Below are 55,951 nucleotides of genomic sequence, written 5' to 3' on the forward strand. Positions count from 1 at the left end.
CACCGCGTCCGTCGCGGTGGCGCCCCGGTCGGGACCGGCGGTCAGAGTAGCCAGCGGTGGCGGCTGACGAACGGCAGTCGCGCCCACGCCTTGCCCAGCCCCCAGGTGGCGCCGGCGCCCGCGGCCGCCAGCGCGATGAGGACGACGGCGTAGATGAGGTGGTAGTCGGCGAACGGATTGGTGGACATGCTCGCCGAGCCGTCGGAAAGGTGCTTGGCCGGAGGCCACTCCGCGATCCACATCAGCGCCATCATCGCGGTGCCGGCGACGGCGGCGAGCCGCAACCCGATGCCCGCGACCAGAGCGAGGCCGATACCGAGCAGGCCGAGCATGAACAGCCAGTCGGCCCAGGCCTCCCCGGCCCAGCCGTGGAAGGTCGACTCCATCGGTCCGACGGCGACACCGCTGAGGAAGCCCTTGGTCGGCGAGCCGCCGTCGATCCAGCCCCTGCCGGACGGGGTGGCGTAGCCGAAGCCGAAGGTCTTGTCCAGGAACGCCCACAGGAAGACGAATCCGGTCAGCAGACGCAGGCCGGCGAAGACATACGCGGTGGCCGCCGTAGTCGAGGCGGTCACGGCGTCGCCGGGTGCCTGAGCGGCACGGGCCCCGCGCAGCGACCGGAAGTGGAACCCTGCGTGCCGGTGGGGGTGCTCGTGAACCGCCATCTCACTCATCCCTTCCAGAGGGCTCTGTACGGAACCTCGGTGGCTCCGTCACGCCTTCACTGTCCCGCTCTTCCAGGGGAGCTCCGATGGGCCCCAGGACCCGGACCTGGGGCCGAACGTCCCTGGTTACCGACAGGTCCCGTCGGGCCAGACCCACACCAGCCTCGTACGAGAAGCCCTCGGCGGCCTCCCCCAGAGGAGTGCTCCGCCGGCCGCGATCCGGTCCCTGTTCTCCTCAGACACGCGAACCGTTGGCCTGTCCGGCCGGGACGATGAGGACAGGGCAGTGGGAGTGATGCAGCAGGGTGTGGGTGACCAGCCCCAGGTGCACCCCGTGCCGATCAGGGTTGCGGTGTGCGGCGATGACGACGACGTCGGCCTCGCGGGTGGCTTCCAGCAGTGCCTGCGCCGGCCCGGTACGAACCGTGCGGGTCGCAACGCCGACCTGCGGATACCGCTCCTCCAGCTCGGCCAGGGTGAAGCGGGGCACCGCCTCCTCGCTCAGGGTGCGTCGGGCGTCCTCCTGCCGGCCCGGGCTCGTCGCGGGCACCAGGGACGGCAGTTCGGGGGTGACATGCCTCTGTGCCCAAGCGTGCAGGACGTTCAGCCGCGCACCACGACGCTCCGCATCCGCGAAGGCGAACGCCGCCGCGTCGGCATCGGCGTCGCTCGCGATGCCGAGCAGCACCGTGCCGAACCCCCGGGACGGCTGGTCGCCCCGTACGACGAGCAAAGGACTGCGGGTTCGGGCGCAAAGGCGCAGACTCACCGAACCGAAAAGCCTGCCGGTCAGGCCTCCGAACCCGCGGGTTCCGACCACGGTGAGATCGGCGTCCTGCCCTTCGCGCAGCAGCGCGTGCGCTGCGCCTCCCTCGACGGCCGCAGCCACGACCGGCACACCGGGACGCCGAGCGCGCACCCGCGAGGCGGCCGAGGCCAGGACGGGCCCGGCCTCGTCCCGGTCGGGCACGGCGTACACGATCCGCAGCGCGGCGCCGCGGCGCTCCGCCTCTTCTGCGGCTCGGTCCAGCGCCCAGGTGGCGGCAAGGGATCCGTCGACTCCGACGGTCACATGACGAGTAGTCATCTCTTCTTCGCTCCTCTGCTCTGTTGTTCCTTGGCCGACCCGATGTCAAAGCGCCCGCAGGCCCTGCTCCCGGAACTGCTCGCGCACCCGCTCGGTGAGCTCCGGGTCCGGGGCGGGGGTGTCGCGCAGCGGGAAGGGAATCCCGAGGGCGTCGTACTTGTGGGCGCCGAGCTTGTGGAACGGCAGGACGTCCACGCGGTCGACGCTGCCGAGGCCGGCGGCGAAGCGGGCGAGGCCGTCGACGGCCTCCGGGTCGTCGGTCCAGCCCGGAACCAGGACATAGCGGATCCACATCGGGATGCCGAGCCGATCCAGGCGCGTGGCGAAGTTCAGCGTCGGCGTGAGTTCACCGCCAGTCAGCTTCCGGTACGTGTTGACCTCGAAGGACTTGATGTCCAGGAGCACCAGGTCTGTGTCGGCGAGGAGTTCGTCGGTGGCGCGGATGCCCAGGAAGCCGGAGGTGTCGAGCGCCGTGTGCAGTCCGGCCTCCTTGCAGCGGCGCAGGACCGCGGCCGTGAAAGTGGGCTGGAGCAGCGCCTCGCCGCCTGTGAGGGTCACCCCTCCCCCGGCCACGGTGACGAAGCCCCGATACTTCTCGATCTCCGCCATCACCTCATCGACGGTGACTTCCCGCCCGTCGCGCATGTGCCAGGTGTCCGGGTTGGCGCAGTACAGGCAGCGCAGCGGGCAACCGCTGACGAAAAGCACGAACCGGGTCCCGGGACCGTCCACACCGGTGGACAGGTCCCAGGAGTGGATCCGGCCGGCCGTCAGGGCCTTCAGCACGGCCTCCGTCATGACAGCCTCCGTCACAGCGATCCATGGAAGGTGCGGCTGATCACGTCGAGCTGCTGCTCACGGGTCAGGCGGACGAAGTTGACGGCGTACCCGGAGACCCGGATCGTCAACTCCGGGTACTTCTCCGGGTGTTCCATCGCGTCCTCCAGCACGGCCCGGTTCAGCACGTTGACGTTCATGTGGAAGCCACCGGAGGCCATGTACGCGTCGACGATGCCCACCAAGTGACCCGCACGCTCCTCGGGGAAGTGCCCCAGACCCTCCGGTGTGATCGTGGTCGTCAGCGAGATGCCGTCGCGGGCCTGCTCGTACGGCAGCTTGGCGACCGACAGCGCTGAGGCGGCCACTCCGTGCCGGTCGCGGCCGTTCATCGGGTTGGCACCGGGCGCGAAGGGCTGGCCGGCTCGGCGGCCGTCGGGGGTGTTGCCGGTGTGCTTGCCGTAGACCACGTTCGAGGTGATGGTCAGCACCGACTGAGTGTGCTCGGCGTCCCGGTAGGTGGGGTGCTTGCGTACCTTCGCCATGAACGATTCCACCAGGTCGACGGCGAGCATGTCGGCTCGATCGTCGTTGTTCCCGTACGCCGGGAACTCGCCCTCCGTCTTGAAGTCGACGGCCAGTCCGGTCGCGTCCCGGATGACCTTCACCCGCGCGTACTTCACGGCTGACAGACTGTCCGCGGCGACCGACAGCCCCGCGATGCCGCACGCCATGAAGCGGTGCACGGGGTGATCGTGCAGGGCCATCTCGATGCGCTCGTAGGCGTACTTGTCGTGCATGTAGTGGATGACGTTGAGCGTGTTGACGTACGTCTCGGCCAGCCAGTCCAGCGTGCGGTCGTACGCCGCGAGAAGCTCCTCGTAGTCCAGGTACTCGCCCACCAGAGGGGCCGTCTGCGGGGTGATCTGGTCGCCGGTCATCTCGTCGCGGCCGCCGTTGACCGCGTACAGCAGCGCCTTGGCGAGGTTGACCCGGGCGCCGAAGAACTGCATCTGCTTCCCCACCGCCATCGCGGAGACGCAGCAGGCGATCGCGGTGTCGTCGCCGGTGCGCGGCCGCATCAGGTCGTCGGACTCGTACTGCACGGCGCTCGTGTCGATGGAGACCTGCGCGCAGAACTCCTTGAAACCTGCCGGCAGTCGGGGCGACCACAGGACGGTCAGGTTCGGCTCGGGCGCCGGCCCCAGGTTGTACAGGGTCTGCAGGAAGCGGAAGGACGTGCGGGTGACCAGCGGTCGGCCGTCGGTGCCGATACCACCGATGGACTCGGTCACCCAGGTCGGGTCGCCGGAGAAGAGGGCGTCGTACTCGGGGGTGCGCAGGAACCGTACGATCCGCAGCTTGATCACGAAATCGTCGACGAGCTCCTGGGCGCGGGTCTCGTCGATGATGCCCTCGGCCAGATCGCGCTGCAGGTAGACGTCGAGGAAGGTGGAGGTGCGGCCCAGCGACATCGCGGCGCCGTTCTGTTCCTTCACGGCGGCGAGGTAGCCGAGGTACAGCCACTGCACGGCCTCGTGCGCGGTGGCGGCGGGCCGGGAGACGTCGCGGCCGTAGCTCGCCGCCATCCGCGTCAGCTCGCCCAACGCCCGTACCTGCTCGGCGAGTTCCTCACGCTCGCGGATGGCATCGGGGGTGGAGGGCCGCGCGTCCAGGAGGGCGCGTTCGGCGCGCTTGGCCGCGATGAGCCGGTCCGTGCCGTACAGCGCCACCCGACGGTAGTCGCCGATGATCCGGCCGCGGCCGTACGCGTCGGGCAGCCCGGTGATGATGCCTGCCTTGCGGGCGGCGCGCATCTCGGCGGTGTAGGCGTCGAAGACGCCGTCGTTGTGGGTCTTGCGGTAGGTGCCGAAGACCTTCGTCACGAACGGGTCGGGCTCGTAGCCGTACGCCCTGAGTCCGTTCTCCACCATCCGCAGGCCGCCGTTGGGCATGATGGCGCGCTTGAGCGGGGCGTCGGTCTGCAGGCCGACGATCAGTTCCCGTTCGGGGTCGATGTAGCCGGGCGCGTGCGAGGTGATCGTCGATGGGATCGCGGTGTCGACGTCGAGGACGCCCTTCGCTCGCTCCTCCGGGAACAGCGCGCTGACCTTCTCCCACACGGCGAGGGTGCGGTCCGTGGGACCGGTCAGGAATGTCGCGTCGCCTTCGTACGGCGTGTAGTTGGCCTGGATGAAGTCGCGTACGTCGATGCGGTCGCGCCAGAGTGTCCCGGCGAAGCCGCTCCATGCCTCGGCCCTTCGGTTGCCAGCTGTCACCGTTGCGGTCATCGCCGGTCTCTCCCTCTCTCAGCGCATGAACATCTGCGTTCTTGATGCTCGTCGTCTGCCATGGCCCACGAGGAGGGCCTGTCGGAGCACCCGGAGGCCGCCACCCGTCCCTCCCGCTCCGGGCCGTTCGGTCCCGTCGGGCCGGGTCGTGCCTACCTCCGGCGGGACTTGGGGAACGTCGTGGTGGACGATCTCGTACGCCCCGTCGAGGGCGCCGATCGCGGCCAGGCCGCCCGTGCGTTCCACGAACCGGGCGGCGGCCTCGGCCTTGGGCCCCATAGAGCCGTCCGGGAAGCCTCCGTGGCGCAGGTCGGCGGGGTGGCGTCCAGCCGCGCCAGTGGCCGGGCAGCGCGCTGCGCACAGTCCCGACGATCTCGTCGTCGGCTCAGTGACGGACCAGAGTCCGGTCGGGTCGGTGGGACACCTCGACGGTCCGCGGGCCCGCCGACCGATGACGCATGCCGCGCCGTCGCGCCCGCAGCACCAGCGCGTCGAGCGCGGCGCTGAGCACGAAGGTGACCGCGGTGGATATCCCCAGGAGGACGGCGAACAGCCTCCAGAACTCCGGGGTCAGTGACGTACCCACGATCGACACCCCTTCCGTCGGGTTGTTTCCCGTCCTCATCAAATCTCCGGGGCCCGTTCCGGCGCAGGGTGCCGAACGGCTCTTACGTGGTACCGGGAGGCCCGGTCTTCGGGCCGGGTGGCCCATGGTCCGCGCCAGGGCACAGGGCGACGCTGAACGTGACAGATTCGTACGCCCATACCGGAGGCATGTCATGAACGCTCCCTCCACGCCCAGCATGCTCCGGGCGCTGCCCGCCCAGCACCGGCAGCGGCTGATGCGCACCGCCCGAGAGGTGTCGTTCCCCCAGGGCACCCGCCTCTTCGAGGAAGGGTGCCGCGCCGACCGGTTCTGGATCATCCGTACCGGCACCGTCGCCCTCGACATGCGTGTGCCCGGTCAACGCGCAGCCGTCATCGAGACCCTCGGACACAACGAACTCATCGGCTGGTCCTGGCTGTTCGCCCCGCACAGCTGGCACCTGGGCGCGGAGGCAACCAGCCCGGTGCGCGCCTACGAGTTCGACGCCACCGCCGTCCGCTCGATGTGCCAGGACGACCCCGCGCTCGGCATGGCCGTCGCCCAGTGGGTCGGCGACATCCTCGCCCACCGCCTGCGCTCGGCCCGCACACGGCTCCTGGACCTGTACGCCCCTTACGGCAGCGGCAGCCTCCTGTGACCACCCCACGGACTGAAACGACAACAACCTGGGAGGCACCGATGCACGGCACCCCGCACATCGTCAGCGACGTGATGACCCACACCGTCGCCGCCATCGGGCGCGGCGCCACCTTCAAGGAGATCGTGCGGATGATGCACGACTGGAAGGTCAGCGCCCTGCCCGTCCTGGAGGGCGAGGGCCGCGTCGTCGGGGTCGTCTCCGAGGCCGACCTGCTGCCCAAGGAGGAGTTCCGCGACAGCGACCCCGACCGGCACACTCAGCTGCGGCGCCTGGCCGACCTCGCGAAGGCCGGCGCGGTGACCGCCGGGGAGCTGATGACCTCTCCGGCCCTCACCGTCCGCGCGGACGCGACGCTCTCCCATGCCGCGCGGACGCTGGCTCACGCCAAGGTCAAACGGCTTCCGGTAGTCGACGAACTGGGCATGCTGCAGGGGATCGTCAGCCGTGCCGACCTGCTCAAGGTATTCCTGCGTGACGACGAGGAGATCGCCGAGGAGGTTCGCCGGGAAGTGGTGTCGTATCTCTTCCCCGCGCCGACGTCGGCCGTACGCGTGGCGGTGCGAGACGGAGTCGTGAAGCTCGGCGGCCGCGTCCGGGACACATCCCTGGTCCCTGTGGCCGCACGTCTGGTACGAGCCGTCGAGGGCGTCGTGGACGTCGAGTTCGACCTCTCCGGAAACGGCCGCTCCCCCGAGTCGACCAGTGCCCCAACGGGTCACAACGAGAACGCCGCGTCGTCATGACCCACCACGGATGAACGAGCGTCAGCAGATCGCGTCGCGGACCGACTAGGCCCCACTCGTGGCCCAAGCTCGGCGGCTCGCCTCTCATTCCGCGGACGGATCGCGTTCCCAACGGCCCGGCACACCGGACTGCCGGATGCACCTGACCTGTCGCCACGCCCCCCCAACGCTCGCACCTCAGGCCGGCTCGGGTCGGACCAGGGTGTTGTCGCCGGTGCGGCCGGCGAAGTAGTCCTCGACATTGCGGACGGTGGTCTCGGCGATCTGCTCCACGGCGTCCCGGGTGAAGTACGCCTGGTGCGAGGTGACCAGCACGTTGTTGAACGTCATCAGCCGGGCAAGCCGTTCGTCGGTCATCACCTCCAGCGACTTGTCAAGGAAGAACAGCCCGGCCTCCTCCTCGTACACATCCAGACCGACACCGCTCAGCCGCCCCGCGCGCAGGGTTTCCAGCAAAGCGTCGGTGTCGACCAGACCGCCGCGGCTGGAGTTGACCAGGATCGCGTCGTCCTTCATCAGTGCCAGCGCTTCGGCGTCAACCAGGTGGTGGGTGTTCGGCAGCAGCGGCACATGCAGACTCACAAGGTCCGCCTCGCCGAACAGCCGCTCGGGTGCGACGTACTCCATGCCGAGGGCCAGGCAGTCGGGGTTCTCGGTGATGTCCCAGCCCAGCAGTCGCATGCCGAAGCCGTGGGCGATCCGGGCGAACGCGGTCCCGATCTTGCCGGTGCCCACCACCCCAGCCGTCCGGCCGTGCAGGTCGCGGCCCATCAACCCGTCGAGCCGGAAGTCGAACTCCCGCGTGCGGTGCGCGGCCCGGACGATCCGGCGGTCGACGGCGAGCGCGAGCGCCCAGGCGAACTCGGCGACCGAATACGGGGAGTAGTACGACACCCGGGCCACCGTCAGCCCCAGCTCCTGGGCCACCGTGAGGTCGATGTTGTTGAAGCCGGTGGCCCGTTGGGCGATCATCCGCGTGCCACCCTGGGCCAGCGAGCGCAGCACCTCGGCGTCCAGCGTGTCGTTGACACTGCAGAGCACGACCTCGTGGCTGTCGGCGGTCGGTGCGGTGTCCCGGTTCAGGAACAGCCCCAAGCAGCGCAGCTCATGACCGCTTCCGAACGCCCGATCGAACGCCTCTCGCAGCAGCGGTTCCTCGTCCGCCTGGACGCCGTACGCGACGATCTCCACGTGCTTTCCTCCCATGGGGACGGGTGCTCATCTCTCCACCGTAGGACCACGCCGATGAAGCGACAGGCACGACGAGACGGGTCCGGCCGCTAGCCCCTCTGGAGCACACCAGGCCTCGAAGGGAGCGCTCGCCCAAGGCAGTGCAAGCTTGCTTCGATCGTGAGAAGTGCCCCTGCGGGTGGATCAGCTCCTTCCTGGGGCCGCGGCCCCGAGCTCTGCCGAGATGCGGGCGGCCCATTCCTCGATGGCGGTGAAGTCGCGGAAGTCCCCGCCCTTTCCGTTGCGGAGGATCATCCGCGCGACCCATCCCTTCGCGCCCTCCTCCAGGCAGCCTCCGAAGGTGACGTGCTCCTTGGCGTCGAGCCTGTCCATGGCCTTCTTCACGCCGGGTACGGGCGGGATGTCCCGCTCAGAGGCCGACGGGTCGAGCGGGCCGCTGCTGAACAGCCACAGCGGGCGTTCGGCGAGTTCGTGGCGGTGGCGGCGGACGAAGCGGCGGGCGTCCTTGTGCCAGCGCCCGGCGTACAGTCCGCCTCCGACCACCACTGCGTCGTACGACGCCACGCTCTCCACGGCCTGCGCCGGGAGTGCCTCGGCCGTGAGTCCCTCCTTGCTCAGGACCTCCGCAATCGCTTCCGCTATCTGCGCGGTCGATCCGTTCGTCGTTCCGTAGGCGACCAGCACGCTGTCGGGCATGGTGGTCCACCTCCTCTCAGAAGCCGTTGTCAGATCCTTCGCAGCCAGTCACCGGCAACGCCGTGCAGCGCCGGTTCGTCAGCCGGGAGACGTGAGTCGTCCAGCCGGTAGGTGAGCCGGTCGACCACCGCGACGACGCCATCGATCTGGCGGGTCATGGAGACGGCGATCTCCGTCTCGCTCTTGCGCTCCATGTGGCCGGCAAGCGTGACCACGCCCTCCACCACGGAGACGTCGACGGTCCGCGGTGCCAGCCACAACGAGCCCACCAGCACCTCCTCGATCACCTCCTGACGGATCTCCTTGTCCGGACGCAGGAAGACCTGAAGCAGGTCCCGCCGGGTGACGATGCCGACCAGCCGGTCCTCCTCGTCCACCACAGGCAGTCGCTCCACGCACCGCTGGGCCATCGTGCGGGCGGCCTCGACGATGATGTCGTCGGCGTGCGCGGTGACGGGCGGCTGCGTCATCAGCCGGCCGGCGGTGCGGGCGTGCGCCTTCGCGGCCCGCCGTCTGCCGCTCCGCGTCAGCCCGACGAACCGGAAGCGACGCTTCGGTTCGAACGGGTCGGGGGTGTCCGCCTGCCGCAGCATCAGGTCCGTTTCGGAGATGACGCCGATGACCTTCCCGTCATCGTCGACCACCGGCAGTCCGCTGATCCGGTGGTCGGCCAGCAGCCGGACCACCTCCTTGAACGGGGTGCCGTACTCGGCGCGGACGACATCCACTGTCATCACGGAGCCCACGTTGTTGTGCTTCATGGCTGTTTTCCCTTCTCAGCGGAGTCGACGCAGATACGGGTCCTGGGACCTGCGCGGCAGCAGGCGCACGCGTGCGTCGAGCACGCTGATTCCGCCCGGTGTCGCGAGTACGGGGTTGAAGTCGGCCTCGGCGAGCTGCGGCAGGTCGGCCGCCATCCGGGACAGCCGCAGCAGCAGCTGCTCCAGGCCTTCCAGATCGACCGGCCCGCCGCCGCGCGCCCCGAACAGCAGCGGAGCGCAGCGCGGGGCGGTGATCAGGTCGTGCACGTCGTGGTCGGTGAGTGGGGCGAGCCGGGCGGCGTGGTCGCGCAGAACCTCGGTCGCGGTGCCGCCGAGCCCGAACAGGACGAGCGGGCCGAAGACCTCGTCCTGGACCACACCGGCGAGCAGCTCTGTGCCGCGGGGTGCGAGCGGCTGGACAACCACTCCGGTCAGCAGTCCGTCGAAGCGGGTCTCGAAGTCCCGGAAGGCTTCCCGTACTTGGGCGTCGCCCTGGAGGTCGAGATGGACGGCGTGCTGCTCGCTCTTGTGCAGCAGCCCCGGCCAATGCGCCTTCATCACGACCCGGCCATCGGGGCCGCGCAGCCGTTCGGCGGCGATGACGGCCTCGTCCTCGTTCTCTGCCCAGGCCCACGGGAGCTGTGGGATGCCGTAGCAGGCGAGGAGGTCGGCGCAGGTGCGCGGGTCGAGCCAGCCGCCGTCCGGGTGCGCGGTCAGGAACGTCTCGGCGACCTCCTGGGCGCGTACCGTGTCGGCCCCGTCGAGGTCCGGCATCGTCCCAGCCGGCCGGGCGAGCCAGGCGGCACGGTGGGCGGCGTGGGCCAGCGCCTGTGCCGCCGCCTGGGGTTCGGCGTACGAGGGGATGGTGCCACCGTCGGTGACGGGCAGCAGCCTGACCGGCAGGTCCTGTTCCAGCCGCACCGCGAGGACCGGCTTCGCCCGATGCGCGGGGGCATCGGTGAGGGCCCGGACGAGGTCGTCGCCGGTCGCCCGGGCCACCGCGGTGGGGACCAGGGCCAGCAGTACGGCGTCGACGCCCGGGTGCCGCATGAGGACGTCCACGCAGTCCCTGAGCTGATCCTCAGCGACAGCGGCGGTGGCGTCCACCGGGTTGCCGACCGCCGCACCGTCGGGGAGTACGGCGAGCAGGTCGTCGATCATCTCCGGCGTGAACGGCGGGAGGGCGAGCCCGGCCTCCGCGCAGGCATCGGCGGCCAGGACGCCCGCGCCGCCCGCGTTGGTGACGATCGCGACGCGGGATCCGGTCGGGAGCGGCTGGGAGTGCATCAGGGCGGCGGTTTCGAGGAGTTCGCCGACCGAGCGGGTGGCGGTTATGCCGGCCTGGGTGAACAGGGCCTGGCGGGTCATCGTGGGTGTGGCGGAGGCCGCGGTGTGCGAGGCGGCGGCGCGGCGGCCCACGTCGGTGCGGCCCGCGTCCACGGTGAGCACCGGCATGCGGCGGGTCACCCGCCGGGCGGTGCGGGAGAAGGCGCGCGGGTTCCCGAAGGACTCCAGGTGCAGCAGAGCGAGGCCGGTGCGGCCATCGCTCTCCCACCACTGGAGCATGTCGTTACCGCTGACGTCGTACTTGTCGCCCAGGGAGGCAAAGGACGACACGCCGATGCCGAGCCGGGACAGCCCGTCAAGCAGGGCGATGCCGACGCCGCCGGACTGCACCGCGACACCTGCCGTGCCGGGGCGGGGGTGTTCGGCGGCGAAGGTGGCGTCGAGGCGGAGTTCGGAGTCGGTGTTGGTGATACCGAGGCAGTTGGGTCCGACGAGGCGCATACCGTGCGTGCGGCAGGCCGCCATCAATGCCTCCGCCTCGCTGCTGTCGAGGCCCGCGGAGAGGACGAGGAGGGCCCGTACGCCGGCCTTGCCGCACTCCACCGCGGTCTCCGCGACCGCGGCGGCGGGAACCGCGACGACCACGAGGTCGGGTGTTCTCGGCAGCGCGCTGACCGACGGGTAGGAGGGCACGCCCAGGATCGAGGAGGCGCCGCCGTTCACCGCGAACAGCCGCCCGGTGAAACCCCCTGTGCGCAGATGGTGCAACACAGCCCGCCCCACGGATCCGGGCTTGCGCCCCGCACCCACGACAGCGACAGCCTCCGGCAGCAGCAGCGGTTCCAGGCTGGCGACATTGGCGGCCCGGCCACGGGCCTCCACGGCCGTCAGGTAGGTGTCGTCCTCCCCGAGATCGACGGCGCATCGCACCTCGGGACCCTCGAAGTGGCGGGTCGTCCGCAGGCCCAGGTCGGCGAAGAGCTGGAGGATCTCGTGGTTCTCGCTGAGCGCGTCCGCGGTGAACGTGGTGATGCCCTCCGCGCGCGCCGCCGAGACCAGGTGCTCCACGAGGAGCGTGCCGACGCCTCGGTGGTGCAGTCCGTCGGCGACGGCGATGGAGATATCGGCAGCCTCACCCTCACCGCCGGTGTTGTACTCGGCCAGTCCGATCACCTGGCCCTTCATCTCGGCCAGCAGGGCCCGATAGCCCGGGCGCGGTGGTGCACAGGCCCGCTCGGCGGCCAGTGCGGCGGAGCGCCGGCTCGCCGCGAAGAACCGCAGCCGCAGGTTCTCCGGGGACATCTCCTCGTACAGCCCCTGCACCTGGTCGTGGTCACCCGGTGCCACGGGACGGACGCACACAGTGCTGCCGTCCGTGAGCAGGGCGTGGACCATGGGTCGGCTGAGTGTGTCGTCCGTCGTCACGGGTCTCCTCCAAGCCTTGTGATGCTTCGAGCATCCAGCGGATGGAAGAGCGGTCCCATGGGCTGACCGGGTGCGAGCACAGGGCCGGTCGGCCCTATGTCCTGTGTCCTGGTGCTTGTCCTGAACACGCAGGGCTCCCCCTGTGAGCGCGGTGGCAAGCCACCGGCTACGCGCGACCGCCGCGCGATCTGCGGACATACGTCCCCGATCACGCGGCGGGCCACTGGGCCGGTCGTCGTATCAACTCCGCTGCGGCACGACGGCGATGGGGCAGGCGGAGTGGTGCAGCACCGTGTGGGCGACGCGGCCGAGCTGGAGTCCGAAGTGCCCCTCCTGGCGCCGGGACCCGACGACGAGGAGATCGGCGGTGGCCGACGCATCGAGCAGCACCTTGCGTGCGGGCCCCTCGGCGGTGCGCCGGTGCACCTTCACGGACGGGTGCTCCGCGGCAACCTCGTTCAGCGCGGCCTCCAGCGCCTCGGCGGCCCGCCGCTCGTGGAGGTGGGCGGGTTCTCCCACCAGCAGGGGGTGGTCCGTGGTCTCGTGCGCGGGGCACTGCCAGGCCCGTACGGCTTCGAGGACGGCTCCCCGTCGCTCCGCCTCCTGGAAGGCGAAGCTCACGGCCGCCGAGCTGCGCGCAACGTCGCCGACGCCGAGCACGATGCGCCCGTGGTGCGTCACGGACTGCGCGCGCTCGTCCTGGCGGCCCCGCAGCACGATCACCGGGCAGGTGGCATGGGCGGCCACGGTCAGGCTCACGGAACCGAGCAGCAACTCGGCGATGCCGCCGCGCCCCCGTGTGCCCAGGACCAGTGCGGAGGCGTGTCGTCCCTCCCGCACCAGGGCGTACTCCGGCTCGTCAGGTACCACCTCGGTGGACACCTTCAGGTCCGGTTGGCGGCCGCGCGCCCGCCGGGCGGCGCTGTCGACGATGCCGTAGGCCGGCGCCTCCTCGGATGGTTTGCCGAGGTCCTCGGCCGACGCGGCGCCTTCGTACCGCTCCCACAGCGAGGCATGCACCAGCCGCAGCGGCACCCCGCGCAGGGCGGCCTCTTCCGCCGCCCAGTCGACGGCCCGCAGGCTCGGCTCCGAGCCGTCGGCACCCACGACCAGGGGAAGCTCCATGATTCGTTCCCTCCTCGAGATGCGCTCGTCGAGTCAGCCGTGCGCGACGACGGCGACGGGGGCGGTGGAGTGGTGCAGCACGGCGTGTGTGACGGGCCCGATGTGCGCGCCCAGGGGCGAGCGGCGGATACGACGGCCCACGACGACCAGGGAGGCCTCGCGGGAGGCGTCGACCAGGTGGTTGGCCGGGCTGCCGGAGCGCGACTGCTCGACGACCTCGACCGCCGGGAACTTCTGCCGCCAGGGACGCAGTACCTCGGCCAACGCGGCGGTGTCCTGCCTGCCCAGCTCGGCCTCGAACTCGGAGTCGGCCGGCAGGCCGTAGGGGAAGTACGGCGGCGGGTTCCAGCCGTGCACGACCAGCAGGGCCGTCTCCCGCCGCAGCGCGGCGTCGAAGGCGAACTCGATCACCGCGTCGTGCGGATTGTCGGTGTCGAGTCCGAGGACGACGGGCCGGAACGGGGCCGCGGCGGAGGGGATTCCGGCCGGGTCCATCGCGTGCTCGTCCGTGGCCTGCTCCCCGGCACGGACCAGGACCACCGGCTGTCCGGCGTGGGCGACGACCATCTGGCCGACGGAGCCCACCAGGAAGCCGCCGATTCCGCTCAGACCGCGGGAGCCGAGGACCAGCAGTTCGGCGTCCTTCGCCACGCGCGGCAGCACCTCACCGGGCCGTCCGCTGATCTGTTCCACGGTCACGTCCACGCCGGGGTGACGCAGCCTGAGTCCTTCGGCCGCCTCCCGGGGGATGCGCTCGCTCCAGTGCTGCTGCGTCTCGGCGCCGAGGAGCGGCGCCTGGGCGATGGGCTCGGGCACGGGCTCCCAGACGTGGACGAGCTTCAGGGGCAGGCCGCGCAGCTTCGCCTCGCGGGCCGCCCACTCAGCGGCGGCCCGGCTCTCGGCCGAGCCGTCGAAGCCTGCGACAACGGTGTGGACCATGGTTCCGCCTCCTGAATGGGGATGTGATTCCAGCGTCGTGGTAGGGGAGTTCGTGGTGCAGGGGCCGCAAGTCCCCGTCTGGGGCCGAACGGCCCTGGGGGCCTGCAGGCGCGGCATGGGTTGTGCTCGGCATCTCGCGCGTGTTCTTCCCTTCGGTGGATCCTGAGCTCCACTCGGTGAAGGGGGGGCTCATGGTCCAGAGCTCGGGCGGGCACTTTCCGGGGTGGCGCCAACTGGTCCCCGGGCTCGGCACGCTCCTCGGCTATCGGCGCTCGTGGCTGAGGGGCGACGTTCTGGCGGGGATGACGGTCGCCGCGTACCTCGTGCCCCAGGTGATGGCGTACGCGGGGGTGGCCGGTCTGCCCCCGGTCGCCGGGCTGTGGGCGATCCTGCCCGCGCTCGTCCTGTACGCCCTGCTCGGTTCATCCCGGCTGCTCTCGGTAGGTCCGGAGTCGACGACCGCGCTGATGACGGCGACGGTGGTCGGTCCCCTCGCCGCCGGAGACCCGGACCGGTACGCGACGCTGGCGGCCACACTCGCGATCGCGGTCGGCCTGCTGTGCGTGGCGGCCTGGGCGGCACGGCTCGGATTCATCGCGGATCTGCTGTCCCGGCCGGTGCTGATCGGCTATCTGGCGGGCGTGGCGCTGATCATGACGGTGGACCAGTTGCCCAAGCTCACCGGCGTCGACGCCACGGGATCGGCGTTCTTCCCGCAGCTGTGGTCCTTCGTCCGGAACCTGCCGGGTGCCCATCCGGCCACCGTCGTCTTCTCCGCCGTAGCGCTGGCCTTCCTCTTCGCCGCCCGGTACGTCCGCGCCGTCCCCGGCCCGCTACTGGCCGTGGTGCTCGCGACGACGGTTGTAGCGGCCTTCGGACTCGACGACCGGCACGGCATCGAGGTGATCGGCGACGTCCCGGCCGGTCTGCCGGGGCTCGCGCTGCCGGACCTGACCGAGCTGCCGCACCTGCTGCTGCCCGCGCTGGGCGTCGTCCTCGTCGGCTACACCGACTTCATCCTCACCGCTCGCGCCTTCGCCGACCGTGACACAGGCACGAGCGCGCTGGACGCCAATCAGGAGTTCCTCGCGCTGGGCGCCGCAAACCTCGGGGCGGGCGCGGTCCACGGCTTCCCGGTGAGCAGCAGCGCCAGCCGCACCGCGCTGGCCTCCTCGGCGGGCGCCCGCAGCCAGGCGTACTCGCTCATCGCCGGCGCGGCCGTCCTGGCCGTGCTGCTCTTCCTCAGCCCGCTGCTGTCCCGCACCCCCTCGGCCGTGCTGGGCGCGCTCGTCGTCTACGCGGCCACCCGCATGATCGACCTGGCGGGCTTCCGGCGCCTGGCGTCGTTCCGCCGCAGGGAGCTGCTGCTGGCGCTCGGCTGCCTCACCGGGGTACTCGTCCTGGACATCCTGTACGGGGTGCTGGTCGCCGTCGGCCTGTCCATCGCGGAGTTGCTGACCCGGGTGGCCCGCCCGCACGACGCCGTCGAGGGGCTGGTGCCCGGTGTGGCCGGCATGCACGACATCGACGACTACCCCGAGGCCCGTACGATCCCCGGCCTGCTGGTCTACCGCTACGACTCCCCGCTGTTCTTCGCCAACGCGGAGGACTTCCGGAACCGGGCGCTGACCGCGGTGGACGAACAGGAGGGCCCCGTACGTTGGTTCGTCCTCAACACCGAGGCCAACGTGGAGGTCGACATCACCGCCCTCGACGCCGTCGACGCTCTCCGCCGCGAACTCACCGCCCTCGACGCCGTCGACGCTCTCCGCCGCGAACTCACCGACCGCGGCGTCGTCTTCGCCCTCGCCCGAGTCAAGCAGGACCTGCTGGACGACCTGGAGGCCTACGGCCTCGCGGCAGCCGTCGGCACCGAGCGGATCTTTCCCACCCTGCCGACGGCCGTGGCCGCGTACCGGGAGTGGTACCTCGATCAATAGACGCCCGTCCGTACGTCATGAGCTCCTCGCAAGAACGTCAGTCCGGGTCGGACCGTCACACGCAAAGGAGGCGTGCTGAGGGCTTCGTCCCTCGCGGCGCCGAGCCTGGGAGAACAGGGCCAGGGGGGAGATCGTTACCGCGTCCGTCCGGCCCGGTTCGAGTAGGCCCGTGAGGGCCGATGCGCCCCATTCGATGGGGCCGTTGGTCCCTTCTTCGCCCGGTGCTCCGAAACGACGGCGAAACGCGGGGCCGGTGCCTGGCACACAGAAGACCGCCGCGCTCGGTTCGACCCGCCCGGTGCTGGTCCTGCACGCCGACCACTCCCCCGCCGAACACGCCCTGCGCACCGAGACCCACGAGCGCGTCGAGCAACTGCTGAGCGCGCGAGCCGTCTTCTGGTACGAGAACCCCGGCCCGGAGGAACCCGACGCGCGCGCCGGCCGGATGAACCTCACCGGGATCGAATTGCCCTACGACGCCACGGTGTTCCTCTGTGGCCCACTGCCGTTCATGCGGGATGTGCGCGGACAGCTCCTGCGCGCCGGCGTTCCGGCACGACGCATCCGGTACGAGGTCTTCGGCCCCGACCTGTGGCTGCCCGACTCCACGGTCTGAACCACACCGACCATTCTGACGACACCCGAAGGGGCCCCTGTGACCAGCGACAACACCCAAGCCGTGTCCACCGTGCGGCTGCGCTCCAACGGCGCCGTGGATGAGAACACCATGACGTACGCCCGCACGAAGATCGACGTCGTCGTGAGCCGGCCGGGGATGCCCTCCCTCACCGGAGAGGTCCGGATCACCAGGGCGGCCGCCCACACCGGGCACAAGGGCAAGGGTCGCCGGGCAGCGGGGTCCTGCCCGCGGGCACGCGGACGGCGTGGCAGGCCATTGCGTGGGCCATCCGGCCCACGCAGGCGACCAATGGCCCCCTGACGGTTTCCACCAGCGCGGGAAAGGGTGGATGCGTGGTTCCCAACAGGTGGGCGAGAACGAGGAGTTGTCTGATGGCGAAGGCGTACCTGGTGGGCAGCGGCATCGCGGCGCTCGCCGCGGCCACGTTCCTGATCCGTGACGGCGGCTTCGACGGAGCGGACATCCACCTCTTCGAGGAGCAGCGGCGGATCGGCGGAAGTCTGGACGCGGACGGCACGGCGGACGCCGGTTACACCATGCGCGGCGGGAGGATTTTCGAGGCCGAGTACCGCTGCACGTACAACCTGCTCTCCGGCATCCCGACCCTCGACGACCCTTCGGTATCGGTGACCGAGGAAATCCTCGCCGGACACGAGGACTTCGCCTGGGACGACATCGCACGTCTCGTCGACGGAGAGGGACAGATCGTCGACACGCGCTCGATGGGGTTCTCGGAGCTCGATCGGCTGGAGCTGGTCCGGTGCGTCGCGACCCCCGAGGGACACCTGGATGGCAGGCGAATCAGCGACTGTTTCGGCGAGCACTTCTTCACCACGACCTTCTGGTTCCTGTGGTGCACGACGTTCGCCTTCCAACCCTGGCACAGCGCGATCGAGTTCCGCCGCTACCTCAGGCGCTTCATCCATCTCCTCCCCGAGTTCTCCTCCCTGTCGGGCACCTACGGGACCCGCTACAACCAGTACGACTCCATCGTGCGGCCCCTGACCGCCTGGCTCCGTGAACGCGGGGTCACCGTCCACACCCGATGCCACGTCACCGACCTCGGGTTCGCTCCGGGACACCGAAGCACCAGGGTCGACCGCATCCACCTGTCCCGCGGCGGCCGCAACGAGCAGATCGACGTGGCCCCCGAGGACCTGGTCCTGGTCACCAACGGCTCAATGACCGACGCCTCCAGCCTCGGCTCGCACACCTCCGCACCACGCCCGCATCCCCACCGCTCGGATGCCTGGCTGCTCTGGCACCGGCTGTCCAGGGGACGCGACGACTTCGGCGACCCGGCAGTCTTCGACAAGCACGTCAAACAGTCTCGCTGGGAGTCGTTCACCGTCACCACCAAGGACCCGGCGTTCCTCGACACGCTGGCGGAGTTCAGCGGCCGCAAGACAGGAAAGGGCGGCCTGATGACCTTCACCGACTCCAACTGGCTGCTCACCATCGTCGCGGGCCGCCAGCCCGTTTTCCGCGACCAGCCCGAGGAAGTCTCGGTCTGGTGGGGCTACGGCCTGTTCCCCGGCCGCGCGGGCAACCACACGCCCAAGCCGATGACGATGTGCACCGGCCGGGAGATACTCGAAGAGGTCCTGCACCACCTGCCGTTCGACGAAACGCAGGCGGCTCGTGTCCTGGAGACCTCCACCGTCGTGCCCTGCCTGATGCCGTACATCACCAGCCCGTTCCTGGCCCGCCGCCGCGACGACCGCCCCCACGTCGTACCCAAGGGATCAGCCAACCTCGCCTTCATCGGGCAGTTCGCCGAGGTGCCCGACGATGTCGCCTTCACTGTCGAGTACTCGGTGCGAACTGCATGGACGGCGGTGACCGAACTCCTGAAGCTCGACAAGCGGCCGCCCGCGGTCTACAAGGGCCACCACGACCCCCACGTACTGGCCGCTGCCCTGGAGATCATGCACCGCCGGTAGCCGGGTGGCACGTTGCCGACAACGGCGAGCGACGTGGTCCAGGGCCACCTCCGGTGAAACCCCCGACCTCTCATTCGTGGGGCACGACCGCCACGGGGCAGCCCACGTGATGGATGACCGCGTGGGTGACCGGGCCAGTGCGCGGGACCACCGGACGCTCGGCCAGCCGGTGGCCGACGACCAGCAGGCTCGCCGACGAGGCCGCCCGCACCAGCGCGGTCTGGGCCCTTCCTTCCGTCACGGTCTCCAGGACCTCGACATCGGGGTACTTCTCCCGCCACACCTGCAGGACCGCGGACAGGAACCCCTGCCACTCCTCCGCCCGCTGCGGATCGTTCACGAGAGCGATGTCGCCGGGCCCGAGGCTGATCGCGGAGGGCGCCTGCCAGGCGTGCACGACCCGCAGCCGCGCTCCCCTCAGCCTGGCGGCCTCGAAGGCGAACTCGATCACCTCGTCGCACGGATCACCGACGTCGAGGCCCAGCACCACATCCCGATACCCGGTACGGGTGGAGGCGCTGCCGTCGGCCGCCGGGACGTGCTCGTCCTCGGCCTGCTCCCCCGCCCGTACGAGGACGACGGGCCGGGTGGCCTTCGCGACCACCCCCAGGGCGACCGAGCCCACCAGGAAGCCGGTGAACCCGCTCAGCCCGCGCGAGCCCAGCACCAGCAACTCGGCCCGCTCGGCCGCCCTGAGCAGAGCCTCGGTTGCCGGTCCCTCGACCTGCTCGTCACGCAGCCGTACGCCCTGGGCGGCGCCGCCGCGGACACGGTCCTCCGCCTGGCGCAGGGCACGCCGTCCCAAAGACCGCTGAGCGGCCTTTCCGGGCTCCCCCTCGCCCTGGCGGGGATGCCAGTTCCACGCGTGCACCAGCCTGAGGGGCCGCTCCCGGCGCGCCGCCTCACGCGCCGCCCACTCGGCGGCGGCCAGGCTCTCGGCGGATCCATCGACTCCGGCAACAACGGACGGCAGCATGACACGTACCTCCAACCTTCGATTGACTCCCCACTACCAGCGTTGCGCCGTTGTGAGCCGGTGGGGAGGGGCTGCCAGGTCCTCACCGAGGACCGTTCGGCCCATGCTCATGCGGGCCGTGACCGAGTCCGTCCGACGTCGAGGTCGGCGGTGTGCGGCGGCGACCGTCACAGTGAGGCCAGCGATTGCCGTGTCGGCGACGTCCACGAGGCGGCCGCACACGGCGACGCAGCCCGCGAGGCGTGGACGCACGCGCTGTCTCTGGCCCACCGGCTCGGACTCCCGGACTCCGACCCGCTGCGTGATTGGTTCAGGTGCTCGACTGAGCACAGGACCATTCGGGCATGATGGGACGCACGCCAAGTGCAGTGAGGGGAACAGGGATGGACCAGGGCGCACGCGAGACGCGGGATCAGTCGGCCTTCGCTCCGGCGACGCCGCAGCTGCGCCTGGATGCGCTGTTGGAGGACCTGCAGGAACAGGTGCAGAGGGTGCGCGACACCCAGAACCGCGTGCACACCCTCCTGGACGCGGTCCTGTCCATCGGAAGCAACCTGGACCTGGACGTGGTGCTGCACCGGATCGTCGAGTCCGCGGTCCAGCTGGTCGACTGTCGCTACGGCGCGCTCGGGATCCTCAACGACGAGGGCGGCATCAAGCAGTTCATCACCGTGGGTGTGGACGAGGAGACCATCGCTCGTATCGGCCACTATCCGCGGGGCGAGGGCATCCTCGGCCTGCTCATCCGTGAGCCCCGCCCGCTGCGGCTGACAGCGCTGAACGAGCACCCCGACTCCGTAGGCTTCCCGCCCGGACATCCCCCGATGACCACGTTCCTCGGAACTCCGGTCCAGGTCCGCGACCGTACCTTCGGCAATCTGTACCTGACGGAGAAGAACGGCGGAGAACAGTTCGACGCCGAGGACGAAGCGGTGCTGCGCACCCTCGGCGCGGCCGCCGGCGTGGCGATCGACAACGCCCGGCTCTACGACGACGCCCGCCGCCGGGAGCGCTGGCTGACCGCGAGCAGCGAGCTGACCCGCACTCTGTTGTCGGGCGCCGACCCCACCGAAGCCCTGCACTCCTTCACCACCACCGTCCGTGACCTGTCCGACGCGGACCTGGTGACGCTGGCGGTGCCCGTGGGCGACACCGGCAACCTGGTCATCGAGGCCGCCGACGGAACCGACGCCGGCCAGGTACGGGGACTGGCCCTGCCCGACAGCACCAGCCTGGCCGCAAAGGTGTTCAGCTCCGGCGAGACGATCGTCAGCGAGTCCCTCAGCCAGGACCCGCGCGCCGAGTCCGGGAGCGCCGCCGTGCTGGACCTGGGTCCTGCGTTCCTGATCCCGCTGGGCACGCGCGAGCGGGTCCGCGGCGTCCTGCAGGTCGCGAACCGGCAAGGCGGCCCCGCCCTCACCGATGCCACCGTCAAGATGATCACAGGGTTCGCCGACCATGCCGCACTCGCCCTGGAGATCGCCGAACACCGCCGCGACTCCGAGCAGTTGCTCGTCCTCAACGACCGTGACCGCATCGCCCGCGATCTGCACGACCTGGCCATCCAGCGCCTGTTCGCCAGCGGGCTCAGCCTGCAGTCGGTCCTCAACCGTGTCGGGGACCGGCCCGAGGTCGCCGAGCGCGTCCAGCGGGTGGTGAACGACCTCGACGACACGATCAAGGTGGTGCGGTCCACCATCTACGCCCTGCGGGAGAGTGACCGCTCCGACGCCGTCGGCCTGCGCGCCCGGCTCGTGGCCGAGGTGGGCCAGGCGGCGGAGACGCTCGGTTTCACTCCCGCCCTGCGCATGAGTGGTCTGCTGGACACCGATGTCCCAGAGGACCACCGCGAGCAGTTGCTCGCGGTGCTGCGTGAGGCGCTGTCCAATGCCGCCCGGCACGCCCACGCCACCGCCGTGGAGGTCACCGCCGAAGCCACCGACGCGGCTCTGCGGCTACGCGTGGCGGACAACGGCCGCGGTGTCGACCCCGCCACCACCCGCCGCAGCGGTCTGGCCAACATCCGCACCCGCGCCGAAAACCTCGGCGGCACCTTCACCTTGACGCCCAATCAGCCAGCCGGCACCACCCTGGAATGGACAGTGCCGCTGCACAGCGACGCAGTCTGAGTGCCGGGCAGGGTGTCCTGCCGGTGCACCTTTTGCAGCAGCAGGACGATCACCTGGCACGATGGCGTCCCGTCCGCCGCACACAGACCCGGAAAATGTCCGAGAACTGACAACGCTGAGCGGTACTTTGAAGGTTCATGGTGGACCGGTGTGGCGTAGGTCCCGTGGGGTCCGGTGGCCGCTTCGTTGCAGGGGGCAGCCGGCCGGCTGCCCCGCTATGGCAGCGCTCAAGGGAGAGGGGCCAGGCGACGATGCAGGCATCAGAGGTCAAGCGTGCGGTGGCCGCGGCCATGTCGACCGCCTCATCACTTGACCTGACCGTCGATGACGTGATCATTCTTCATGACTCGAACAAGCTCACTCTGCGTCTGCTGCCTTGTGACGTCCTGGCCCGGGTGGCACCTGTAGCGCATCAGGTCGCACAGTTCGAAGTCGAGCTTGCTCAGCGGCTCGCCGAATCCGGGTGCCCTGTGGCTGCTCTCGAGCCTCGGGTGGAGCCACGCGTCCATGAGCGTGATGGATTCGTGGTCACGCTATGGACCTACTACGAACCCGTGACACCTCGAGAGGTCTCACCAGCCGACTACGCCAACGCGCTCGAGCGGCTGCATTCCGGCATGCGCAAGCTCGATGTCCCGACGCCGCACTTCACGGATCGAGTCGAGCAGGCTCAACAACTCGTGGCGAACCGCGACCACACTCCGGCGCTCGCCGAAGCGGACCGGGAGCTGCTCAGTGACACGTTACGAAGCCTGAGACGAGTGATCGGCGAGCGCGGCGGCGCCGAGCAGCTGCTGCACGGCGAGCCGCACCCGGGCAACGTGCTCACCACGAAGAACGGGCTGCTGTTCATAGACCTTGAGACGTGTTGCCGTGGGCCCGTCGAATTCGACCTCGCCCATGCGCCCGAAGAAGTCAGCGAGCACTACCCGGGTGTCGATCAAGACTTGCTGCGCGAGTGCCGGATCCTCGTGCTGGCGATGATCACAACGTGGCGCTGGGAGCGAGGCGACCAGCTCCCGAACGGGCGCCGGCTCGGCAAAGAGTGGCTCAGCCAGATCCGAGCAGCACTCGATCATTAACGGCCTGGATAGCCATGGCTGATCGCGGACCTTCGAGGTCGTAGCCGGTCGGCTGTTGATGTCGGGATCTACCGTGATCCTGGCCTTGGCCGGTCGTGGGCGAGATCCAGTCGCACATGGCGACGGCTCGATTACCGATTCGGACTCCGTCGAGACAAGGCGAACGTTGCCGGTCGCGGCACGTGCCGCTGCAGTCCGCGACGCGCCGCCGCCGGGAAGGCGGTACTGGAGGCGTGGCCGCTGCTATCGGTCCTGGTGGGTCCCGGGGCCGGGGGGCGGGGTGCGTACGGCGAGAAGCGCGATGTCGTCGTGGCCGTCGCTGGGGTGCTGGTCCGCCAGAGTGCGGCACAGCGCGTCGAGGGGCAGCCGGGCGTGGCCGGCGGCGGTGGCGGCGAGCGCGCCCAGGCCGGCGTCCAGTGGGTGCCCGGGGTGTTCGACGAGGCCGTCGGTGTACAGCAGCACCGTGTCTCCGGGCGCGAGCGCATGCATGTGGTCGGGGCGCGGCAGGCGGGCGTCGACGCCCAGCGGCACGCCGGGCTCGGCCTGCAGGTAGCGGGTGCCGCCGTCGGAGCCGACGACCAGGGGCGGTAGGTGGCCGGCCGTCGACCAGTGCAGGCGCCAGCCATCGCCGTCGGGTTCGATGCGGGCCAGGCAGGCGGTGGTGACGGGGGCGTCCGTGATGGCGTTCAGAGTGTCGTCGAGCCGGTCCAGGACCAGGCTCGGCGGGGTGCGCCGGTCGTAGAGCAGGGCGCGCAGCATGTTGCGGGTCTGAGCCATGGCGGCGGCCGCGGTCAGGTCGTGGCCCACCACGTCCCCGATGATCGCGGCGCACGCGCCGTCCGGGAGCAGCAGGGCGTCGTACCAGTCGCCGCCCAGATGGTGGCCGGGGGCGGTGGCCGCCCGATACACCGCGGCCCCGGTGAACGGCGTCAGGTCGGGCAGGGTGGGCAGCAGCAGGCGCTGGAACTGCTCGGCGGAGGTGCGTACCTGCTGGTAGAGGCGGGCGTTCTCGATGGCGATGCCGGCGGCTCCGGCCAGCGCGAGCACTACGGCCGCGTCCTGTTCGTCGAACGGTTCGCCGTCGCGCCGGTCGGCGAGGTACAGGTTTCCGTAAATGCGCCCGTGCACGCCGATCGCCACCCCGAGCAGGGTGCGCATCGGCGGATGCCCCGCAGGGAAGCCGGCCGCGTCCGCGTGGTGCGGCACATCGTCCACACGCAGCGGTTCGTGCTGCTCGATCATGCGCCCGAGCAGGCCGCGGCCGTGCGGGGGGTCGACTCCGGCCAGGTCCTGGCGCTCGGTGTCGCTCAGGCCGAGCGGGATGAACTCCTCAAGGCCGGCCCGGTTCTCCTTCAGCACTGTCAGGGCGCCGTAGCGGGCGTTCACCAGGTGCATCGCGGCGCTCACAATCTGCCGCAGCACCACTGGCAACTCCAGCTCCCGGCTGACCGCGAGCACCGCATCCAGTAGCGCCTGCATTCGCCCTTGAGCTCGGGTGAGTTGTCTGAACTGCTCAGCGATGCTGCGCAGGTCCGCATCCCAGACCGGCCCCGGCGCCTTGATCGGGCGCCGACGCTCGATCCCCTCGTCGCCGTCCACCGGCACCTCACCCCTTCCGGGACACACATCAGGTACCGCGGCCGGAAGCGGCCACACCGCACACCCTAGAACAGGCGTCGCCCGCCCACGCGCCGAGCGAACCGGCGACCAGGAACGTCAGCCTGTCGTCCCGCGGCGCGGCCTGCGAACGGTTGTGGTGCGGCGACATCCGTGCCGCACCGGGCGCTCGTGTGGCCAGGGACGCCCTCGACGTCCGGGTGGAGGCGCAAGCGCATGGTCCTACCCCGCGTCGGAGCCCATGCCCGGCCTCCGGGCGCCGGCGCCCCGTCGCAGGGCGAAGAGCAGGTCGTGCTGGCGCTGATCTTCCACGGCCCCGCCGACAACAGGCTGTACTGCCTGCGTCACAGCCCTGGCGCGGACGCCGTTTCCGGTGGGGCCGGGGGAACCCCTCACGGATGCCGATCCCGGCGTCCACGCCTGACTCAATGATCACGACGGCAACGCGGACGGGAGAGGGCCGATCGGACTCTTCTGAGGGCTGGTGTGGCCCTTGCGCAGGGGCTGGTGTGATGGCACATGCTGTGACGGCACACATCGACGCCCAGGGCCCCGCGAGCCTTCCCAATGCCGTCGGTGTGGGAGGCCGGAAACCGGGTCCCGGACGCAACACTGGCTGGAACCCGGCCCGCAGCGACCGACACCGCGGCCGCGACGGCACGTGCACCTGGCCGCACGGCTGGGTACTCGGCAGCCGGCATTCCGGCGGGGTGCAGGGTTCCTGAGGAGGGTGGCATGGCTCCGCAACTCAACGAGAAGACACTGACCGCGCTGGTGGCCGAGGCTACGGCGGCCCCGTCCATGCACAACGCGCAGCCGTGGCGATTCCGCTACGTCGCCGCCGACCACCTCCTCATGCTGCATGCCGACCCGGAACGGGCCATGCCGCGTTCCGACCCGGGCAACCGGGCCCTGCACATCGGCTGCGGGGCCGCCTTGTTCAATCTGCGGGTCGGCGCCGCCCACGCGGGCCTGAGCCCCAAGGCCCGGCTGTTGCCCGAGCCAACGGAGCCGCTGCTGCTCGCCGCCGTCCATCTGGCCGACTCCGCCGAAGCCCAGCCCGACGGGGACAGGGACGAGGACGATCTCGTACGCCTGCACCCCGCCATCCGGCAGCGGCACACCAGCCGGCATCCCTTCGCCGAGAAGGACATCCCCGAGGAGGTGCGGACCTCCTTGCGGGAGGCCGCGGCGCGGGAGGGGGCCGTGCTGATGTTCCCCGGTCCCTGGCATGTCGAGACCATGCTCGACCTGGTGCGGGACGCCGAGAGCCGGGACTCCCTGGAACCCGAATTGAGGGAGGACCTGGACCGCTGGACCCGCCTCGGACCGGAGGCGGACACCGCCGTCGACGGCGTGCCCGAGTACGCGTTCGGGCCGCGCAAGCGGGACGGCAAGGCTCCCCAGCGGGACTTCGCCGGCCGACGTCCGGTCGCGGACCGCGGCTCCACCGCCTTCGAACACTCCCCGCATCTGGCCTTGTTGAGCACCTCCGGCGACGGCCCCGCCGACTGGCTGTGCGCGGGACAGGCGCTGGAACGCGTCCTGCTGGAAGCCACGCTGGCCGATCTGGCCACTTCCCTGACCTCCCACCCGCTGGAGAGCGCCGACCTGCGGCCACTGGTCCGCGACCCGGTGTCGGGCAAGGGGCACGTGCAGATGGTGCTGCGCGTGGGCTACGGCCCGCGCGGCCCGGCCACGCCCCGGCGCCCCCTACGGGACGTGCTCGAATTCGTGTGACCAGATGTGTGCGGTGGCGCGTGTCGGACGGAGACGGCCCCGGCCGGATTGTGCGGTGGGGTGTTCGACACTTCCGGACGCTGGTGAGTCGTTCGGAAACCTGGGCTCGACACCCGCGCTTGCGGACGGGCCGGTGGTGCCGTTCCGAGGCCCCTGTGTGGCCTGGCCCGATGACGGGACCGATCGGCCCGGTCCGCGGGGGTGTTCGGTGTCATTCGAGCCCGACGGGGCCACAGCGCAGGCCAAGGAGCCGATCTGCGCCCGAGGGTCATCCGGCGCAGATGGTGAGCGCCGTCCCGCTGCACCCCCGTAACGCGTAGGAGATCCATGCTTTCGCCCGAGTCGGCCGCCGTCGTCCGCGCCACCCTGTCCGCCGTCGGCGGGGCGGTCGAGGACATCACGGCCCGTTTCTACGACACGATGTTCACCGACCGGCCCGAGCTGCTGGACGGCCTGTTCGCGGCAACCAGGCCGGCGGCGAACAGCGCCGTGCCCTGGCGGGGTCCATCGCGGCGTTCGCAGCGCTGCTCGCCGTCACCGAGGACAAGTACACGGTCGTCCACAAGTACCTGATCCGGAGGACACAGACCGACTCGTCGACGAACTGCCCGCGGACGCCGAGGTCTACCTGTGCGGCTCGGTGCCGTTCATGCGCGCCGTCCGGGCTCAACTGCTCCGGGCCGGCATCCCCGCCCGCCACATCCGCTACGAGGTCTTCGGCCCCGATCTGTGGCCGGCCCACGCGGAAGGCTGACCGCAGACGCGAAAGGCGGGGCTCGGCAACGTTCCCAGGCACCGGTGAAAGGCGTGTCCGACCCTCGGCCGACGGCGTTTCACGCGTGCCGGTGGCCCCGGTGTGCGTCGAACTCCGCCCAGGCACGGTCCCACTGTGCCCTGCGGCGCACGTCCAGCCGTACCCGGGCCACCCACCAGCCGCCCAGCACCAGCACGCACACACTGGCCGCGGCGGCCACCCCGAGAGCGGTTCCCTGAGACCTGGCCTCGGCCGGGGTGAGCGGCGCGGGGTGAACGCGATCGGCCTCGTCGAGCCATACCTCGGTGAGAGTGCCCGCCTCGCTGCCCGCTTCCACCGAAGCCGTGCCGGACCTCGAGGAGCCAGTGGACGTCGTCCACCGCACGGACGCAGAAACGCGGTTGTCGCCCGCCTCTCCGGCGAACCGCGACAGCGTCACCGGGACATCCTTGACGAGTCGCGCGGCGACAGGGCGCAGCCCTTGAGCCTGGTCGAGCAAGGCGTTCTCGGCGACTGCAGCCACCGCGAAGGCCACCGCCGGCGCGGCGAGCAGCAGCATCGCCGCTGCCACCACGCCGAGCCAGGCCTCGACGACGTCCGAACAGCGCCTGAGCGGGTTGCGCCGCCAGCGCCACAGCATCACCCTGCCACCCCTGTTCAGCATGCGTGCTTCCTTCCGTGCCCGACGGGCATCAGTTCCTTCCCGTACGGTGACGGCTCCGTGCCCCCTGGAGGCAGAGCCCACCGGGGCCTGGTGCAGGGGCCGTTCGGCCCCATTGCTCCGTCCGACGGTCCGAGGTCCCCCGGACCGGAGCACCGCAGGGGCCAATGGCAGGGTCAGAGTGCGGCAGGGCCACTGGCGCCGGTGGGCTCCGGGGCGGGCAGCATGATGGTCGGCTCGGTGGCGCGCACGGCGTGCGGCAGCCGCGCCGGGAGGTGGATCCAACTCCCGGGCCCCGCCTCGGTCTTCTCCTCGCCCAGGACGAGTTCCAAGTGGCCCTGGACGACCTGGATGACCACGGCAAGGCTGAGGTGTGCTCGGCCAGTTCCTGGCCGGTGGCGAAGGCGAAGCCGACCACGCGCAGCCGGTCATCGCGGTACAGGACGCGGCTGAGGGTGCCGTCCTGGGTGAGTGAGGGGCAGTTCGGTGGCCCGGTCGGTGACGACGGTGACTCGGCGCAGGGCAGCCGGATCCCGCAGGGCCCGGCCGACGATTCCCAGGGTGCGCAGGAGTCCTTCGTCGGCGAGGAGCAGGCCAGGTTCCAGGAGCGCCATCGGTGCCGCCTTGTGGGCGGTGAGGTGAAGCCTTCGTCGGCGAGGAGTTCGCACCAGGCGCTCGGGGTCAGGGGCGAGCGCCGACGTGGATGGCTTCGTGCAGGTCATGAGTGATCTGTTCGGCGAGTGCCGGGTCGAGGTCGTCGGGCAACAGGCACAGTTCATGCAGGGCGTAACGGCCGGCGTATGCCCGCGTCCCCCTGACACCTCGGCGACGACCATGCCCGAGCCCGCTTCACTGACCAAGCCATCTACAACCAGTTCGCACCCGCCGAGCGGCGGAGCGAGCCGAGCGGGGAAGCGATCGCAGCCCACCCGACATCAGCTGACGACCGCTGTCACCAGGCCGTGAGACGGCTGGCCTTCCCCCTCCTTGCCCCGCTCGACGCAGCCCTCCGCGGATGCAATGACCTTGCAAGGGCCTGTCACCAGCGCGCATCCTGGCCTTCATCGGGCTCAATGAGAAACTGGTCCGCGTGCTCGACCAGGGCCAGCCACCCTTCACCGCCCGAGACAGCGTCAGCAACGATCTTGCTCGGTTCGGGCAGAGCGTCGCCACGGCGAACAGCCCCTATCAGTTCCAAGCCGTAGTCGATGACGCGGTGGAGTCGCGTGGCGATGGTGTCGCGACGGTCCGAGACCCAGTGCTCGTGCTCAAGGGGCAGCAGGACCTTTGTGATGCGATCCCTGGCGACATCGTCTGTGAGACTCAGCGCCGAGAGCCGTGCGGAGTACACGACGTCGCGTTTCTGCTCGGACCACTGCTCCAGAGCGTCCGTATCGGACGGCATCTCGCGCAGGGTCCTCTTGATCTCCAGCAGCGCCGTCCCGCAGGCGATCAGTGCAGCGTCATTCTGGTCTCTCAGCCTCTGCTCTCGTACCTCCTTCGACTGGTACCGCTGTTGGAGCCATCCGCCGACGAGCGCTCCAACAGCGCCGACCGAGGCCCCGATAAGGCCGATCCACCCTGCTGATACCTCTGCTTCCACAAGGTCATCCTGCCGGGCCGGCGCACGGATTCGTCGAGCTTCGCCGAGAAGAGGTCGACAGGCGCTCCGGGCTGTCCGGCGGCGTGCGCTTACTGTTCGCGCTGCTCCGTACGGTTAAGGCTGTGTGCGATCTCCTGGAGGATCTCCTGCTCCGGCTTCCCAGTCATGCGGGACATCTGCCGCAGGAGCAGGGCACACAGGGCTGTCGCGCCGTCCGCGACCTGGTCGAGGCTCCCATCGGACGCGCGACGCTGGGCCATGTACTGCGCCATGAGGTCGTTGCCGGAGGTGTAGGCGGTCATGGCCTCGATGCCGAGGCGTACGCGGTCGTAATCGTTCGTTGCCATCGCGCCACCGTAGTAGCCACCCACCGGGGCCCGCTGTCCCGTGGTGGAGTTGGGCCAGGTTATTCGCCGCTGGCCCGGTCTGCCGGGCCTTGCCCGTACGGGATGGTGACCGCCATGCCTGCCGCGACCAATCTGCAGCGCTCCCTCCTCCATGTGCGGATCACGCGGCGCGCCGTGTCGAGTGGTGCGGTGGCGTGGAGGCGGGCACCGTGGAGGTCGTCCTCCGCCGGCGGTACACCAGGTAAGGGCGGGCCAGGTAGCCGATCGGCGCGCTCCACACGTGCACCAGTCGGGTGAACGGCCAGGCCGCGAAGAGCAAGCAGGCCGTCAGGGCGTGGAGCTGGAACAGCAGCGGTGCCCCGGCGATCGCCTCGGGCTGCGGCTGGAGGGCGAACAGGCCGCGGAACCAGACGGACACGGTCGAGCGGTAGTCGTAGCCGGCGCCGAAGACGTTGTGGGCGGCGGTGGCGGTGATGCCCAGCAGGACGGTGGCGGACAGCAGCGGGAAGAGCAGCTTGTCGCTGCGGTCGGTGCCTAGGCGGATCCGGCGGGTCAGCAGGCGGCGGGCGCACAGCATGCCCAGGCCGGCGACCATGGCGACGCCCGCCACCGAGCCCGCCCACACGGCCGTCGTGTGGTAGGTGTGCTCGCTGATGCCGACGACCTCGGTCCAGGAGGCGGGCACGGCGAGCCCCACCACATGCCCGGCGATCACCATGAACGCGCCCAGGTGGAACAGCGGGCTGCCCCAGCGCAGCCAGCGGTGTTCCAGCAGCTGGCTGGTGCGGGAGGTCCAGCCGAACTGGTCCTGGCGATAGCGCCAGACGTGTCCGACGGCGAACACGGCGAGGCAGATGTAGGGAACGGCGACCCAAAGGGCCAGATCAGCGCCGCTCGCTGCCGCGAGGGAGGCATGGGAGGGGGCTGCGGCGATCATCGGGGGCCTTCCGGGGGTGTGAGGGGCGGTATGAGGGTGGGCGGGGCCTGCTCCGGGGGGACGAACGTGCCCGGCGGGGCGAATTCCCCGGCGCCGTACGGGTCGAGGCCGACGTCCTCGTTGGGCGGTCCCTGGGCGGCCAGTTCGGCCACGGCCCGTAGGTCGGCCTCGGTCGGCGGCGGCAGGAGTGTGAGCAGCGCGGCCAGGACGTGCCGGTAGGGGGAGTCGGCGTCGGTCAGGGCGCGGTGGATCAGCTCCAGGCCGCGTCGGTGCTGGCGCAGGGGTGCCTCGCCCGCACGCGGTCCGGCGAGCGCGGCGTACTCCAGGACGACCGGGAGGTGGTCGGGGAGTTCGCCGCCGTCGGTGTTCCAACCGGTGGCGCGGTAGCGCTGGGCGAGGGTGAGCAGGGCCATGCCGCGGCGGCGGGTGTCGCCGTGCAGGTAGTAGGTGAGGTAGAGGCTGCTCTTGCGGCGCAGGTCGAACATCTCGACGTATTGGCGTTCCAGCGCATCCGGCTCCTGGCCGGTGAACCAGGCGGTGAAGGCGGCCAGGTGCTCGGCGGCCGGCGAGGGCGGCAGCGCCTCGACGGTGGCGGTCAGCACCGGCCGGGCGGCGGCCAGTTCGGCGTCCGGGTACTGCAGCAGCAGCGAGCACAGCCGCAGCACCAGGGTGCGGGTCTCGGCCTCCTCGGGTGTGAGCCGGGCCGGGCGGCGCACGGCTGCCCGGACGCGGGTGCGGACGATGGCGGGCAGGGTGGCGGGTAGCGGGCTCACGGGCGGCCTCCGGCGGGGGCTTCGGGCGTACGGCGGCGCAGGGTGGGGATGCCGAGCATGATGCGGCGGCCCTCGGCGGGCTGCGGATCGCCGGACGACTCGACGGGGCAGCGGTTCTCCATCGCGCTGAGCGCGGCCGCGTCCTCCTTGTGGGCGGCGGGGACGACGTACCGGTCCTTGTAATTGGCGACGGCGAGGAGCCGGTGCAGGTCCTCCGCCTCGCGGGCGGTGAGCCCCACGGCCTTCAGCACCGCCTCGTCGCCGGTCTCGCCGAGGGTGCGTTCACGCATGTACGAGCGCAGCGCGGTGAGCTTCATCAGGACCCCGGCCACGACATCGGTGTCCCCGGCGGTGAACAGCTCCGCCAGGTACTCCAGCGGGATACGCAGCCGGGTGACGGCGGCGAAGACATGGTCGGGGTCGTCCTGGTTCCCGCCCGCCGCGTCGACGGCGTCCAGGACGGGCGAGAGCGGAGGCACGTACCAGACCATCGGCAGGGTGCGGTATTCCGGGTGCAGCGGCAGCGCCACCTTGTACCGCGTCACCAGGTCGTACACCGGGGAGCGGCGGGCCGCCTCCAGCCAGTCCTCGGGGATGCCGGACTCCCGTGCTGCCGCGATCACTTCGGAGTCGTACGGGTCGAGGAAGACACCGCGCTGGGCATCCAGCAGGTCCTTCTCGTCCGGGGTGGCGGCGGCCTCGCCGACGCGGTCGGCGTCGTACAGCAGCAGCCCGAGGTAGCGCAGCCGCCCGACACAGGTTTCGGAGCAGACGGTGGGCTGGCCGGCCTCGATGCGCGGGAAGCAGAAGGTGCACTTCTCGGCCTTGCCGGTGGCGTGGTTGACGTACACCTTCTTGTACGGGCACGCCGTCACGCACATCCGCCAGCCCCGGCAGCGGTCCTGGTCGACGAGCACGATGCCGTCCTCGACCCGCTTGTACATCGCGCCCGACGGACAGGCCGAGACGCAGGCCGGGTTGAGGCAGTGCTCGCACAGACGAGGCAGGTGGAAGAGGAAGGTCTGCTCGAACTCGAACTTGACCTTCTGCGCCCACTCCCCGGTCAGGTTGGGGTCGCCGCCGGCATGTTCGGGTGCGCCGCCGAGGCCGTCCTCCCAGTTGGCGCCCCAGGTGATGGTGGTGGGCTTGCCGGTGAGGACGGAGCGGGGGCGGGCGACCGGGATGTCCTGGCCGGCCGGGGCGCTGACCAGGTTGTCGTAGTCGTACGTCACCGGCTCGTAGTAGTCCTCGATGCCCGGCAGATCGGGGTTGGAGAACAGGGACAGGAGCCGCTTGATCCGGCCGCCGGAGCGCAGGACGAGCCGGCCACGCTTGTCGAGCATCCAGCCGCCCTTCCAGTGCTCCTGGTCCTCGTAGCGGCGTGGGTAGCCGACGCCGGGCTTGGTCTCGACGTTGTTGAACCAGGCGTACTCGACGCCGGTGCGGTTGGTCCACGTCTGCTTGCAGGTGACCGAGCAGGTGTGGCAGCCGATGCACTTGTCGAGGTTCATCACCATGGCGATCTGGGCCATGACGCGCATGTCAGTACTCCACATCCTGCGAGCGACGGCGGATGACCGTGACCTCGTCGCGCTGGTTGCCGGTCGGGCCGTAGTAGTTGAAGGCGTAGGTGAACTGGGCGTAGCCGCCGGCGAGATGAGTGGGCTTGACCAGCAGCCTGGTCAGGGAGTTGTGGATGCCGCCTCGCTTGCCGCTGACCTCGGTCTTCGGGACGTTCACCGTGCGGTCCTTGGCGTGGTACATGTACACCGTGCCTTCCGGCATGCGATGGGTGACCACGGCCCGGGCGGCGACGACGCCGTTGCGGTTGTACGCCTCGATCCACTCGTTGTCCTTCACGCCGATCTTCTCGGCGTCGGCGGTGGACATCCAGATCACCGGGCCGCCGCGGGACAGCGCCAGCATGTAGGCGTTGTCCTGGTACTCGGAGTGGATGGACCACTTCGAGTGCGGGGTCAGATAGCGGACCGTGACCTCGGCGCGGTCGTTCTCGTGCAGGTGCTCGTCGCCGTAGTGGCGGCGCGTGTTCAACGGGGGCCGGTAGACCGGGAGTTGCTCACCGAGTTCGGCGATCCAGTCGTGCTGGACGAAGAAGTGCTGACGGCCGGTGAGGGTGTGCCAGGGCTTGAGGTGCTCGACGTTGATGACGAACGGCGAGTAGCGCCGGCCACCGGTCTCACTGCCCGACCACTCGTACGAAGTCATCACGGCGCGCGGCTGGGTACGGGTGTCGGCGAAGGTGATCCGTTCCGCCTCACGCTCCGAGGCCAGTTCCACCAGGCCCTCGCTGCCGGTCTGCCGTTCCAGCTCGCGGAAGCCCTCGGTGGCCAGCCGTCCGTTGGTGGTGCCGGACAGGGCGAGGATCGCCTCGCACATGTCGGTGGCCGTGGCCAGCGACGGCCGCCCGGCAGCGATACCGTCGCGTACGGTGCCGGAGCGCCGGCGCAGCTCCTCGATCTCCCGGTCCGGGTGGACGGTGATGCCCTTGGTGGTGGTGCCGAGGGTGTCCAGCAGCGGGCCGACCGCGCGGCTCTTCTGCGCCACGGCCGCGTAGTCCCGTTCGATGACGACCAGCTTGGGCATGGTCCGCCCGGGGACCGGTTCGCACTCACCGGCCTTCCAGTCCCGTACGACGCCGCCCGGCTGGGCGAGTTCGTCGGGGGTGTCGTGCAGCAGCGGCACGGCGAGGACATCGGTACGGGTGCCGAGGTGCTCGGTGGCCAGCTCGCTGAACCGGTCGGCGATGGTCAGGAAGGTGTCGTAGTCGGTGCGGGCCTGCCAGGGCGGGGCGATGGCCGGGGTGAAGGCGTGCACGAAGGGGTGCATGTCCGTGCTGGACAGGTCGTTCTTCTCGTACCAGGTGGCGGCGGGGAGGACGACATCAGCGAGCAGGCCGGTCGAGGTCATCCGGAAGTCCATGGTGACCAGCAGATCGAGCTTGCCCTCGGGAGCCTCCTCCCGCCACACCACGTCCTTCGGACGCCCCTCGGGCGGGGTCTCCTCGGAGCGGACGGCCGCGTCCGTGCCGAGGAGGTGCCGCAGGAAGTACTCGTTGCCCTTGCCGGAGGAGCCCAGAAGGTTCGCCCGCCACACGGTCAGTACGCGGGGGAAGTTGGCCGGATCGTCGGGGTCCTCGGCCGCGAACCGCAGTCGCCCGGACTTCAGCTCGTCGACGACGTGCTCGGAAACCGGGCGGCCCGCGGCCGCAGCCTCGTCGGCGAGGTCGAGCGAGTTTCGGTTGAAGCCGGGGTGACCTGGCGTCCAGCCCATGCGGATCGCCTGCGCCAGGCAGTCGGCGGTGGACCGGCCCGCGAAGCGGCCCTCGCCGAGCGGCGACGCCAACTCGTCGGGGCCGAAGGCCTCGTAGCGCCACTGGTCGGTGTTCAGGTACCAGTACGACGTTCCCGCCATGTGCCGGGTGGGCCGCTGCCAGTCGAAGGCGAAGGCGAGATGCTGCAGGCCCGTGATGGGGCGGATCTTCTCCTGGCCGACGTAGTGGGCCCAGCCGCCGCCGTTGACGCCCTGGCAGCCGGTCATCGTCACCAGCGCCAGGAACGCCCGGTAGATGGTGTCGGAGTGGAACCAGTGGTTGGTGCCGGCGCCCAGCGCGATCATGGACCGGCCGTTCGTGCGCTCGGCGTTGCGGGCGAACTCCCGCGCGATGCGCGCCGCCTGCTCAGCGGGAACGGAGGTGATCGTCTCCTGCCAGGCAGGCGTGTACGGCTCGCTCACGTCCTCATACGACGACGGCCAACTGCCGGGCAGACCCGGCCGCTTCACCCCGTACTGCGCCAGCATCAAATCGAAGACCGTGGTGACCAGTCGCCCGCCGATCCGGCGCACGGGCACCCCGCGCACCATGACCGAACCGCCCTCCGTCGCGCCCTCGTCGAACCGGGGCAAGGCCACGGTCGCCGTCTCGTCCGCGCGGTCAAGAAGGCTCAACTCCGGCTCGACATCGCCCAGGTCAAGATTCCAACGGCCTCGCTCGGCCTCCCCCCACCGGAAGCCGAGCGAGCCGCCGGGAACCACGGGTTCACCCGTGGCCCGGTCCAGCAGGACGGTCTTGAACTCCGCGTGCTCCTCGCCCTCCCGGCCGAGATCGGCGGCAGTCAGGAACCCGTCCGGAACGAGGTCGTCGCCGCGTTCGCGCAGGGTGACCAGGAACGGCGCGTCGGTGAACTTCCTCAAGTAGTCCTGGAAGTAAGGCACTTCCCGGTCGACCAGGAACTCCCGCAGAATCACGTGCCCCATGGCCATCGCCAGCGCCCCGTCCGTGCCCGGGTGCGGGGCCAGCCACTCGTCGGCGTGCTTGACGTTGTCGGCGTAGTCGGGGCTGACCGCGACGACCTTGGTGCCGTTGTACCGGGTCTCGGTGAGGAAGTGCGCGTCGGGCGTGCGGGTGACGGGGATGTTGGAGCCCCACATGATCAGATAGCCCGCGTTCCACCAGTCCGCGGCCTCCGGCACGTCCGTCTGGTCGCCGAAGACCTGCGGCGAGGCGATCGGCAGGTCCGCGTACCAGTCGTAGAACGACAGCAGCGTGCCGCCGATCAGCGACATGAACCGGGCACCGGCCGCGAACGACGCCATCGACATCGCCGGGATCGGGGAGAAGCCCGCGACGCGATCGGGTCCGTACGCCTTGATGGTGTGCACATGGGCTGCGGCAATCAGCTCGCTGACCTCGTCCCAGTCGGCGCGCACCAGACCGCCCTTGCCGCGCGCCCGCTTGTAGGCCCGCGCCTTCGCCGGATCGCCGGTGATCTCCGCCCAGGCGGCGACCGGGTCGCCGAGGCGGCGCCTGGCCTCGCGCCACAGCTTGAGCAACTCGCCGCGCACGTACGGGTAACGGACCCTGCTGGGCGAGTACGTGTACCAGGAGAACGACGCCCCGCGAGGGCAGCCGCGCGGCTCGTACTCGGGGCAGTCCGTGCCGATCGACGGATAGTCGGTGGCCTGGTGCTCCCAGGTGATGATCCCGTCCTTGACGTACACCATCCACGAACACGAACCGGTGCAGTTGACGCCGTGCGTGGAGCGCACCACCTTGTCGTGCGCCCACCGGTCCCGGTAGAAGCCCTCCCACTTGCCGTCGTTCTCGCCGAACACCGCGCGCCCGTCGGCCGATACCTCACTGCGCGTCAGCAGCCGCCGGCCTGCCAGCGGCCAGCTCTGAGCGGCGCGCGACTCCCGCCGCCGTGCGTTCTGATCGTTCTCCATGGCCGAGAACGCTAGGCGCGGCGGGGGGCGTCGCACGCGGGTCGAGCGGTCCTCGTCGGACGTCCTTCCGGCCCTGCCTTGGCCGCCGTAACAGGGACCAATGGTCCCCCTGCCGGGGCCGCTCGGACGGGGGCGGATGCGGCGGGCGTTGCATTCAACAGGCCGGGACAACTGAGGACGATCTGCCGGCCACGCGGGCACTGTACGAGGCCATCGACCGCCGGCACATCAGCCGGATGCCCTTCACGGGCCGCCCGGTGCCCGATCCCGTCGTGGCCAGCATGACCGAGGCCCGACGACGAAGAAGGCGCGCGGCTGGACTGCGACGACTACGCCAAGGACGGGTACAACGGGCCGAGGGCACACGACTGTACGTCCCCGACATCGTGGGAACGCGGCGCCTGCTCCACGTGGCCACGGCCACCGAGCTCCGCAACGCGGGCCACAGCGCGCGTCTCGCCGAAAGCAGGGCCTGGATCACCGCCCCGGGGGCCGGGCCATACGGGATCTCTGTCTCCGCGCTCGGCGCACGTGACGCGTCCGGCCGCATGCCTTGACCAGCTGGTCGTTCCCAGCTGCTGATCCGTTTCGGCTTCGGCCCGGACGCCGTCGCACGTACGCCTCGCTCGCCGGCTTTACGCCCACGGGCCTCACTACGACTGCTTCGCCAGGCCGGGCAGATAGCCAGGTGGCTGTCACCCGGGCCCCCGCCACGGGCTGATCGGGCCATGCGCCCCGGGACATCGGGACCGTCCGGCCAGGGGCACAGGGACGAATGGCCCACGCCGGCGGCAAGGCGCATACCGAAATCTGGCTGACGGCACACCAGGTGAGAAAGCCATCGCTGACACCACCAGGAAGGACAGTTCCATGCTCCAGCCGTCAAGGAAGAAGGACGACCCCCCGGCGGGGGCCACGCCGGTCACCAGCCGTGCCTGGCTGATGCTCGCGCTGGCCACGATCGGTTTCGCCGTCAACTTCTGGGCCTGGGCACTGCTCAGCCCCTTGGGCCCGCGGTTCAAGGACGTCCTGGAGCTGAGCTCCTTCCAGCAGTCACTGCTGGTGGCGGTGCCGGTGGTGGTCGGCTCGCTGGGCCGCATCCCGGTCGGCGCGCTGACCGACCGCTTCGGCGGACGGGTCATGTTCCCGCTGGTCTCGGCAGCCACCATCGTGCCGGTGCTGTACCTGGGGTTGTCCGGGCACTCCTCGCTCGCCGGGCTGCTGATCGGCGGATTCTTCCTCGGCATCGGCGGCACCGCCTTCGCCGTCGGGGTGCCATTGGTCAGCGCCTGGTTCCCGCCCGAGCGACGCGGGCTGGCCATAGGTGTGTTCGGCGCCGGCATGGGCGGCACCGCGATCAGTGCCCTGACGACGGTGAAACTGGTCGACGCGGGCAGCACGTCCACACCCTTTCTGATCACCGCCGCGGTACTCGCCGCCTACGCCGTGGCCGCCGCCCTGCTGCTGCGCGACGCGCCCGGCCGTACCGTACCGACCGAGCCGCTGGCCCGCCGCCTGGCCGCCACGGCCAAGCTGGGCATCACCTGGCAGGCATCCGCCCTGTACGCCGTGACCTTCGGCGGCTACGTGGCCTTCTCCGTCTACCTGCCCACCTACCTCAAGACCGGCTACGGGCTGACCCAGGCCGACGCCGCGAACCGCATGGCCGGGTTCGTGCTGCTGGCGGTGGCGATGCGCCCGATCGGCGGCTGGCTGTCGGACCGCATCGGGCCGGTGCGCGTGCTCGCCGCGTCGCTGGCGGTGGTCGTGGCGGGTGCGGTGGCACAGTCGTTCACCCCGGCCCTGGCGCCCGTGGGCACCCTCGCCTTCCTCGCCATGGCCGCCGCGCTCGGCGCGGGCAGCGGGGCGACCTTCGCTCTGGTCGCCCTGCTGACCCCGGCGAACAAGGTCGGCTCGGTCACTGGAATGGTCGGTGCCGCGGGCGGCCTGGGCGGCTTCCTGCCCCCGTTGCTGATGGGCTCGCTGTACGGGGCGTACGAGTCGTACGCGATCGGCCTCGCCCTCCTCGCGGTCGTCGCCGCGGTGGCACTGGGCTACACCGTCACCGGTGTCCGCATCGCTGTCCACGGCGGCAACCGTGACAGCCGGACACCGCGCTCCGGCCATGGGCGCGGGCACCGTACCGCCGGGACCACGGCGTAAGACCCACAGGACGCGAACTGCAGGACGAAGGGAAAGGAGATTCCGCGGTGTGCGAGTACCGCGGCTGCCAGTCCCTGGCGGCGATCGACGAGCTGCCCGTGAGCACGACGAAATCGTCAACCTGATCGGCCACCTCCACTCCGCACGGCGGGAGGGCGACGTGGACCGGATGGCGAGCGTCGCCCTGGAGATCACGACCGTGCTGGGTCCGCACACCCAGGTGGAGAAGCACGGACTGTTCCCCGCTCTGGCCGGGGACTTCCCCGACCGGATCGCCGCCCTGGAAGCCGAGCACCGCCGCATCGAGCTCGTCCACAAGCTCACCGCACCGCTCCCCCAAGCAGAACACCGGCACTGGGACGGTATCGGCCGCTGAGCCGGCGCCCGCCAGGGAGGGCGGACCAGGTCCCTCAGGTCGGTTGAGGCAGGGCAGTAATCACCCAGCACGCCCAGGCAGTTGGCCGCGAATGCGCCCTACCGTTCAGGAATGACCTGGATACCGCTACTTGCCGCACTCATCGGCGCCATGATCGCGATGGGATCGGCGCTGCTGGTGGAGCGTCGGACGACACAACGAGAGACGACAGCCGAGTGGCGCCGAACACGACGGGAGCTCTACGCGAGGTTCCTCGCAGGACATGCTCAGGCCGGCAGCGACCTACGCAACATTGCCGCCACACCCGGCCTTGAGGCGAGCGAGAGGTACCGGCAGACACGCGCCGCCTACACGCACTGCTACGCGTCTCGCCACGAGTTGGAACTTCTCGCACCGCGCACCGTCGTCGATCCGGCCGAGGAATGCAGTCGGGCGGTCCGAATGATGCGCGACGCCGTCAGCGGCGGAGCGCGCATCGACAGCGACCAGTTCGAGGAACTGACGCGCAGGTACCTGGACCTGCGCCTGGAGACCCGGGATGCCATGCGTTCAGACATCTGGACCGACAACGCCTGACGAGGTCGACCTCCCGGAGACAAGAAAGGGCGGCCTTCAGCTCTTCATGGGCCACCGCAGCCCTTGAGGCCCGCAGGGATCGAACGGAACACGTACCCGCAGCGTCTGAAGTACATGAAAGCCTCGCGCCAAGCCGCCGTCCTGCTCCTGAGTGCCGGGCTGTCGCTCTCCGGCTGCTCGTCCTCGTCCGACACCCCGGGCGACGAGGGGTACACCGGCCCCACCCTGCCCGCCCGCACCGTCACGAAGGGCAAGTGGGAGGAAGGGCCGGCAGCGCCCAAGCAGCACAAGCCGTACCCATACGACATCTATACGCACTGCGGGATCAAGTGGGTGAAGTTCGGCGGCCGTTGGTGGATCCTCGACTCCGTGTTCCCCGGGGTCGAGCAGGTCAAAGGGGAGCCGCCCTCGCAGGACAGCCAGAGGCTCGCCGGCTACATGACCCTGATCGGCCCGGACACTGCCAACTTCGACGCCGTCGGGATGCCCACGATGCAATTCGTACCGACCGAGGACGAACCGCCGGGCTGCGCCTAGCTTCAGACCTCAACACGGTCGTTGTCGGTCGCATGCCTGCCCCGCCTGGCAGGATCGAGGCCATGTCGATGGATCCGCTGCTGGCCAGAGCCCAGGGGCTGTGGGAAGACCTGGCCCGGGTGCCGGTGTCGTTCCCACTGACGAGCGCTGTGAACGTGGTTGTGTCCCCGGAATCGGAGATGTGCCCAGTTGGATGGGTCGGGGTAGTGGCACTCGGTGGATCGGCGATCGTGACCGTGCCGAGCGAGAGTTCCGCCGCGATCGTGCGCGACGCACTGACGAGACTGCCGGTAGAGGCTGTCGTGGATGCCGCTTCAGTCCGTGAGGTGCTGCCCGTGGCCAGGGTGCTCGGTCCGGCGACGTTGTCGTACGTGTCCCCAGAAGGCTTCCGCCCGGTGGCCGCTTCATCGGCTGTGGAACAACTGCCCGGCCACCACCCGGAGCTGCGGGCCCTGGAGAAGGCGGCGGGCCATGAGGACGCTGCTGAGGCATCTCTGGACGAGATCACGTCACCCGCGTTCGTGGTCCGCGAGCGCGGTCAGGTGGTGTCTGCTGCTGGATATCGCGCCTGGCCGAGCCGGACCGCTCACATCAGCGTGCTGACTGCGCCGGATGTGCGCGGACGCGGACTGGCACGGGTGACGGCCTCGGCGACGGTCACTCATGCCCTCGCTGCCGGGCTGCTGCCGCAGTGGCGCGCGCGGCCCCCTGCCTCCCGGCGGGTTGCGGCCGCATTGGGTTTCGAGGAACTGGGCGCCCAACTCTCGATCGAGATCGTCTAGGAGAAGTCCCGCCGGCGACTGATCTCAGCCGACCGGCAGGGGCCTCTTCGTCCATCCGATGCGGGGGCCGCGCGGGCCAGGCGACGGGTCATGGGGGTGATTGCCGCCGTGTACCAGCGATGGCCGCGCTCTCCGGTCCTTCTCGAGGATTCGTTTCGGCAGCAAGGTGCGCCGTCCCGCGCTCGGCATGCGCATCGAGCCAGTCGCCGGTGCCGTACACACCACGCCGCCGCCCCCGTCGCGGTCGTCCCACACGACCGCTTCCTCTGTGCCGTTGTCGACGGTCTAGGGGCAGACCCTCACCGCCGGCGCGCTCTTCCCGTCGGCGGTGAGGGTCTGCAGGGCTTGGGGCGCTCCGGCGTTGCCGGACACGAACTCCCGGTGCGGGCACCGCCAGCAGCGCGTCGACTGCCGTGATCACATGGCAGGAAGGGGTTTTTGAAGCCACCGTCCGTTCGGTCCGCCCGCGAACAGTACCGTCCGGGGCACGTGTTTCATCCAGAGCTGGGAGCGAGGCCAAGGTCGGCGAGCGCTGCCGCCCCGGCGGCGGCATGGCCGTCCCCGGCGAGCAGCAGCGTGCGCGCCGACTGGTAGCGGCAGCCCGCGGCGTCGAATGCCGCTGCGGCGGCGAGATGCCGCGTCAGGTCGCCGTCCAGCAGCGCCTGCGCCCGGTCCAGCTGGGCGGTGGCGACCGGGTTGCCGGCGACCAGTTTCCGGGCGGCGTCGACCCGGGCCCGGGCGTCCGGGTGCCCGGCGAGCACCGAAGCCTCAGCCCGGAGCGTCACATACCAGTGCAGCCAGATCCAGGAGACCCACTTCCACACCTGATCCGGCTCCGGTGCGACCCGCTCCAGGGCCGCGTCCGGGTTCCCGTGATGGAGCAGGACCATGGCGTCGAAGACCGCACCGTAGCCATGGCGGTGCTCCGACGCGGTGCCCGCCTGGTCGACGATCGCGAGCCAGGTTGCCCGGGCGTCGTGGTCGCCGCGCAAGCCGTGGATCATCGCGACCGACGCGGCGGCAGGGCCGAGCGAGAACGACCGCTGTCGGCCGCTCTGCTTCCACGCGTCGAGGAATCTCACGCTGCCTGTGAGTACGTCGTCGGCGTTGCCCGCGAACGCGTCCGCGATCAGGAGCCAGGACGTGGCGTGGTGTCCCACCTCGGCGAACAGCGGGTGGTCGGCGAGCTGCCGGCCCCACCGGCGGGCCTGCGGAAGGTCACCCACGCCGAGCGCGCTTCCGGCCGCCATGGCGAGGGCGTCCATCCGCTCGTGCGTACTGGCGGGGGTGTGCGGTACCGAAGCCAGGATGTCGATCCGATGCCGGGCGGCAGCCGCGGCGCCGAAGGACTCACCGGCCCAGGTCCGGGCGCCGGAGAGCGCGTCGAGGGCGGCGGACTCGGCCACCGGGTCGCCCGCCCGCCGGGCGAGTTCGACAGCCCGTTCGGCGTACTCGACCGTCTCCGGAGCGGCGTTGTCGACATCTCCCTGGACCGCGCCGAAAGCATCCGCGATCACCGCGGCCTCGGCCAGCGCGAGCGCCGCCTCGGCCGCCGGGTCGTCGTCGCCGGACAATTCTCGCGCCGCCGCGAGCACGGCGGTCACCTCGTCCACGGCTGGGATCTGTGTGAACTCACTGGAGAAGCGGTACGCGACAGTGGCGGCGGCCGCCAGGTCGCGGCCGGCGCCGGTGGTGTCGCCGGCCCGGCGGGCGGCCTCTGCGGCGGCACGGTGCAGGCGGAACATGTCGTCGCCGAGCTTGCGGCAACCGGCCACCGCGGCGGCCTCCCGCAGCGCCGCGGCGGTACCGGCGACGTCACCGGCGAGCGCGGCCGCCTGCTCGAACCGCTGCTGCGCCTCGCCGAACAGGTTGCGGGTGAAGGTGAGCTCGGCCATGGACAGGACGAGACGGCAGGCGTCCATGCGCTGCTCCGGCTGGTCGGAAGCCCAGGCGAGGGCGGCCCGGAGGTCCTCTGCCATCGCGTCGAACCGCGCGCGCCAGTCCGCGCCTTCGGCCTCCGTGAGGGCGGTCGCGCCGGCCAGGCACCAACCCACGTGGCGAGATCGGACGTCCGTCAGCTCACCGGCGTCGGCGAGCCGCTCCGACCCGTACTGGCGGATGGTCTCCAGCGCCTGATACCGGGTGCCGGCCGCGGACGGTGTCGCGGCGAGCAGGCTCTGTTCGGCAAGCCTGCCGAGCCCGTCGGCGACCGCGGCCGGATCCAGCGGGGCGAAGGCGGCCACCGCGGTGGCCGCCTCTGCGGTGAACGGCATGACGAACACCGAAATCCGGCGCAGCAGTGCCCGATCCTGCGGATGGAGCAGGTCATGGCTCCAGTCCAGCGCCGCCCGCACCGACCGGTGTCTGTCGTCCGCGCGGGGTCCGCCGGCGAGAATCCGCAGCTGGTCGGAGAGGCCGGCTGTGAGACCGTCCAGTCCCAGCGTGGGCCACCGTGCCGCCGCCAGTTCGATCGCCAGCGCCATGCCGTCGAGCCGTTCGCAGATGGCCGTGATCCGGTCCCGTACCGCCGGGTCCGGCGGCCGACCGACCGCCGCCGCTCGTTCCATGAACAGGGTCACGGCCTCCGACTCGCCGCCGGCGGCCCAGGACAGCGGCGGAACGTCGAAGACCCACTCGTACGGCACCATCATCCGGGCCCGGCTCGTCGCGAGCACCCGTAGCTGCGGGCAGGCCACCAGCAGCCGTTCCAGGAAAGGCGCCACCCCGTCGCGTATCTGCTCGCAGTTGTCCAACACCAGCAGCGCCTGACGGTCCGCCAGAGCGGCCAGCACCGCCTCGTCGATACCGCGCCCGGGCTGCTCGCCCACACCCACGGCCGCTGCGACCGCCGCTCCCACCCGCCCCGGATCGGTGATCGGGGCCAGGTCGACGAACCACACCCCGTCGGCGAAGTCGTCGGCCGCCTCCGCTGCCACCGCCAGCGCGAGCCGGGTCTTCCCCACCCCGCCCGGACCGACCGCGGTCACCTGCCGGCGCGCCTTCACCGCCTCGGCCAGCTCCGCGCGCTCCCGTACCCGGCCGATGAACGCTGTCAGCGGTGCCGGGAGGGCGGGCGCCGGGCGCGACTGCTCAGCGCGGGCGAGTTCGGCCGCGCGCCGGGAAAGCGCCCGCCGGTCCGGCTCCTGAAGCTTCCGCAGCAGTGCGGAGACGTGTGACTCGACCGTGCGTACGGAGATGAACAGTTGCGCGGAGATCTCCGCGTTACTGAGGTGCTCCCCGAGCAGCGCGAGCACTTCGGCTTCCCGAGACGAGATCACTGGAGTGGACACCGGGTCATTATCCGTGGCGGATCCGTGGTGGTTTCCGTGGCCGGCACGGAGGTGGACCGTACGCCGGCCGGGAGAGGCTGTGACCAAGCGATCAAGCCCGGCAGGACACTCCGGGTCGATCGTGACCCACGACCACAGGAGTGACCATGACCGGTTCGTCCACACAGGGGTTCAGGACCGTGCTGCATCCCGTGTCCGACCTGGTGAAGGCCAAGCGGATCGACAAGACCTACTACGTCGGCTTCGAAGCCCAGGGCCGGCACATCGGGCTGCTGCCGGGCGGTGGACCCCCGGGCCTGACCTCCTCGCCGGCCTACTGGCGCGTGCCGGACATCGAGGCGAGGCCGGCCGAGCTGACCGCCACGGGCGCCACCGGTGCCATTGGTGCCACGGTGAAGGAACCCGCGCACGATGTCGGTGGCGGCCGCCTGTTGACCACCGTCACCGATCCCGACGGCACCGTCCTCGGCCTGCCGCAGGTCCGATGAGCGCCGGCCCCCGCTCCCGCGCTCAGCGTCGCCTCGACACCGAGCACCGGCTCACCCATGACGTCGATGTCTGGGTGGCCAGTGCCTCGGCGGACGGCGCGCCGTATCTGGTGCCGCTGTCCTTCGACTGGGACGGCGAGACGCTGTTGGTGGCCACCCCGGCCGACAGCCCGACCGGCAGGAACCTGGCCGCCACCCGGACCACTCGGCTGGGGCTGGGCCACACCCGCGACGTGTCCATGATCGAGGGGGAGGTCGAGGTCCTCGAGATCGACGCACTCCAGCAGCAGCGGGGCGACCGGTTCGCCGCACGCACCGGCTTCGACCCGCGCGCGTCGGCCACGCCGTACCACTGGTTCCGTATCACCCCGCGCCGCATCCAGACCTGGCGCGAGGCGAACGAGTTGCCGGGACGCGAGCTCATGTGCGACGGCCGCTGGCTCGGCTGACCGCCACCGACCGCCACCGACCGCCGCAGAACTCCCGTGCCCCACAGGCCCTGCCGAAATATTCTGAGGAAAGGAAACCTGCCATGACGAAGGTGCAGAAGTCCGCCCTGAGCACTGCCACGGCCGACAAGAAGTTCGACGGGTTCACGGCCGAGGAACGCGACGCGATGAAGGAACATGCCCAGGAGCTAAAGGCGTCCGCGCGCCGCAGCCCGCGCAGGGCCAAGGCGGACGGGGAGAAAGACGTGCTCGCGAAGATCGCCGAGATGACGGACGCGGACCGCGTCCTCGCCGAGCGGCTCCACGAGATCGTCAAGTCCGCAGCGCCGGACCTCTCGCCGAAGCTCTGGTACGGAATGCCCGCGTACGCCAGGGACGGCAAGGTCGTCTGCTTCTTCCAGAGCGCACAGAAGTTCAAGACCAGGTACGCCACGCTCGGATTCAGCGACCAGGCGAAGCTCGACGAAGGCACCATGTGGCCCACTACCTACGCCCTGACGGAGCTGACCGCCGACGCTGAGGCACGGATCGTCGAGCTCATCGGGAAAGCGGCGAGCTGAGACCGCGTCCTCATCAGTGGAGGACCAACCCGTTCGGTCTTGACCAGCGTGACACCGACCGGAGCCACACCCCGCCTGGTCCGGCTCACCACCGGTCCTGATCAGTACGCCGGTGTCCCCTGGAGGGCTCCACGGGACACCCGCGTGGGCGCCGACCTTTGCCCGGCGTCGGCTGAGAGGGCGCACAGGGAATTTCGTTCGCTGTTCCGCGTCATGGCTTCTAGCCTGCGTCGGGTGATGACAGCTGAAGACGTGTTGTCCGTCCTGACCGTGCTGCGACAAGCCAAGGTGGACATTTGGATTGGTGGGGGCTGGGGGATCGATGCTCTGGTCGGTGAGCAGACTCGAGACCATCGCGACCTGGACCTGATGCACCGGCAGGATCAGGAAGCCGCCGTGACGGCGGCTCTCTACGACGACGGTTTTACGGAGAGTCTCAACTGGCGGCCGATCCGGTTCGTCGTCACCGCCCCGGACAGACGGGAGATCGACCTGCATCCGCTGGTCTTCGCCGAGGACGGTTCCGCAGAACAGGCATCACCCCAACCAGAGCACCCGTTCACCTATCCCTCCTCGTGCTTTGTTACCGGCACCATCAAGGGAGCGACGGTTCCGTGTCTGTCCGCCGAGCAGCAGGTCTACTTCCACCAGGGCTACCAGCCGTTGGAACATGACCGGCATGACATGGCCCAACTCCGCCGTGTCTTCGGGATCGCCACCCACTTTTGATCCATAGCAGAACACCGAGCCTCGGATCGTTGAGGTTCGATCACAAGAGGGTGATGGCTACCGATCATCACTCCCAGCAGTGGTCTCCTGTCGCGCCGTCGGACAGCTCCCGGATGATGTCCAAGTGCCCCGCGTGCCGGATCGTCTCCTCCAGCACATGGATCATGGCCCAGCGCAGCGAGATGGTGGCGCCGTCGAAGAAGGCGAAGGCTGTGCCGACGTCGTCCAGGAACGAGGCGCAGAACCAGCCGAGTTCGACACCACCAAGATGCTTGACTAGACCAGATCATGCGAACAGGGAGAAGCAACAGACCATCAAAGCGCCCTCATAAGAGGTGGCCACGTTTATCCGTCCGAGGCCGGGACGTTCCTGTGTAAGCCGACACCTCCGCCGAAGCAGGCGTGCCTTGTCACTATTGGCCGCTCATTACCCCCGGGGTAATCGACCGCTCTCCCCTCCCCCCGGCAGGATCAAGCACATCGATGGGAACCCCCGCCGGGATCCGGCCGCAGCTTCGAGGAGAGCGCCATGTCCGTCAAGTCCACCGCCGCCACAGCGAGTTCAGTCACCACCGCTGGTTCCGTCGCCGAGGCCACCCGGGCCGTCGTGCAGGAGTTCGTTGCCGCCCGGCTGGCCGGGGACACTGGGCGGCTCGTCGCGCTCTTCGCCGACGAGGTCGACTGGCTGCTCGCCGAAAACCCCGCCGTCCCGTGGATCCGCCCGCGGTCCACCGCTGCCGAATGCGCCGCCCAGTCCGCGGAGTTGACGGAGCACACCGTGCCCGAGGACGCGCGCGCCTCCGTCGACACCTTCCTCGTCGACGGCACCGACGCCGTCCTGATGGGGCACCTGTCGGGGACCGTACGCGCGACGGGAAAGGCCTTCGAGGGCCCGTTCGCGTTGCACCTCACCGTCGAGGACGGCCGGATCACCCGGCACCACCTCTACGAGAACAGCCTGTCGATCGCCGAGGCCTGCGCCCCTTGAGGGCGCGGGCGGCCTGGCCCCCGGCAGTGCGCGGATGATGCACCCAGGAGGGTGAACCCGTGCACCTCGTCCGGGAGAAACGCTGAGCTGGTGTCAGATGATCACCGATGCTGCCTGTGTCCGAGCCTTCCGGCGTCGGATCTCACCCTCACAAGGAGAAGAAGTCCATGAGCGTCCGCCGCTTCCTGCCCACCGTCCTCGCCGCCGTGGCCGTCAGCAGTGCCCTTGCGCTGGTCCCGGGCGCAACGGCAACCGCGGCCGCCAACCCCTGTGGGTTCTACGAGACGGGCAGCGACGCGTACTACAACCACTGCACGGGCGACGGCTCGCGCGTCGTCATCGAGGTGGAGGTGTGGGGCCCGAACTACGAGAGGTGCGTGGGTCCCGGTGTTTCCTGGCTCGGCTCGGCCAGCAAGATCGACGGTGCGCACTACGTCGGGCGGACCTGCTGACCCCTCTCGTACGCGACGCGGGCCGGCCCTGAGGTTGTCAGGGGTCGGCGTCGGACGCCGGGAACATTCAGGGCCTTCGACGGCGTCCTGGTCGGCCCCTCCCCCACCGCTGTCGAACTGCTGCTCATACGCATAGACAGGGTCAGCCGCGCATCGGACAGCGCACCGAGACCACGTTGCCGCCTCGAAGGTGAGGACGAAGGGCGACCTCGGCGCCTCCGGCGACGCGGCAGCGTTCTTCACCCGCCAGGGCCGCGGCGTGCCGCGGCCCTGAATCGCGCGGAGGTGCGCAGCGCAATCGGTTCGCGGAGCCGCTGTTGAAGGGGGTACCCAGCTTCGCGTCCGGCAGATCCTTGCGAGCAACAGCAGTGAACTCACCACACGCAGTTAAACAATTACCCTATGCGATAATCTCCGAAAGGAGCCTCCGGATGCGTCTGTTCCGCATTACGCTGGCCCCCGTTCTCGGCGCCGCCGGACTCGCTGTCGCCGGTCTGCTCACCGCTCCTGCCCACGCCGCCGGCCCGGCCACATCCCTCGCCGCTGCGCCCGCAGACCTGCCCACGTACATCTGCCGACGTGACCTTCCCAGGCCCCCCGTCTATCCGCCGATCATTTTTGGAAGCGACTGCCAGGCCGGCAATGGCGCCCCAACCGAGGGCGTAGTCTCCGAACGCGTCAGGATCATCGTCCCCTGGGAGCGGCCGTGGATCTGCGAGCACGCCACCGCCATCCCTGAAGACGAAGACGGCGGGGCAAGGGTCATCGGGCACGACTGCTTCCCCGAGTTCTGACCACGGTCCGTGCCCGTTCACGGCCGGGGGCGCGCCTCGTACGGGATCACCGCTTTGTACCGCATCCGGTCGCTCGTGTCGTCACTGTGCCTGTCTGAGCGCGACGGCGATGAGGCGGGCTACGTGTACCAGGCCGATTGCGGCAGCAGCCCGACCTACGCCCTGGAGGAGCAGAGGGAAGGGGTGTACCGGATCCGTTCCCTGCACCCGGTCTTCGGCTACGGCTGCCTGAGCGTGGACAACGGCAGTACCAAGAAGGGCGCCCGGATGATGGACGACTACTGCGGTCACCGAGGCAACTCCGAACGCTTCCGTCTGAAGCCGGCCGGAGCCGACGATTGTCGCCTCCTGCAGCTGCACACCAACGTCTGCGTCTCGGTGCCCGGCGGCTCCAAGGACAAATGGGCCCCTGTGCTCCAGCTTCCCTGCGGTTCCGGCGACGCGGGCCAGGTCTTCCGCTTGAAGCGGTGCCCTCGCCGAGCTCGGTACCCACCATTACCAGCAACGAGCAACAACTAGGCGACGGCTCCGGAGGCCCTCTGACTCTCTCGATTTCTGTACAGCAGCCCAGGTCGGAGGCCAACTAGGGCCTTGCCGTAGGCAGAATGGGGCCATGGATGCTGGACTCACCGCACTGCTCGGCGCCGCCGTAGGGTCACTCGCCACCCTCGGCTCCGCGATGGTCACCGGGCGCACGGCGGCGCGCTCGCAGTTCGGCCAGTGGCGCCGGCAGCATCGCCGGGACCCTACGCGAACTACCTGGGCGCGGTGTACGACCGCGATGTCGCCCTGGACGCCGTGCGCGACGCGCTGCGGGCGGACCGGCCGGACCTGCGGGAGGTCGACGAGAAGATGGAGCACTTCGCCGCCCAGGTCCGCGGCGTTCACCGGGCCGCCGAGTTCGTCATCCTCGAAGGCCCGCCGTCCGTGGTGGAGGCGCTCTACCGTGTGGTCCACGCGGCCGACGACCTCGCCGAGGTCATGCGGCGCATGGTGCGTGATGCCCACGCGGGTGACACCTCCCACAAGGTCGCGGACACCGCGCTCGCCGCTGAGCGGGAGCATCTGTTGTACCAGGCAGTGAAGGGCCTCCGCGCGGCGGCGGCCGACGTCCTCGGCGACAGCCGGATACGCGTCTACTAGTGACTCGGGCCCAACCGGCAGGCTGCCACGGTTGCCGCCCACCTGGGCCTTTTCCATGGAGCGGGTGACGAGAATCGAACTCGCGCTCTCAGCTTGGGAAGCTGCGATCACTTGTGTGCAGCTTGGCCGCTGACTTGGGTGAACGGTCGGGGTGTTGCCTCACCGGCGACGCTTGCCTTCACCGTGATTCCCCGCTGTTCCCCGCTCGATCTGGTGCGCTTGTGGTGCGGTCCGCATCACCAGACCGCTTTACCACCCTCGTTGCGCTCGCAGCGACTCCACGTGATGACGCCTTTCCTGCCGGGTGTAGCCACCGGGAACGTCCACGCTCACGGAATCCCAGCACGGCTCAGACTCGCGGAAGTGTCCGCAGCCCGTGTGCCACTGGACGCCGGTGAAGTAGGCCGCTCGGATGCGCTTGCGCCAACCTGTCCGCTCATAGTGCCCGGCGGGTCGGTCGACCCAGTGGCATCCGCTCATGGCCGGCCGTAATGAGCCGAGAAGTGACGTCGCAGTCCGTACCCGTGGGCCGTGCCATCGCCGACAGCCCGGTCCGAGGCGCGTGGTTGCAGTGTTCTGCGTCAGGAGCCGGAGCTCCCGGCGGTGGCGCGCCGGTCGCCGGCGGAGGCCATGCCGAGCCAGGTGTGCGGGTTGCCCTCCCAGCACCAGCCCAGCTTGGGGGCTTTCTGGCTGATCCAGATCGCGGGTACGCGTCGGTCGCCGCTCCGGGAGCCGCCGAGCGAGAAGCACTTGTTCTTCACCAGTACCTGCGGGAAGTGGGTGATGAGGGCGACTCCCTCCTCGATCGTGAGGAGGGAGCGCCCGCGCCCGGCGATGGTGGCCATGGCGTCGAGTGGTACGGAGCCGCAGAACTCCTCGCCGCGTTCGACCTCGAGAATCAGATACGCGTGCCGGCCGGGATGGCGCGCCTCCGGCGTGGCGACGAAACGCTCGAGGGCGCCGGGCTCGAAGGACCGGTCGACGAATCCAGGAAGCTTCCCGCCGTGCAGGGTGGTGCGCGACATCGTCTCCTCGATCGGGGCGAGCTCGCGGGTGACGACCAGAACGAACGGCACGCGGCCGGACTCGGGGTCGTACTCCCCGGCCGCCTCCCCGGCCACCGCCGTCAGGGCGGTGGCGCGCAGCGGCTCGAGCAGGGCGGCGAACCGCTCCGGGGCGAGGCCGGACAGCTTCGGGTACCCGAGCTCGGTGAGGGTGCGGACCTGCCGGTCGAACTCGGCGGCCGGGTCGAAGGGGGTGGGGCCGGCTGTGGCCATGTGGGTTCCTCTCGTCTTCTTGCGTTGCTTCTCGTGGTGTCGGTAGGGACTTCCCCTACTCGAGGGTGAGTTGGTACTGGTAGGTGGTGCGCTCGCGGTGAAAGCCGAGGTGTTCGTTGACCGCGAGCATGTGCACGTTGTCCGCGGCGTTGTCGGTCTCGATCTCGGTGACCTGGGGATACTCGTCGTGCAGGCGGCGCAGCATGTGGGCCTTGAGCCACACGCCGAGGCCGTGGCCGCGGCGGTCGGGTACCAGGACGGTGTCGTACTGCCGGGCACGGGTGGCCGTGCCGCGGGGAATCACGACCTCTGTGAAGCCTGCGATCTCGTCGCCGTCCAGGGCCGCGACGGTCAGCAGGGTGTCGCCGCGGCCGGTGACGACCTCGGCCATGGCGCGCACCCGGCCGGCGTCCCAGCCGACCGCGCCGTGGTCGGTGGAGCCGACGGGCGTGACGTTCATGGCCTTCCTGGCAGCGGCGAAGGCGTCCGCCAGCGTGCCCGGCACGATGCCGTCCCACTCCGCGGGGCGGTAGCCCGGGTGATCCGTTGCGGTCAGTTCGTCGAGCCAGCCGCGGTGCACCTCGCTCAGGGGCAGCAGGAGGTGGTACAGGGGCCGGGCACGGCGGAGACCGTGCCGTACGCAGAACAGCTCGGCGGGGGTGCACGCGGGCACCTCCGCGATCAGGCTGCGGCGCCTTGCCGCCTTCGCCTCGGCGACCACGGCGGACAGCAGCTCCGTGCCGGTGCCCCGGCGCCGCGCATCGGGTCGTACGTGCAGGTCCGTCTCGGCCAGGTGCTCCTGGCCCGCGCGGTCGAACAGGCGCAGGGTGGCTGCGCCGACCGCTCGGCCGCGGCCCGCGCCGTCGTCATCCTCGTATGCGAGCCAGGTCAGCAGCCTGCTCACCGGGCCGGGACCGGGCCCCGGCCCCGGCCCCGGTCCCGGCCCCGGTCCCGGTCCCGGCCCGGTGAGTCTCGTGTGCGCCTGGGNTGAGTCTCGTGTGCGCCTGGGCACGGGTCGGCGGGGGTACGCCGGCCAGGTCCTCGGCCATCGACGCGGTGACGACCTCGTGCCAGACGTGGGCGTCGGCCCGGGAGGCCGGTTCGACGGAAACGATGCTGACTCGATTTCCCATGAGCTGGGTGATCTCCTCGGGTTAGGGTCTTGCGGGGTATTGGTCCACGGGGGAGGGCGGCATGGAGCTGCGGGACATCGAGATATTTCTGGCATTAGCGGAGGAACTGCACTTCGGGCGGACGGCAGAGCGGTTGCACATCACCCAGGCCCGGGTCAGTCAGGCCATCGCCAAACAGGAACGCCGCATCGGCGCCGCGCTGTTCGAGCGGACCAGCCGCCGGGTCGCCCTCACCCCGCTGGGTGCGCGGCTGCGCGACGACCTGAGCGCCGGGTACGAGCGCATCCGCGACGGGGTGGAGTCCGCGATGGAGACCGCGCGGGGAGTTCGGGGCTCCCTGCGGCTGGGGATCTTCGGCCCCAACGCCCACGACCTGGCGCCGGTCACCAGGGTGTTCCGGCAGCGGTATCCGTCTTGCGGGCTCTCCTTCCACGAGGTGGGTTTCAGTGACCCGTTCGGGCTGCTGCGCGCCGGCGAGGTCGATCTGCAGACCTGCTGGCTGCCCGTGCAGGAGCCCGATCTGGCCGTGGGGCCGGTGGTCATGGAGGGACCGCTGTCCCTGATGCTCTCCGACGCCCATCCGCTGGCCGGTCGTGGGCGCGTCCGCCTGGAAGACCTCGGCGACTGCGTCCTTCCGGCGATCCCTGAACCGGCGCCGCGCTACTGGGTGGGGGCTCTGGAGCCCTTCCACACGCCGAGCGGGCGACCGATCCCCCGGGGCCCGGTGGTCACGACCTTCCAGGAGGTCGAGGGTTTCGTCCTCCACGAGGGCCTCGCCGCCGTGGTGCACGCCGACGGCCCCCGCTACTACCAGCGCCCCGGCATCGTGTACCTCCCGATCGAGGACGCCCCGCCCGGCCGGTGGGCGCTGATCTGGCGTGCGGCGGCCGAGACCGAGCTGGTCCGGGCGTACGTGCGGGCCGCCGAGGACGTCCTGGACGAGCTGCCCCGCGAGGCCCCCCATCCGGCAGGAGGCGCTCACCCAGCAGGAGACCCTCACCCGGCAGGAGGCGCTCACGGCCGGGCCGGAGCGAACCCCAGGGCGTCCAGCGCGGTGACGAGGGTGGTCTCCTCGTAGGCGAAGTGCCGTTGCAACTGTCCGATGAGCCGGTCGAGTTCGTCCATCACCCCGTCCGGGTCGCCGACCTCCAGCTTCTCCAGCCGGTCGGCGATGTCCGAGCGGAGGCGGGCCACGGTGCGGTGCTCCTCGCGCAGCCGGGCGAGGGTCGGGGCCAGGCCGGGGAACGTCTTCTCCAGTGCGGGGAAGGCGTGTTCGTCCTCGCCGCCGTGGTGCACCTCCAGCGCCTGGCAGAAGCTGAGGCAGTGGTCCCGCAGGTCCTTCAGTACGTCCGGTACGACGTCGCCCGACCGCGGCTGCTCGCCCTGCCCCGCGACGAACGCGGCGGCCCGCTCGCGCAGTTCGCCGATCTCCTGGCGCAGCCAGGCGTGCACCTCGGCCAGCTCCCGGCCGAGCCCGCGCGCCCGGCGCCCGTCGTCGTAGACCTCGGTCTCCAGGACGACGATGGGAAGGACCCGGTCGGTCTGCCGCTGGTAGTCGGCGTACCCGGGGGCGATCTCGCAGGCGCGGGCGAAGAGCCGGTCACGCTCCTCACCCTCGGTGATTCGGGCGCGGGCCTGGTAGGTGTCGATGCCGACCTCGACGGTCAGGACGGGGTTGGCGCGCAGATTGTGGTACCAGGAGGGGTTCTTGTCGCCGCCGCCCGCGGAGGCGATGACGACCGCCCGCCCGTCGATCTCCAGATGGCCGACGGGGCTGATGCGCGACCGGCCGGTCTTGGCCCCGGCCGTGGTGAGCAGGGCGAGGGTGCCGCCCTCGAAGGGGCCGCCCACCTTGCCGCCGTTCGCCCGAAACTCCTCGACCACGGCCCGGTTCCACTCGGCGACGGTCGACTTCAGCTGCTCGGCGGCGACGGTCTCGATCTCCGCCGGGGTGCCGGACATGATCGTGCGGACGTGCTCGGTGACCAGCTCGACGGGCCAGTCCCACCAGGCGGCGCGCAGCAACCGCTCGACGTCCTCGTCGTCGTACCGCTGCTTGATGGGGCGGGCCGGGTTGCCGACGACGACGGTGTACGGCGGCACGTCGGAGGTGACGACGGCCCCGGTGGCGATGATCGCCCCGTCACCGATCGTCACGCCCGGCATGACCGTGACGCCGTGCCCGAACCACACGTCGTTGCCGACGATCGTGTCGCCGCGGCTCGGCATCGACGTGACGATGTCCAGGGTGCGCTCGGCCCAGTCGCCGCCGAACATCGTGAACGGGAAGGTGGACACCCCGAGTGTGGGGTGTTCGGCGCCCGCCATGAGGAAACGGGTGCCGGTGGCGATCGCGCAGTACTTGCCGATGACGAGGCGCTCGGGGCCGTACGCGTACAGCACGTTGCGCTGCTCGAACTCCTCGGCGCGGTCCGGGTCGTCGTAGTACGTGAACTCGCCGACCTCGATGCGCGGATCGGTGACGAGGGGCTTGAGCAGTACCACGCGCTCGTGCTCCGGCAGGGGGTGCAGCATGGTCGGGTCGGGAATCGTGGACATGATCCTCACGATTCCCGACCCGGACCGGTCGATCAACGACGGCTTCGGGAACGATCCATAACCCCTGGCTAATCGAGCGCCCTGGCTGCCGTCATCCTGGCCGACCTGAAGGCGGTCCCATCCGTGGTGGAAGCGCGTCGGTTCCCGTGCGGCGCCGGCGCGACCTGGACCCTGGAGCCGGCCAGGGAAGATGTCTCAAGATCCTGTCCACGCATGGTGCGCACACGGCTCCGCACATCGTGGCCAGTTGGGTGTCGGCGCTTTCGAAGTTGCCGTCCCGATAGGTGCTGGAGATCCTTCGAGGACGGTCGCTGCGTCCCCTGGCATCGGGCCGGGCGTGCCCCGGACAGGACGCCGACCAGACCGGACAGTGGCGGCGCTGGCGACCGCAGCATTCGGAACCGCGCTCTCCCTCGGCGCCACGGCCGCGCCGGCTCAAGCCGGCGATCGGCCCGCCGCCGAACCCGCGGCGACGACCTACGCCGCCGCCTCGAGCCGCTCGGACTGCGTGAACCAAGTCGGCACGCGCATCTACCGCCCGAGCAGCGACGTGGTAGCCCTCAAGATTCCCAACGTCTACCTGCGCCAGGGCAGCACCGGAGCCTGTGTGCGCTACGCCCAGGAACTGCTGGCCTCCCAACTCGGAGCTCCCGGTCCGGGCTTCGTCGACGGCATCTTCGGTCCCACCACCAACCGCTACGTCCGGACCTTCCAGGGGAACGCCGGCCTCTCCGTCGACGGGGTGGTCGGGCCCAACACCTGGTACTGGCTGATGACCATCAACTGAGCGGGCGGGAGAGATCCTTGAGTATGCGTCGATCGGCACTCGGCCTGGCTGCCCTCGCCACTGCCGCCGCAGCAGTCACCGCAGTCGGGACAGGCACGGCCCAGGCCGCGACCCCGACCGGTAACACCGCAGTCTCGTACACCACGGTTCACGGATTCAGCGCAACGATTCCCTCTGCGGGCGGGAACGTCAGCTGCCTGCCTCGGACCCGCCCGGGTGGGCCCTCTCCATCAATCACGGCTTTCGGG

General features: G+C 70.3%; 52 protein-coding genes and 3 pseudogenes. 26 read left to right on the plus strand and 29 right to left on the minus strand.

Annotated elements, in window-relative coordinates; translation table 11 throughout:
• Positions 1-41: 41 nt before the first annotated feature.
• From FGD71_RS34230 to FGD71_RS34255, 6 genes and pseudogenes are all read right to left on the minus strand, one after another.
• Entirely contained in the window at positions 42-665 is a 624-nt protein-coding gene (locus tag FGD71_RS34230; protein WP_119104477.1) for a DoxX family membrane protein, read from the minus strand.
• A gap of 235 nt (positions 666-900) precedes the next feature.
• Complete coding sequence (locus FGD71_RS34235; RefSeq protein ID WP_181359326.1) at positions 901-1,752, minus strand: universal stress protein; 852 nt, start codon at positions 1,750-1,752, stop codon at positions 901-903.
• 45 nt (positions 1,753-1,797) lie between these two features.
• Positions 1,798-2,550, minus strand: a complete 753-nt coding sequence (gene pflA, locus FGD71_RS34240; protein ID WP_119104479.1) for a pyruvate formate-lyase-activating protein — start codon at positions 2,548-2,550, stop codon at positions 1,798-1,800.
• Positions 2,551-2,561: 11 nt separating this feature from the next.
• On the minus strand, positions 2,562-4,820 hold the full coding sequence (gene pflB, locus FGD71_RS34245) for a formate C-acetyltransferase (protein WP_119104480.1): 2,259 nt from the start codon (positions 4,818-4,820) through the stop codon (positions 2,562-2,564).
• 183 nt (positions 4,821-5,003) lie between these two features.
• Positions 5,004-5,138 (minus strand): annotated as a pseudogene (locus FGD71_RS34250) (carbamate kinase); the annotation flags it as partial.
• Positions 5,139-5,205: 67 nt separating this feature from the next.
• Positions 5,206-5,406, minus strand: a complete 201-nt coding sequence (locus FGD71_RS34255) for a hypothetical protein (RefSeq protein ID WP_119104567.1) — start codon at positions 5,404-5,406, stop codon at positions 5,206-5,208.
• Between the two features lie 193 nt (positions 5,407-5,599).
• Here FGD71_RS34255 and FGD71_RS34260 point away from each other — a divergent pair, with 193 nt between their 5' ends.
• The gene (locus FGD71_RS34260) at positions 5,600-6,064 is read left to right on the plus strand and encodes a Crp/Fnr family transcriptional regulator (protein ID WP_119104481.1); all 465 of its coding nucleotides are present in this window, start codon (positions 5,600-5,602) and stop codon (positions 6,062-6,064) included.
• A 41-nt stretch (positions 6,065-6,105) separates the two neighbouring features.
• Positions 6,106-6,810: a CBS domain-containing protein gene (locus FGD71_RS34265; RefSeq protein ID WP_119104482.1), complete on the plus strand. Its 705-nt coding sequence runs from the start codon at positions 6,106-6,108 to the stop codon at positions 6,808-6,810.
• Positions 6,811-6,987: 177 nt separating this feature from the next.
• Here the strand turns inward: FGD71_RS34265 and FGD71_RS34270 are convergent, their stop codons facing one another.
• The 6 genes from FGD71_RS34270 to FGD71_RS34295 all read right to left on the minus strand — a co-directional run bounded on the left by FGD71_RS34270 (position 6,988) and on the right by FGD71_RS34295 (position 14,234).
• Positions 6,988-8,001 carry a 2-hydroxyacid dehydrogenase gene (locus tag FGD71_RS34270; RefSeq protein ID WP_119104568.1) on the minus strand — a complete coding sequence of 338 codons (1,014 nt, stop codon included), beginning with the start codon at positions 7,999-8,001 and terminating at the stop codon, positions 6,988-6,990.
• A gap of 183 nt (positions 8,002-8,184) precedes the next feature.
• Entirely contained in the window at positions 8,185-8,697 is a 513-nt protein-coding gene (locus FGD71_RS34275) for a flavodoxin domain-containing protein (RefSeq protein WP_119104483.1), read from the minus strand.
• 29 nt (positions 8,698-8,726) lie between these two features.
• Complete coding sequence (locus FGD71_RS34280; RefSeq protein WP_119104484.1) at positions 8,727-9,458, minus strand: CBS domain-containing protein; 732 nt, start codon at positions 9,456-9,458, stop codon at positions 8,727-8,729.
• 15 nt (positions 9,459-9,473) lie between these two features.
• Positions 9,474-12,140 carry a bifunctional acetate--CoA ligase family protein/GNAT family N-acetyltransferase gene (locus tag FGD71_RS34285; RefSeq protein WP_119104569.1) on the minus strand — a complete coding sequence of 889 codons (2,667 nt, stop codon included), beginning with the start codon at positions 12,138-12,140 and terminating at the stop codon, positions 9,474-9,476.
• Positions 12,141-12,410: 270 nt separating this feature from the next.
• Positions 12,411-13,295 (minus strand): universal stress protein, encoded by an 885-nt coding sequence (locus tag FGD71_RS34290; protein WP_119104485.1) that lies wholly within the window; start codon positions 13,293-13,295, stop codon positions 12,411-12,413.
• 33 nt (positions 13,296-13,328) lie between these two features.
• On the minus strand, positions 13,329-14,234 hold the full coding sequence (locus tag FGD71_RS34295; RefSeq protein WP_119104486.1) for a universal stress protein: 906 nt from the start codon (positions 14,232-14,234) through the stop codon (positions 13,329-13,331).
• 191 nt (positions 14,235-14,425) lie between these two features.
• On the opposite strand from FGD71_RS34295, the gene FGD71_RS34300 reads away from it, so the two are divergent.
• From FGD71_RS34300 to FGD71_RS34315, 4 genes are all read left to right on the plus strand, one after another.
• Complete coding sequence (locus tag FGD71_RS34300) at positions 14,426-16,174, plus strand: SulP family inorganic anion transporter (protein WP_119104570.1); 1,749 nt, start codon at positions 14,426-14,428, stop codon at positions 16,172-16,174.
• A 253-nt stretch (positions 16,175-16,427) separates the two neighbouring features.
• Complete coding sequence (locus FGD71_RS34305; protein WP_338120098.1) at positions 16,428-16,790, plus strand: ferredoxin reductase domain-containing protein; 363 nt, start codon at positions 16,428-16,430, stop codon at positions 16,788-16,790.
• Positions 16,791-16,829: 39 nt separating this feature from the next.
• A complete protein-coding gene (locus FGD71_RS34310) occupies positions 16,830-17,114 on the plus strand; it encodes a hypothetical protein (RefSeq protein ID WP_119104487.1) in 285 nt (94 codons plus the stop codon).
• Positions 17,115-17,185: 71 nt separating this feature from the next.
• A complete protein-coding gene (locus FGD71_RS34315) occupies positions 17,186-18,757 on the plus strand; it encodes an oleate hydratase (protein WP_119104488.1) in 1,572 nt (523 codons plus the stop codon).
• Between the two features lie 70 nt (positions 18,758-18,827).
• On the opposite strand, the gene FGD71_RS34320 is transcribed toward FGD71_RS34315, so the two are convergent.
• Positions 18,828-19,733: a universal stress protein gene (locus tag FGD71_RS34320; protein WP_119104571.1), complete on the minus strand. Its 906-nt coding sequence runs from the start codon at positions 19,731-19,733 to the stop codon at positions 18,828-18,830.
• 383 nt (positions 19,734-20,116) lie between these two features.
• Here FGD71_RS34320 and FGD71_RS34325 point away from each other — a divergent pair, with 383 nt between their 5' ends.
• A complete protein-coding gene (locus FGD71_RS34325; protein WP_119104489.1) occupies positions 20,117-21,862 on the plus strand; it encodes a GAF domain-containing sensor histidine kinase in 1,746 nt (581 codons plus the stop codon).
• Between the two features lie 251 nt (positions 21,863-22,113).
• Positions 22,114-22,944, plus strand: a complete 831-nt coding sequence (locus FGD71_RS34330) for a phosphotransferase enzyme family protein (RefSeq protein WP_119104490.1) — start codon at positions 22,114-22,116, stop codon at positions 22,942-22,944.
• Positions 22,945-23,187: 243 nt separating this feature from the next.
• Here the strand turns inward: FGD71_RS34330 and FGD71_RS34335 are convergent, their stop codons facing one another.
• Positions 23,188-24,549 carry a PP2C family protein-serine/threonine phosphatase gene (locus FGD71_RS34335; protein ID WP_420878374.1) on the minus strand — a complete coding sequence of 454 codons (1,362 nt, stop codon included), beginning with the start codon at positions 24,547-24,549 and terminating at the stop codon, positions 23,188-23,190.
• 747 nt (positions 24,550-25,296) lie between these two features.
• Between FGD71_RS34335 and FGD71_RS34340 the strand changes: the two genes are divergently transcribed.
• Positions 25,297-26,301 carry an Acg family FMN-binding oxidoreductase gene (locus FGD71_RS34340; protein WP_119104491.1) on the plus strand — a complete coding sequence of 335 codons (1,005 nt, stop codon included), beginning with the start codon at positions 25,297-25,299 and terminating at the stop codon, positions 26,299-26,301.
• A gap of 327 nt (positions 26,302-26,628) precedes the next feature.
• Positions 26,629-26,873 (plus strand): annotated as a pseudogene (locus FGD71_RS49300) (globin family protein); the annotation flags it as partial.
• A 261-nt stretch (positions 26,874-27,134) separates the two neighbouring features.
• On the opposite strand, the gene FGD71_RS34350 reads toward FGD71_RS49300, so the two are convergent.
• From FGD71_RS34350 to FGD71_RS34385, 9 genes are all read right to left on the minus strand, one after another.
• Positions 27,135-27,719: an Rv1733c family protein gene (locus FGD71_RS34350; RefSeq protein WP_119104492.1), complete on the minus strand. Its 585-nt coding sequence runs from the start codon at positions 27,717-27,719 to the stop codon at positions 27,135-27,137.
• A gap of 173 nt (positions 27,720-27,892) precedes the next feature.
• On the minus strand, positions 27,893-28,075 hold the full coding sequence (locus FGD71_RS48075) for a cupin domain-containing protein (protein ID WP_205571176.1): 183 nt from the start codon (positions 28,073-28,075) through the stop codon (positions 27,893-27,895).
• Between the two features lie 69 nt (positions 28,076-28,144).
• Positions 28,145-28,330 carry a hypothetical protein gene (locus tag FGD71_RS48080; RefSeq protein ID WP_205571177.1) on the minus strand — a complete coding sequence of 62 codons (186 nt, stop codon included), beginning with the start codon at positions 28,328-28,330 and terminating at the stop codon, positions 28,145-28,147.
• A gap of 425 nt (positions 28,331-28,755) precedes the next feature.
• Entirely contained in the window at positions 28,756-29,319 is a 564-nt protein-coding gene (locus tag FGD71_RS34360) for a hypothetical protein (RefSeq protein ID WP_119104493.1), read from the minus strand.
• Positions 29,320-29,408: 89 nt separating this feature from the next.
• Positions 29,409-29,666, minus strand: a complete 258-nt coding sequence (locus FGD71_RS34365) for a hypothetical protein (RefSeq protein ID WP_119104573.1) — start codon at positions 29,664-29,666, stop codon at positions 29,409-29,411.
• Positions 29,667-29,826: 160 nt separating this feature from the next.
• A complete protein-coding gene (gene narI / locus FGD71_RS34370; RefSeq protein ID WP_119104494.1) occupies positions 29,827-30,603 on the minus strand; it encodes a respiratory nitrate reductase subunit gamma in 777 nt (258 codons plus the stop codon).
• A complete protein-coding gene (gene narJ / locus FGD71_RS34375) occupies positions 30,600-31,376 on the minus strand; it encodes a nitrate reductase molybdenum cofactor assembly chaperone (RefSeq protein WP_119104495.1) in 777 nt (258 codons plus the stop codon). Before narJ ends, narI begins: the two co-directional genes overlap by 4 nt.
• Positions 31,373-32,917, minus strand: coding sequence for a nitrate reductase subunit beta (narH, locus tag FGD71_RS34380; RefSeq protein ID WP_162931311.1), 1,545 nt, complete (start codon positions 32,915-32,917; stop codon positions 31,373-31,375). Before narH ends, narJ begins: the two co-directional genes overlap by 4 nt.
• A gap of 1 nt (position 32,918) precedes the next feature.
• Entirely contained in the window at positions 32,919-36,620 is a 3,702-nt protein-coding gene (locus tag FGD71_RS34385; RefSeq protein ID WP_119104497.1) for a nitrate reductase subunit alpha, read from the minus strand.
• A gap of 870 nt (positions 36,621-37,490) precedes the next feature.
• Between FGD71_RS34385 and FGD71_RS34390 the strand changes: the two genes are divergently transcribed.
• The 5 genes from FGD71_RS34390 to FGD71_RS34410 all read left to right on the plus strand — a co-directional run bounded on the left by FGD71_RS34390 (position 37,491) and on the right by FGD71_RS34410 (position 41,054).
• The gene (locus tag FGD71_RS34390; protein ID WP_119104498.1) at positions 37,491-38,783 is read left to right on the plus strand and encodes an MFS transporter; all 1,293 of its coding nucleotides are present in this window, start codon (positions 37,491-37,493) and stop codon (positions 38,781-38,783) included.
• Between the two features lie 49 nt (positions 38,784-38,832).
• Entirely contained in the window at positions 38,833-39,159 is a 327-nt protein-coding gene (locus FGD71_RS34395) for a hemerythrin domain-containing protein (protein ID WP_240436900.1), read from the plus strand.
• Positions 39,160-39,270: 111 nt separating this feature from the next.
• Positions 39,271-39,735 (plus strand): hypothetical protein, encoded by a 465-nt coding sequence (locus FGD71_RS34400; RefSeq protein ID WP_140936009.1) that lies wholly within the window; start codon positions 39,271-39,273, stop codon positions 39,733-39,735.
• Positions 39,736-39,849: 114 nt separating this feature from the next.
• Positions 39,850-40,272, plus strand: a complete 423-nt coding sequence (locus FGD71_RS34405) for a hypothetical protein (protein ID WP_119104499.1) — start codon at positions 39,850-39,852, stop codon at positions 40,270-40,272.
• Between the two features lie 62 nt (positions 40,273-40,334).
• The gene (locus FGD71_RS34410; RefSeq protein ID WP_119104500.1) at positions 40,335-41,054 is read left to right on the plus strand and encodes a GNAT family N-acetyltransferase; all 720 of its coding nucleotides are present in this window, start codon (positions 40,335-40,337) and stop codon (positions 41,052-41,054) included.
• A gap of 494 nt (positions 41,055-41,548) precedes the next feature.
• Here the strand turns inward: FGD71_RS34410 and FGD71_RS34415 are convergent, their stop codons facing one another.
• A complete protein-coding gene (locus tag FGD71_RS34415; protein WP_119104501.1) occupies positions 41,549-44,344 on the minus strand; it encodes an ATP-binding protein in 2,796 nt (931 codons plus the stop codon).
• Positions 44,345-44,490: 146 nt separating this feature from the next.
• Between FGD71_RS34415 and FGD71_RS34420 the strand changes: the two genes are divergently transcribed.
• The 4 genes from FGD71_RS34420 to FGD71_RS34435 all read left to right on the plus strand — a co-directional run bounded on the left by FGD71_RS34420 (position 44,491) and on the right by FGD71_RS34435 (position 46,570).
• The gene (locus FGD71_RS34420) at positions 44,491-44,832 is read left to right on the plus strand and encodes a VOC family protein (RefSeq protein ID WP_119104502.1); all 342 of its coding nucleotides are present in this window, start codon (positions 44,491-44,493) and stop codon (positions 44,830-44,832) included.
• Positions 44,829-45,281 carry a pyridoxamine 5'-phosphate oxidase family protein gene (locus tag FGD71_RS34425; protein ID WP_119104503.1) on the plus strand — a complete coding sequence of 151 codons (453 nt, stop codon included), beginning with the start codon at positions 44,829-44,831 and terminating at the stop codon, positions 45,279-45,281. The genes FGD71_RS34420 and FGD71_RS34425 overlap by 4 nt, the downstream gene beginning before the upstream one ends.
• A gap of 83 nt (positions 45,282-45,364) precedes the next feature.
• Positions 45,365-45,841, plus strand: coding sequence for an iron chaperone (locus tag FGD71_RS34430; protein WP_119104504.1), 477 nt, complete (start codon positions 45,365-45,367; stop codon positions 45,839-45,841).
• Between the two features lie 237 nt (positions 45,842-46,078).
• A complete protein-coding gene (locus tag FGD71_RS34435) occupies positions 46,079-46,570 on the plus strand; it encodes a nucleotidyltransferase domain-containing protein (RefSeq protein WP_181359327.1) in 492 nt (163 codons plus the stop codon).
• A gap of 67 nt (positions 46,571-46,637) precedes the next feature.
• On the opposite strand, the gene FGD71_RS34440 is transcribed toward FGD71_RS34435, so the two are convergent.
• Entirely contained in the window at positions 46,638-46,799 is a 162-nt protein-coding gene (locus FGD71_RS34440; protein ID WP_119104505.1) for a mycothiol transferase, read from the minus strand.
• 300 nt (positions 46,800-47,099) lie between these two features.
• Between FGD71_RS34440 and FGD71_RS34445 the strand changes: the two genes are divergently transcribed.
• The 5 genes from FGD71_RS34445 to FGD71_RS34465 all read left to right on the plus strand — a co-directional run bounded on the left by FGD71_RS34445 (position 47,100) and on the right by FGD71_RS34465 (position 49,947).
• Positions 47,100-47,558 (plus strand): nuclear transport factor 2 family protein, encoded by a 459-nt coding sequence (locus FGD71_RS34445; RefSeq protein ID WP_119104506.1) that lies wholly within the window; start codon positions 47,100-47,102, stop codon positions 47,556-47,558.
• Positions 47,559-47,725: 167 nt separating this feature from the next.
• A complete protein-coding gene (locus tag FGD71_RS34450) occupies positions 47,726-48,010 on the plus strand; it encodes a DUF6355 family natural product biosynthesis protein (RefSeq protein ID WP_119104575.1) in 285 nt (94 codons plus the stop codon).
• Positions 48,011-48,441: 431 nt separating this feature from the next.
• Positions 48,442-48,804 (plus strand): hypothetical protein, encoded by a 363-nt coding sequence (locus FGD71_RS34455; RefSeq protein WP_119104507.1) that lies wholly within the window; start codon positions 48,442-48,444, stop codon positions 48,802-48,804.
• Positions 48,805-48,813: 9 nt separating this feature from the next.
• Entirely contained in the window at positions 48,814-49,323 is a 510-nt protein-coding gene (locus FGD71_RS34460; protein WP_119104508.1) for an RICIN domain-containing protein, read from the plus strand.
• Between the two features lie 201 nt (positions 49,324-49,524).
• Complete coding sequence (locus FGD71_RS34465; protein WP_240436901.1) at positions 49,525-49,947, plus strand: proline dehydrogenase; 423 nt, start codon at positions 49,525-49,527, stop codon at positions 49,945-49,947.
• A gap of 581 nt (positions 49,948-50,528) precedes the next feature.
• Here the strand turns inward: FGD71_RS34465 and FGD71_RS34470 are convergent.
• Together FGD71_RS34470 and FGD71_RS50300 are read right to left on the minus strand one after the other, a co-directional pair.
• Positions 50,529-51,224: a DUF5701 family protein gene (locus FGD71_RS34470; RefSeq protein WP_119104509.1), complete on the minus strand. Its 696-nt coding sequence runs from the start codon at positions 51,222-51,224 to the stop codon at positions 50,529-50,531.
• Between the two features lie 55 nt (positions 51,225-51,279).
• Positions 51,280-52,128, minus strand: a complete 849-nt coding sequence (locus FGD71_RS50300; protein WP_140936010.1) for a GNAT family N-acetyltransferase — start codon at positions 52,126-52,128, stop codon at positions 51,280-51,282.
• A 290-nt stretch (positions 52,129-52,418) separates the two neighbouring features.
• On the opposite strand from FGD71_RS50300, the gene FGD71_RS34480 reads away from it, so the two are divergent.
• Positions 52,419-53,435, plus strand: coding sequence for a LysR family transcriptional regulator (locus FGD71_RS34480; RefSeq protein WP_119104511.1), 1,017 nt, complete (start codon positions 52,419-52,421; stop codon positions 53,433-53,435).
• Here the strand turns inward: FGD71_RS34480 and FGD71_RS48085 are convergent.
• Positions 53,372-54,241, minus strand: coding sequence for a nitroreductase/quinone reductase family protein (locus FGD71_RS48085; protein ID WP_276147174.1), 870 nt, complete (start codon positions 54,239-54,241; stop codon positions 53,372-53,374). The genes FGD71_RS34480 and FGD71_RS48085 overlap by 64 nt on opposite strands.
• A 42-nt stretch (positions 54,242-54,283) precedes the next feature.
• Positions 54,284-54,916, minus strand: a pseudogene (locus FGD71_RS49305) (CatB-related O-acetyltransferase); the annotation flags it as partial.
• A gap of 370 nt (positions 54,917-55,286) precedes the next feature.
• Here FGD71_RS49305 and FGD71_RS34490 point away from each other — a divergent pair.
• Complete coding sequence (locus FGD71_RS34490) at positions 55,287-55,703, plus strand: peptidoglycan-binding domain-containing protein (protein ID WP_119104513.1); 417 nt, start codon at positions 55,287-55,289, stop codon at positions 55,701-55,703.
• The last annotated feature ends 248 nt before the right edge of the window (positions 55,704-55,951 follow it).

The sequence above is a fragment of the Streptomyces sporangiiformans genome (genome assembly GCF_005768555.2).
Taxonomy (GTDB): Bacteria; Actinomycetota; Actinomycetes; order Streptomycetales; family Streptomycetaceae; genus Streptomyces; species Streptomyces sporangiiformans.

What these genes read in the sequence shown, in the direction of transcription:
- pflA (WP_119104479.1), bottom strand. Translation starts at nt 2,550, where the DNA reads ATGACGGAGGCCGTGCTGAAGGCCCTGACGGCCGGCCGGATCCACTCC.
- FGD71_RS34290 (WP_119104485.1), bottom strand. Translation starts at nt 13,295, where the DNA reads ATGGAGCTTCCCCTGGTCGTGGGTGCCGACGGCTCGGAGCCGAGCCTG.
- narH (WP_162931311.1), bottom strand. Translation starts at nt 32,917, where the DNA reads ATGCGCGTCATGGCCCAGATCGCCATGGTGATGAACCTCGACAAGTGC.
- FGD71_RS34450 (WP_119104575.1), top strand. Translation starts at nt 47,726, where the DNA reads ATGAGCGTCCGCCGCTTCCTGCCCACCGTCCTCGCCGCCGTGGCCGTC.
- FGD71_RS34295 (WP_119104486.1), bottom strand. Translation starts at nt 14,234, where the DNA reads ATGGTCCACACCGTTGTCGCAGGCTTCGACGGCTCGGCCGAGAGCCGG.
- FGD71_RS34445 (WP_119104506.1), top strand. Translation starts at nt 47,100, where the DNA reads ATGTCCGTCAAGTCCACCGCCGCCACAGCGAGTTCAGTCACCACCGCT.
- FGD71_RS34480 (WP_119104511.1), top strand. Translation starts at nt 52,419, where the DNA reads ATGGAGCTGCGGGACATCGAGATATTTCTGGCATTAGCGGAGGAACTG.
- FGD71_RS34325 (WP_119104489.1), top strand. Translation starts at nt 20,117, where the DNA reads ATGGACCAGGGCGCACGCGAGACGCGGGATCAGTCGGCCTTCGCTCCG.
- FGD71_RS34435 (WP_181359327.1), top strand. Translation starts at nt 46,079, where the DNA reads ATGACAGCTGAAGACGTGTTGTCCGTCCTGACCGTGCTGCGACAAGCC.
- FGD71_RS34400 (WP_140936009.1), top strand. Translation starts at nt 39,271, where the DNA reads ATGACCTGGATACCGCTACTTGCCGCACTCATCGGCGCCATGATCGCG.
- FGD71_RS34320 (WP_119104571.1), bottom strand. Translation starts at nt 19,733, where the DNA reads ATGCTGCCGTCCGTTGTTGCCGGAGTCGATGGATCCGCCGAGAGCCTG.
- FGD71_RS34260 (WP_119104481.1), top strand. Translation starts at nt 5,600, where the DNA reads ATGAACGCTCCCTCCACGCCCAGCATGCTCCGGGCGCTGCCCGCCCAG.
- FGD71_RS34315 (WP_119104488.1), top strand. Translation starts at nt 17,186, where the DNA reads ATGGCGAAGGCGTACCTGGTGGGCAGCGGCATCGCGGCGCTCGCCGCG.
- narI (WP_119104494.1), bottom strand. Translation starts at nt 30,603, where the DNA reads ATGATCGCCGCAGCCCCCTCCCATGCCTCCCTCGCGGCAGCGAGCGGC.
- FGD71_RS34235 (WP_181359326.1), bottom strand. Translation starts at nt 1,752, where the DNA reads ATGACTACTCGTCATGTGACCGTCGGAGTCGACGGATCCCTTGCCGCC.
- FGD71_RS34280 (WP_119104484.1), bottom strand. Translation starts at nt 9,458, where the DNA reads ATGAAGCACAACAACGTGGGCTCCGTGATGACAGTGGATGTCGTCCGC.
- FGD71_RS34425 (WP_119104503.1), top strand. Translation starts at nt 44,829, where the DNA reads ATGAGCGCCGGCCCCCGCTCCCGCGCTCAGCGTCGCCTCGACACCGAG.
- FGD71_RS34405 (WP_119104499.1), top strand. Translation starts at nt 39,850, where the DNA reads ATGAAAGCCTCGCGCCAAGCCGCCGTCCTGCTCCTGAGTGCCGGGCTG.
- FGD71_RS34340 (WP_119104491.1), top strand. Translation starts at nt 25,297, where the DNA reads ATGGCTCCGCAACTCAACGAGAAGACACTGACCGCGCTGGTGGCCGAG.
- FGD71_RS34470 (WP_119104509.1), bottom strand. Translation starts at nt 51,224, where the DNA reads ATGGCCACAGCCGGCCCCACCCCCTTCGACCCGGCCGCCGAGTTCGAC.
- FGD71_RS34390 (WP_119104498.1), top strand. Translation starts at nt 37,491, where the DNA reads ATGCTCCAGCCGTCAAGGAAGAAGGACGACCCCCCGGCGGGGGCCACG.
- FGD71_RS34300 (WP_119104570.1), top strand. Translation starts at nt 14,426, where the DNA reads ATGGTCCAGAGCTCGGGCGGGCACTTTCCGGGGTGGCGCCAACTGGTC.
- FGD71_RS34265 (WP_119104482.1), top strand. Translation starts at nt 6,106, where the DNA reads ATGCACGGCACCCCGCACATCGTCAGCGACGTGATGACCCACACCGTC.
- FGD71_RS34410 (WP_119104500.1), top strand. Translation starts at nt 40,335, where the DNA reads ATGTCGATGGATCCGCTGCTGGCCAGAGCCCAGGGGCTGTGGGAAGAC.
- FGD71_RS34365 (WP_119104573.1), bottom strand. Translation starts at nt 29,666, where the DNA reads ATGGCAACGAACGATTACGACCGCGTACGCCTCGGCATCGAGGCCATG.
- FGD71_RS34385 (WP_119104497.1), bottom strand. Translation starts at nt 36,620, where the DNA reads ATGGAGAACGATCAGAACGCACGGCGGCGGGAGTCGCGCGCCGCTCAG.
- FGD71_RS34420 (WP_119104502.1), top strand. Translation starts at nt 44,491, where the DNA reads ATGACCGGTTCGTCCACACAGGGGTTCAGGACCGTGCTGCATCCCGTG.
- pflB (WP_119104480.1), bottom strand. Translation starts at nt 4,820, where the DNA reads ATGACCGCAACGGTGACAGCTGGCAACCGAAGGGCCGAGGCATGGAGC.
- FGD71_RS34455 (WP_119104507.1), top strand. Translation starts at nt 48,442, where the DNA reads ATGCGTCTGTTCCGCATTACGCTGGCCCCCGTTCTCGGCGCCGCCGGA.
- FGD71_RS34285 (WP_119104569.1), bottom strand. Translation starts at nt 12,140, where the DNA reads ATGGTCCACGCCCTGCTCACGGACGGCAGCACTGTGTGCGTCCGTCCC.
- FGD71_RS34275 (WP_119104483.1), bottom strand. Translation starts at nt 8,697, where the DNA reads ATGCCCGACAGCGTGCTGGTCGCCTACGGAACGACGAACGGATCGACC.
- FGD71_RS34430 (WP_119104504.1), top strand. Translation starts at nt 45,365, where the DNA reads ATGACGAAGGTGCAGAAGTCCGCCCTGAGCACTGCCACGGCCGACAAG.
- FGD71_RS34230 (WP_119104477.1), bottom strand. Translation starts at nt 665, where the DNA reads ATGGCGGTTCACGAGCACCCCCACCGGCACGCAGGGTTCCACTTCCGG.
- FGD71_RS48080 (WP_205571177.1), bottom strand. Translation starts at nt 28,330, where the DNA reads ATGGCGCTCCTGGAACCTGGCCTGCTCCTCGCCGACGAAGGACTCCTG.
- FGD71_RS34350 (WP_119104492.1), bottom strand. Translation starts at nt 27,719, where the DNA reads ATGCTGAACAGGGGTGGCAGGGTGATGCTGTGGCGCTGGCGGCGCAAC.
- FGD71_RS34330 (WP_119104490.1), top strand. Translation starts at nt 22,114, where the DNA reads ATGCAGGCATCAGAGGTCAAGCGTGCGGTGGCCGCGGCCATGTCGACC.